The organism is Sphingomonas sp. 37zxx, from assembly GCF_000786205.1.
Classification (GTDB): Bacteria; Pseudomonadota; Alphaproteobacteria; order Sphingomonadales; family Sphingomonadaceae; genus Sphingomonas.
This window is the reverse complement of sequence record NZ_JROH01000025.1, coordinates 1-50,718: the sequence shown is the minus strand read 5'-3', so window position 1 is coordinate 50,718 and position 50,718 is coordinate 1. Positions and strand designations below refer to the sequence as shown.

General features: G+C 64.7%; 51 protein-coding genes, 1 tRNA gene and 1 pseudogene. 24 read left to right on the top strand and 29 right to left on the bottom strand.

All coding sequences use genetic code 11. The annotated features are described in order from the left end of the window. A pseudogene (locus QU44_RS11185) lies at positions 1-355 on the bottom strand (5-dehydro-4-deoxy-D-glucuronate isomerase); the annotation flags it as partial. A gap of 73 nt (positions 356-428) precedes the next feature. Further along, positions 429-1,448 carry a LacI family DNA-binding transcriptional regulator gene (locus QU44_RS11180; RefSeq protein WP_033922235.1) on the bottom strand — a complete coding sequence of 340 codons (1,020 nt, stop codon included), beginning with the start codon at positions 1,446-1,448 and terminating at the stop codon, positions 429-431. Positions 1,449-1,561: 113 nt separating this feature from the next. On the opposite strand from QU44_RS11180, the gene QU44_RS11175 reads away from it, so the two are divergent. From QU44_RS11175 to QU44_RS11165, 3 genes are read left to right on the top strand one after another with little or no spacing between them, the layout of a single operon-like run. Then, entirely contained in the window at positions 1,562-2,401 is an 840-nt protein-coding gene (locus QU44_RS11175; protein WP_052134707.1) for a 2-keto-4-pentenoate hydratase, read from the top strand. Continuing rightward, positions 2,382-3,668, top strand: coding sequence for an MFS transporter (locus tag QU44_RS11170; RefSeq protein ID WP_033922233.1), 1,287 nt, complete (start codon positions 2,382-2,384; stop codon positions 3,666-3,668). Before QU44_RS11175 ends, QU44_RS11170 begins: the two co-directional genes overlap by 20 nt. 60 nt (positions 3,669-3,728) lie before the next feature. Then, the gene (locus tag QU44_RS11165) at positions 3,729-5,321 is read left to right on the top strand and encodes a family 43 glycosylhydrolase (RefSeq protein WP_033922231.1); all 1,593 of its coding nucleotides are present in this window, start codon (positions 3,729-3,731) and stop codon (positions 5,319-5,321) included. Here the strand turns inward: QU44_RS11165 and QU44_RS11160 are convergent. The 3 genes from QU44_RS11160 to cpdR form a co-directional block, all read right to left on the bottom strand. After that, on the bottom strand, positions 5,318-6,349 hold the full coding sequence (locus QU44_RS11160) for a LacI family DNA-binding transcriptional regulator (protein WP_033922230.1): 1,032 nt from the start codon (positions 6,347-6,349) through the stop codon (positions 5,318-5,320). The two genes, QU44_RS11165 and QU44_RS11160, sit on opposite strands and share 4 nt — an antisense overlap. 67 nt (positions 6,350-6,416) lie before the next feature. After that, a tRNA-Val gene (locus QU44_RS11155) sits at positions 6,417-6,491 on the bottom strand. Between the two features lie 77 nt (positions 6,492-6,568). After that, a complete protein-coding gene (cpdR, locus tag QU44_RS11150) occupies positions 6,569-6,946 on the bottom strand; it encodes a cell cycle two-component system response regulator CpdR (RefSeq protein WP_033922228.1) in 378 nt (125 codons plus the stop codon). Between the two features lie 160 nt (positions 6,947-7,106). Between cpdR and QU44_RS11145 the strand changes: the two genes are divergently transcribed. Next, the gene (locus tag QU44_RS11145) at positions 7,107-7,949 is read left to right on the top strand and encodes an N-formylglutamate amidohydrolase (RefSeq protein WP_231621717.1); all 843 of its coding nucleotides are present in this window, start codon (positions 7,107-7,109) and stop codon (positions 7,947-7,949) included. Between the two features lie 259 nt (positions 7,950-8,208). Here QU44_RS11145 and QU44_RS11140 read toward each other — a convergent pair whose 3' ends face one another. After that, positions 8,209-9,000 carry a SapC family protein gene (locus tag QU44_RS11140; protein ID WP_033922226.1) on the bottom strand — a complete coding sequence of 264 codons (792 nt, stop codon included), beginning with the start codon at positions 8,998-9,000 and terminating at the stop codon, positions 8,209-8,211. Positions 9,001-9,035: 35 nt separating this feature from the next. After that, positions 9,036-10,481: an FAD-binding oxidoreductase gene (locus QU44_RS11135; protein WP_052134704.1), complete on the bottom strand. Its 1,446-nt coding sequence runs from the start codon at positions 10,479-10,481 to the stop codon at positions 9,036-9,038. Positions 10,482-10,574: 93 nt separating this feature from the next. Here QU44_RS11135 and QU44_RS11130 point away from each other — a divergent pair, with 93 nt between their 5' ends. The 3 genes from QU44_RS11130 (at position 10,575) to QU44_RS11120 (ending at position 12,861) form a co-directional block, all read left to right on the top strand. Continuing rightward, the gene (locus QU44_RS11130) at positions 10,575-11,045 is read left to right on the top strand and encodes a hypothetical protein (protein ID WP_156141100.1); all 471 of its coding nucleotides are present in this window, start codon (positions 10,575-10,577) and stop codon (positions 11,043-11,045) included. An 87-nt stretch (positions 11,046-11,132) separates the two neighbouring features. Next, positions 11,133-12,644: a DEAD/DEAH box helicase gene (locus QU44_RS11125; protein ID WP_033922223.1), complete on the top strand. Its 1,512-nt coding sequence runs from the start codon at positions 11,133-11,135 to the stop codon at positions 12,642-12,644. A gap of 7 nt (positions 12,645-12,651) precedes the next feature. Next, positions 12,652-12,861: a DUF1289 domain-containing protein gene (locus tag QU44_RS11120; RefSeq protein ID WP_052134698.1), complete on the top strand. Its 210-nt coding sequence runs from the start codon at positions 12,652-12,654 to the stop codon at positions 12,859-12,861. Positions 12,862-12,865: 4 nt separating this feature from the next. On the opposite strand, the gene QU44_RS11115 is transcribed toward QU44_RS11120, so the two are convergent. The 4 genes from QU44_RS11115 to QU44_RS11100 all read right to left on the bottom strand — a co-directional run bounded on the left by QU44_RS11115 (position 12,866) and on the right by QU44_RS11100 (position 15,454). Beyond that, the gene (locus QU44_RS11115) at positions 12,866-13,672 is read right to left on the bottom strand and encodes an RcnB family protein (protein WP_052134697.1); all 807 of its coding nucleotides are present in this window, start codon (positions 13,670-13,672) and stop codon (positions 12,866-12,868) included. A 93-nt stretch (positions 13,673-13,765) separates the two neighbouring features. Then, positions 13,766-14,257 (bottom strand): GAF domain-containing protein, encoded by a 492-nt coding sequence (locus tag QU44_RS11110; protein WP_033922221.1) that lies wholly within the window; start codon positions 14,255-14,257, stop codon positions 13,766-13,768. Positions 14,258-14,346: 89 nt separating this feature from the next. Then, positions 14,347-14,754 (bottom strand): alternative ribosome rescue aminoacyl-tRNA hydrolase ArfB, encoded by a 408-nt coding sequence (arfB, locus tag QU44_RS11105; protein ID WP_033922220.1) that lies wholly within the window; start codon positions 14,752-14,754, stop codon positions 14,347-14,349. Next, positions 14,747-15,454 carry an RluA family pseudouridine synthase gene (locus QU44_RS11100; protein WP_052134696.1) on the bottom strand — a complete coding sequence of 236 codons (708 nt, stop codon included), beginning with the start codon at positions 15,452-15,454 and terminating at the stop codon, positions 14,747-14,749. The genes arfB and QU44_RS11100 overlap by 8 nt, the downstream gene beginning before the upstream one ends. A gap of 82 nt (positions 15,455-15,536) precedes the next feature. Between QU44_RS11100 and QU44_RS18680 the strand changes: the two genes are divergently transcribed. Next, positions 15,537-16,355 carry a M15 family metallopeptidase gene (locus QU44_RS18680; RefSeq protein ID WP_052134695.1) on the top strand — a complete coding sequence of 273 codons (819 nt, stop codon included), beginning with the start codon at positions 15,537-15,539 and terminating at the stop codon, positions 16,353-16,355. 180 nt (positions 16,356-16,535) lie between these two features. Here the strand turns inward: QU44_RS18680 and wrbA are convergent, their stop codons facing one another. Both wrbA and QU44_RS11085 read right to left on the bottom strand, forming a co-directional pair. After that, positions 16,536-17,138 carry an NAD(P)H:quinone oxidoreductase gene (wrbA, locus tag QU44_RS11090; protein ID WP_033922219.1) on the bottom strand — a complete coding sequence of 201 codons (603 nt, stop codon included), beginning with the start codon at positions 17,136-17,138 and terminating at the stop codon, positions 16,536-16,538. Between the two features lie 123 nt (positions 17,139-17,261). Continuing rightward, positions 17,262-17,960, bottom strand: coding sequence for a pirin family protein (locus QU44_RS11085; RefSeq protein ID WP_033922243.1), 699 nt, complete (start codon positions 17,958-17,960; stop codon positions 17,262-17,264). Positions 17,961-18,081: 121 nt separating this feature from the next. Between QU44_RS11085 and QU44_RS11080 the strand changes: the two genes are divergently transcribed. The 4 genes from QU44_RS11080 (at position 18,082) to QU44_RS11065 (ending at position 21,653) form a co-directional block, all read left to right on the top strand. After that, positions 18,082-18,987, top strand: a complete 906-nt coding sequence (locus tag QU44_RS11080; RefSeq protein WP_033922242.1) for a LysR family transcriptional regulator — start codon at positions 18,082-18,084, stop codon at positions 18,985-18,987. A 145-nt stretch (positions 18,988-19,132) separates the two neighbouring features. Beyond that, positions 19,133-19,846: a response regulator transcription factor CtrA gene (gene ctrA, locus QU44_RS11075; protein ID WP_033922217.1), complete on the top strand. Its 714-nt coding sequence runs from the start codon at positions 19,133-19,135 to the stop codon at positions 19,844-19,846. A 72-nt stretch (positions 19,847-19,918) separates the two neighbouring features. Beyond that, positions 19,919-21,160 (top strand): alkaline phosphatase family protein, encoded by a 1,242-nt coding sequence (locus QU44_RS11070; RefSeq protein ID WP_033922216.1) that lies wholly within the window; start codon positions 19,919-19,921, stop codon positions 21,158-21,160. A gap of 37 nt (positions 21,161-21,197) precedes the next feature. Then, positions 21,198-21,653 (top strand): MaoC family dehydratase, encoded by a 456-nt coding sequence (locus QU44_RS11065; RefSeq protein WP_033922214.1) that lies wholly within the window; start codon positions 21,198-21,200, stop codon positions 21,651-21,653. A 17-nt stretch (positions 21,654-21,670) separates the two neighbouring features. Here the strand turns inward: QU44_RS11065 and QU44_RS17475 are convergent, their stop codons facing one another. The 5 genes from QU44_RS17475 to petA all read right to left on the bottom strand — a co-directional run bounded on the left by QU44_RS17475 (position 21,671) and on the right by petA (position 25,982). Beyond that, on the bottom strand, positions 21,671-22,366 hold the full coding sequence (locus QU44_RS17475) for a hypothetical protein (RefSeq protein ID WP_052134694.1): 696 nt from the start codon (positions 22,364-22,366) through the stop codon (positions 21,671-21,673). Positions 22,367-22,533: 167 nt separating this feature from the next. Next, the gene (locus QU44_RS11055) at positions 22,534-23,070 is read right to left on the bottom strand and encodes an adenine phosphoribosyltransferase (protein WP_033922212.1); all 537 of its coding nucleotides are present in this window, start codon (positions 23,068-23,070) and stop codon (positions 22,534-22,536) included. A 144-nt stretch (positions 23,071-23,214) separates the two neighbouring features. Next, positions 23,215-24,048 carry a cytochrome c1 gene (locus QU44_RS11050; RefSeq protein WP_033922211.1) on the bottom strand — a complete coding sequence of 278 codons (834 nt, stop codon included), beginning with the start codon at positions 24,046-24,048 and terminating at the stop codon, positions 23,215-23,217. Between the two features lie 30 nt (positions 24,049-24,078). Continuing rightward, positions 24,079-25,395, bottom strand: a complete 1,317-nt coding sequence (locus QU44_RS11045; protein WP_033922210.1) for a cytochrome b — start codon at positions 25,393-25,395, stop codon at positions 24,079-24,081. Positions 25,396-25,406: 11 nt separating this feature from the next. Continuing rightward, positions 25,407-25,982, bottom strand: coding sequence for a ubiquinol-cytochrome c reductase iron-sulfur subunit (petA, locus tag QU44_RS11040; protein ID WP_052134693.1), 576 nt, complete (start codon positions 25,980-25,982; stop codon positions 25,407-25,409). Positions 25,983-26,177: 195 nt separating this feature from the next. On the opposite strand from petA, the gene QU44_RS11035 reads away from it, so the two are divergent. The 3 genes from QU44_RS11035 to QU44_RS11025 all read left to right on the top strand — a co-directional run bounded on the left by QU44_RS11035 (position 26,178) and on the right by QU44_RS11025 (position 28,167). Beyond that, a complete protein-coding gene (locus QU44_RS11035) occupies positions 26,178-26,636 on the top strand; it encodes a tRNA (cytidine(34)-2'-O)-methyltransferase (protein ID WP_033922209.1) in 459 nt (152 codons plus the stop codon). An 85-nt stretch (positions 26,637-26,721) separates the two neighbouring features. Then, positions 26,722-27,564: an oxygen-dependent coproporphyrinogen oxidase gene (gene hemF, locus QU44_RS11030; RefSeq protein WP_033922208.1), complete on the top strand. Its 843-nt coding sequence runs from the start codon at positions 26,722-26,724 to the stop codon at positions 27,562-27,564. 3 nt (positions 27,565-27,567) lie between these two features. Continuing rightward, positions 27,568-28,167 (top strand): GNAT family N-acetyltransferase, encoded by a 600-nt coding sequence (locus QU44_RS11025; RefSeq protein ID WP_033922207.1) that lies wholly within the window; start codon positions 27,568-27,570, stop codon positions 28,165-28,167. On the opposite strand, the gene QU44_RS11020 is transcribed toward QU44_RS11025, so the two are convergent. Then, a complete protein-coding gene (locus tag QU44_RS11020) occupies positions 28,131-28,868 on the bottom strand; it encodes a hypothetical protein (RefSeq protein ID WP_033922206.1) in 738 nt (245 codons plus the stop codon). The genes QU44_RS11025 and QU44_RS11020 overlap by 37 nt on opposite strands. Before the next feature lie 10 nt (positions 28,869-28,878). After that, on the bottom strand, positions 28,879-29,712 hold the full coding sequence (locus QU44_RS11015) for a glycerophosphoryl diester phosphodiesterase membrane domain-containing protein (protein ID WP_033922239.1): 834 nt from the start codon (positions 29,710-29,712) through the stop codon (positions 28,879-28,881). A gap of 60 nt (positions 29,713-29,772) precedes the next feature. Here QU44_RS11015 and lipB point away from each other — a divergent pair, with 60 nt between their 5' ends. The 3 genes from lipB to QU44_RS11000 all read left to right on the top strand — a co-directional run bounded on the left by lipB (position 29,773) and on the right by QU44_RS11000 (position 31,815). Beyond that, the gene (lipB, locus tag QU44_RS11010) at positions 29,773-30,456 is read left to right on the top strand and encodes a lipoyl(octanoyl) transferase LipB (protein ID WP_052134691.1); all 684 of its coding nucleotides are present in this window, start codon (positions 29,773-29,775) and stop codon (positions 30,454-30,456) included. An 87-nt stretch (positions 30,457-30,543) separates the two neighbouring features. Then, entirely contained in the window at positions 30,544-30,819 is a 276-nt protein-coding gene (locus QU44_RS11005) for a hypothetical protein (protein ID WP_033922204.1), read from the top strand. A 270-nt stretch (positions 30,820-31,089) separates the two neighbouring features. Next, on the top strand, positions 31,090-31,815 hold the full coding sequence (locus QU44_RS11000; RefSeq protein WP_052134690.1) for a hypothetical protein: 726 nt from the start codon (positions 31,090-31,092) through the stop codon (positions 31,813-31,815). 191 nt (positions 31,816-32,006) lie between these two features. On the opposite strand, the gene queE is transcribed toward QU44_RS11000, so the two are convergent. The 7 genes from queE to QU44_RS10965 all read right to left on the bottom strand — a co-directional run bounded on the left by queE (position 32,007) and on the right by QU44_RS10965 (position 38,372). Continuing rightward, complete coding sequence (gene queE, locus QU44_RS10995) at positions 32,007-32,639, bottom strand: 7-carboxy-7-deazaguanine synthase (protein WP_033922203.1); 633 nt, start codon at positions 32,637-32,639, stop codon at positions 32,007-32,009. Beyond that, positions 32,636-33,334, bottom strand: a complete 699-nt coding sequence (gene queC / locus QU44_RS10990; protein ID WP_033922202.1) for a 7-cyano-7-deazaguanine synthase QueC — start codon at positions 33,332-33,334, stop codon at positions 32,636-32,638. Before queC ends, queE begins: the two co-directional genes overlap by 4 nt. 221 nt (positions 33,335-33,555) lie before the next feature. Beyond that, positions 33,556-33,954, bottom strand: a complete 399-nt coding sequence (locus QU44_RS10985) for a DUF3617 domain-containing protein (protein WP_033922201.1) — start codon at positions 33,952-33,954, stop codon at positions 33,556-33,558. A gap of 136 nt (positions 33,955-34,090) precedes the next feature. Beyond that, positions 34,091-35,005 (bottom strand): Hsp33 family molecular chaperone HslO, encoded by a 915-nt coding sequence (gene hslO / locus QU44_RS10980; RefSeq protein WP_033922200.1) that lies wholly within the window; start codon positions 35,003-35,005, stop codon positions 34,091-34,093. A 154-nt stretch (positions 35,006-35,159) separates the two neighbouring features. After that, positions 35,160-36,077, bottom strand: coding sequence for an ornithine carbamoyltransferase (argF, locus tag QU44_RS10975; RefSeq protein ID WP_033922199.1), 918 nt, complete (start codon positions 36,075-36,077; stop codon positions 35,160-35,162). A gap of 149 nt (positions 36,078-36,226) precedes the next feature. Continuing rightward, positions 36,227-37,417 (bottom strand): aspartate aminotransferase family protein, encoded by a 1,191-nt coding sequence (locus QU44_RS10970; protein WP_033922198.1) that lies wholly within the window; start codon positions 37,415-37,417, stop codon positions 36,227-36,229. 124 nt (positions 37,418-37,541) lie between these two features. After that, entirely contained in the window at positions 37,542-38,372 is an 831-nt protein-coding gene (locus tag QU44_RS10965) for an ABC transporter permease (RefSeq protein WP_033922197.1), read from the bottom strand. Positions 38,373-38,442: 70 nt separating this feature from the next. On the opposite strand from QU44_RS10965, the gene QU44_RS10960 reads away from it, so the two are divergent. After that, complete coding sequence (locus QU44_RS10960) at positions 38,443-39,192, top strand: GcrA family cell cycle regulator (RefSeq protein ID WP_033922196.1); 750 nt, start codon at positions 38,443-38,445, stop codon at positions 39,190-39,192. Positions 39,193-39,312: 120 nt separating this feature from the next. Here the strand turns inward: QU44_RS10960 and QU44_RS10955 are convergent, their stop codons facing one another. Beyond that, on the bottom strand, positions 39,313-40,161 hold the full coding sequence (locus QU44_RS10955; RefSeq protein WP_033922195.1) for an outer membrane protein: 849 nt from the start codon (positions 40,159-40,161) through the stop codon (positions 39,313-39,315). A 169-nt stretch (positions 40,162-40,330) separates the two neighbouring features. Here QU44_RS10955 and parE point away from each other — a divergent pair, with 169 nt between their 5' ends. From parE to QU44_RS10940, 3 genes are all read left to right on the top strand, one after another. Further along, positions 40,331-42,307 (top strand): DNA topoisomerase IV subunit B, encoded by a 1,977-nt coding sequence (parE, locus tag QU44_RS10950; RefSeq protein WP_033922194.1) that lies wholly within the window; start codon positions 40,331-40,333, stop codon positions 42,305-42,307. A 22-nt stretch (positions 42,308-42,329) separates the two neighbouring features. Continuing rightward, positions 42,330-43,682 (top strand): serine hydrolase, encoded by a 1,353-nt coding sequence (locus QU44_RS10945; protein ID WP_052134688.1) that lies wholly within the window; start codon positions 42,330-42,332, stop codon positions 43,680-43,682. Positions 43,683-43,766: 84 nt separating this feature from the next. Beyond that, a complete protein-coding gene (locus QU44_RS10940; RefSeq protein WP_033922193.1) occupies positions 43,767-46,709 on the top strand; it encodes a M16 family metallopeptidase in 2,943 nt (980 codons plus the stop codon). Between the two features lie 45 nt (positions 46,710-46,754). Here the strand turns inward: QU44_RS10940 and QU44_RS10935 are convergent, their stop codons facing one another. After that, positions 46,755-48,551 carry an AMP-dependent synthetase/ligase gene (locus QU44_RS10935; protein WP_033922192.1) on the bottom strand — a complete coding sequence of 599 codons (1,797 nt, stop codon included), beginning with the start codon at positions 48,549-48,551 and terminating at the stop codon, positions 46,755-46,757. 87 nt (positions 48,552-48,638) lie between these two features. Here QU44_RS10935 and QU44_RS10930 point away from each other — a divergent pair, with 87 nt between their 5' ends. Together QU44_RS10930 and QU44_RS10925 are read left to right on the top strand one after the other, a co-directional pair. Next, a complete protein-coding gene (locus QU44_RS10930; RefSeq protein ID WP_033922191.1) occupies positions 48,639-50,408 on the top strand; it encodes a gamma-glutamyltransferase family protein in 1,770 nt (589 codons plus the stop codon). A 64-nt stretch (positions 50,409-50,472) separates the two neighbouring features. Then, a complete protein-coding gene (locus QU44_RS10925) occupies positions 50,473-50,664 on the top strand; it encodes a hypothetical protein (protein ID WP_033922190.1) in 192 nt (63 codons plus the stop codon). The last annotated feature ends 54 nt before the right edge of the window (positions 50,665-50,718 follow it).

Below are 50,718 nucleotides of genomic sequence, written 5' to 3'. Positions count from 1 at the left end.
ACTCGACCTCGGTCGCGCCCATCGTGACGTACAGGCAATCCTTGTTGCCAAGCGTAAAGCTTTCGCCATCGACGGTGACGATGCCCTCGGCGCTGCCGACATTGACCACCGCCATCTCGCGCCGCTCGAGGAAGGGATGACCTTCGGCCGATTTCGGCTCGGTCTGCGCCGGCAGCTTCACCGGCGCATCGGCCACCGCGACGCCGCCGATCACGAAGCGATCGGCATGGGTGTAGTTCAGCACGCATTCGCCATCGCGGAACAGTCCGCCGATCAGATAGCGGTCGCGCAATTCCTCGTTGGACACGCATTCCATCATGTCGGGATGGGTGGCGTAATAGGTGCGGTCGAACATCGGCTTCTCTCCTGCATGGCGCATTTCGGATTTGCGAAAGTCGGTAATCGGTGTCACGTTTTTTTGCAATCGATCAGGTCGCAGGCGGCGCGACCGAGGATCGCCGGATCAGCGTCGAGCTGAAAAAAGCGGCTTCCTTGGCCGCTTCTTCCTCGTCCCCGATCAGTTTCAGCGCGGCGGCGCGCGCCATCGCGGCGATCGGCCAGCGCACCGTCGTCAGCGAAGGCCAGACATGCGAGGCGATCGGCGTATCGTCAAACCCTATGATCGACAGGTCTGCCGGCACTTCCAGCCCGCGCTGGTCGGCGATATGCATCGTGCCGATCGCCATTTCGTCGTTCGAGGCGAAAATCGCGGTCGGGCGCGGTGCCAGATCGAGCAGGCGTTCGGCGGCGCGCTTGCCGCCTTCAAAGCGATAATCCCCCTGCGCGATCCAGGCGCGGTCGATGGCGATGCCGGCGGCGGTCAGCGCATCCTCATAGCCCAATTGCCGTTCGTGCGCCGATCGGAACCCAGCCGGCCCGGCGATCATGCAGATGCGGCGATGACCGGCGGCAATCAGATATTCGATCGCGCCGCGCACCACGTCGCGATCGTTCGAGGCGACCATATGCTCGGGCACGTCGAGCGTCGCCGAACCCATGCGGACATAGCGGCAGCCGATCGACGCGCAAAGCGCTGCAAGTGCATCGTTTTCCGAGATCGGCGGCAGCAGCATCACGCCATAGGGCCGCTGCCGCTCAAGGAAATTGCGAATGTCCTCCTGCATGTCGGGCATGCCGCGATCGACCGGATGCAGCAGCAGTTCGAATTCGGTACCGCGCAGCATTTCGAGCAACCCCTGCTGCACCCCCAGCACCATCTGACCATTAGGATTGTCGTGGATCAGCGCGATCAGGAAATTGCGCCGCAGCGCCAGCGCCCGCGCCTGCGGATTGGGGATATAGCCGAGCTCGGCGATGACCTCTTCCACCCGCTGCCGGGTTTCCTCGATCACCAGCGGCGAGCGGTTGATCACCCGACTCACCGTTTTCTTCGACACCTGCGACAGTCGGGCGACGTCATTGATCGTGGGCTGCCCGGTCTTTTTCATGCGCGTCAACCTATAGGAGAGAGCCGCCCCAACAATCCATAGCAGAAACAAACTTGTTCATGACACCGGTTTTCATTACGGCTATCGGGACAAGACAAGTCTTCGGAGGGGCCATGGCCAGTCACAACCCTATCGCACGCGCGTTTGTCGAGGCGCGGCGTGCGGCACGCGCGTTGCCGGAATATCCCGGCGACAAACCGACCACGCTGGCCGCGGCCTATGCCATCCAGGATCAGGCGATCGGCTATGACGGGCGCGCGGTCATCGGCTGGAAAGTCGGCCGCATCAACGCGCCGGTGGATGCCCTGCTCGGCACCAATCGGCTGGCCGGACCGATTTTCGCCGACCAGCTTACCCTGCAATCGGGTGGCCACACCCCCGCCACCCTGCCGATCATCGCCGACGGCTTCGCAGCCGCCGAAGCCGAATATTGCGTGCGGATCGGAAAGACGCCCACGCCGGGCAAATTGGCCTGGACACTCGACGAGGTAATCGATCTGATCGACGCCGTGCATATCGGCATCGAAATCGCCAGCTCGCCTTATCCGGGCATCAACACCGATGGGCCATTGGTGACGATCAGCGATTTCGGCAATAATTATGGGCTGTTGATCGGCGATGCCGTGCCCGATTGGCGATCGCTTGCCTTTCTCGATTGGGCGGTGGTGTCGCGGATCGGCGGCGAAATCGTCGGCGAGGCGACGGCGCGCACCATGCTCGACGGGCCGATCGGTGCGGTCGCGTTTCTGATCGAATCGCTGGCGGCGCGCGGCATGACGTTGCAGCCGGGGCAATGGGTGTCGTCGGGCGCGGTCACCGGCGTTCATCCGGTGGTGCCGGGCGATGCCTTCACCGCTGATTTCGGCGAATTGCGGACAGGCTGCACGATCGATGCGGCCACCGTGCGAGAGATGATGCAATTGGAGACGGGGCATGGACGCGAGCAAGACTGACAGTATCGAACGCGCGGTCGCCCGGTCGGGCCGCTATCGCTGGGGCATCGTCTCGCTGTTGTTCATGGCGACAGTGATCAACTACATCGATCGCCAGATGATCGGCGTGCTAAAGCCCACGCTCTCGGCCGAACTCGGCTGGACCGAAACCGATTACGCCAACGTCATCTTCTTTTTCCAGATGGCCTATGCGATCGGCTATATCGGCTTTGGCCGGCTGGTCGATGTGATCGGCGCGCGGATGGGCTATGCCGTCGCCTTCGTCATCTGGCAGTTGGCGCATATCGCGCATGGCGGCGCGTATAGCGTCACCCAGTTCGCGATGGCGCGCTTCGGCCTTGGCATCGGCGAAGCGGGCAACTTCCCGGCGGGGATCAAGGCGGTGACCGAATGGTTTCCGGCCAAGGAGCGCGCTTTTGCGATCGGCGTGTTCAACGCAGGGGCAAACATCGGCGCGATCATCACCCCGCTGGTCGTGCCGGTAATCACCGTCGCCTATGGCTGGCGCATGGCGTTCGTGATCACCGGCGTTGCCAGCTTCGTCTGGCTGATCGCCTGGCTGCTGCTGTATCGCCGCCCGCGCGAACATCCCAAGGTTTCCGAAGGCGAACTGGCGTGGATCGAGCAGGATCCGGCCGATCCGGGCACCACGATCGGCTGGCGCCGGATCGCCACCCGCCGCGAAACCTGGGCGTTTGCGCTGGGCAAGTTCTTTATCGATCCGATCTGGTGGTTCTTCCTGTTCTGGCTGCCGGGCTATCTGGGCGATCGCTATGACCTCGACCTGCTGAGCTTCGGGCCGCCGCTGGTAGCGGTGTATCTGCTGTCCGACGTGGGCAGCGTCGCCGGGGGCTGGTTTTCGTCGCGGCTTATCGCGGGCGGACGATCGGTGAACTATGCACGTAAGTTGACCATGTTGATCTGCGCCTTTGCCGTGACGCCGATATTCTTTGCCCAATCGATCGACAATCTGTGGCTGGCGGTATTGGTCATCGGCATCGCCACCGCCGCGCATCAGGCATTTTCGGCCAATCTCTACACCCTACCGTCGGACCTGTTTCCGCGTGCGGCAGTGGGATCGGTGGTGGGGATCGGCGGCACGGTTGGCGCGATCGGCGGCATGTTGATGGCGAAATATGCCGGTTTCGTGCTCGACGGCATCGGCAGCTATGCGCCGTTGTTCTTCGTTGCCGGCTCGGCCTATTTCCTGGCGCTGCTGGCGGTGCAGCTTCTGTCGCCGCGCCTGGAGCGCGTGCCCGACCTGTAGGGCAAACCCCGGGCGAGCAGCGGTCTGCTCGCCCGCCCGCCCCTTACCGGAGCCTTGGCCATGTCCCTCACTCGCCGCGAAGTCATGGCCACCGGCGCAGGCCTGGCTACCGCCATTGCCGCCCCGCCCCTGCGCGCGAGCAGTGACCCGCCCGTTCCCGATTACGCGCGCGGCTATGATAACCAGCGGATCGCCGATCTGGGCGACGGACGGTTCCTGAACCCGCTGATGGCGGGCGACCATCCCGATCCGACGATCCTCAAGGATGGTCGCGATTATTACATGACCTTCTCCACCTTCGATTCCTATCCGGGGCTGGTGATCTGGCATTCGCGCGATCTGGTGAACTGGACGCCGCGCACCGCCGCGTTGACCACCAATATCGGATCGGTCTGGGCACCCGAACTCACCAAGCACGGCAACCGCTATTTCCTCTATATCCCCACCAAGAACCCCACCACAAACTGGGTCATCTGGGCCGATTCGATCGACGGGCCATGGTCCGAACCGATCGACCTGCACCTGCCCCGCCACATCGATCCCGGCCATGCGGTGGGCGAGGACGGATCGCGCTGGTTGTTCCTGTCGGGCGGGGATCGCATCCGGCTGGCAGATGATGGTCTGTCGACGCTCGGCGCGGTCGAGCATGTCTATGATCCCTGGCACTATCCCGGCGATTGGGACGTCGAAGGATTCAGTCCCGAAGGGCCGAAGGTGCTGCGCCACGGCGGCTATTTCTACCTCGTCACCGCAGTCGGCGGCACCGCCGGCCCACCGACCGGGCATATGGTGATCGCCGCACGATCGACATCAATCCACGGCCCCTGGGAGCATCATCCGGGTAACCCGCTGGTCCGCACCACCTCGCTCGCCGAGAAATGGTGGTCGCGCGGCCATGCCACTTTGGTCGAGGCACCCGATGGCGGCTGGTGGTCGGTCTATCACGGCTATGAGAATGGCTATTGGACGCTTGGGCGGCAGACCCTGCTCGATCCGGTCGAATGGACCGCCGATGGCTGGTTTCGCATGACCGGCGGTGACCTGTCGCAACCGATCGCCAAGCCCGGCGGCGGCGGCGGCGGCGCGGCGCTGCGCCACGGCCAGAAGCTGTCCGACGATTTCGCGACTCTGGCCTATGGCACCAAATGGAATTTCTTCCGCCCCGCCCCCACCGAGCGCGCCCGAGCACGGGTGGAGGGCGGCGCATTGCTGCTCGATGCCAGCGGCAAGGCGCCGTCTGACGGCGCGCCGCTGCTGCTGATCGCGGGCGACACCGCCTATCGCTTCGAATGCGACATCGAAATCGCGCCGGGCGGCACCGCGGGGCTGATCCTGTTTTACGATGACCAATTATATTGCGGGCTTGGGTTCGACGAGCAGCGCTTCGTCACCCACCAATATGGCATCGAGCGCGGACGCCCCGCCAATCCGCATGGCCGGCGGATGCGGATGCGGGTGACCAATGATCGCCACATCGTCTCCTTCCACACCAGCGCCGATGGCGGGCGAAGCTGGTCGCGGTTCGACCGGGGGATGGAGGTATCGGGCTATCACCACAATGTGCGGGGCGGCTTTCTGATGCTGCGGCCGGGGCTGTATTCCGCTGGCCAAGGCACCGCCCGCTTTCGCGATTTCCGCTTCACCGCGCTTTAGCCCGGAGGCGGCGTCACCGAAGCGCGGCGGATCAACGTCGATCCGAACGGCGACAGGCCGCTCGCCTCGTCGGCAGGGCCAGGGCCGGGGCCGCCGATCAGCATCTGTGCCGCTGCCCGCGCCATCGCGATCATCGGCCAGCGAACCGTCGTCAATGGCGGCAACAGATGCGATGCGATCGCGGTATCGTCGAAACCGATGATCGACAGGTCACGTGGAATATGCAGCCCGCGTTGGCGAGCGACATGCACCGCGCCCGCCGCCATTTCATCGTTCGAACAAAATAATGCCGTCGGGCGCGGCGACATGTCGAACAATCGCTCTGCCGCGCGCATCCCCGAATCGAAGGTGTAATCGCCCTGCGCCGTCAGCGCCCGATCAAAGGCGATGCCGGCACGCGCCAGCGCCTCCTGATAGCCCGCCTGCCGTTCCATCGCCGATCGAAACCCCGCCGGCCCCAGGATCATGCCGATCCGGCGATGCCCCGCCTCGATCAGATGCTCGACCGCGCCGCGCACCGCTTCGCGGTCGTTCGATGCGATCATGTGATCGGGATTGTCGAACGAAGCCGATCCCATGCGGACATAACGGCAGCCGATCGCCGCGCATAACTCGGCCAGGCTGTCATTCTCCGAAATCGGCGGCAGCAACAACACGCCATAGGGCCGCTGCCGCTCCAGAAACTGGCGGATCTCCTCGAGCATCGTCGCCGATCCGCGATTGACCGGATGCACCAGCAATTCGAATTCGGTGTCGCGCAATATCTCAAGCACGCCCTGCTGCACCTTCAGCACCATCTGGGCATTGGGATTGTCGTGGATCAGCGCGATCAGGAAATTGCGCCGCAGCGCCAAGGCACGCGCCTGTGGATTGGGCACATAGCCAAGGTCGCGGATCACCTGCTGCACCCGCTTGCGCGTTTCCTCGTTCAGCCGCGGCGACTGGTTGATGACCCAGCTGACCGTCTTTTTCGACACGCCGGCAACCCGCGCGACATCGGTAATGGTGGGCTGAACGCCTTCTTTCATGCCCGGGTTATACCCAGCCGGGCGCAAATAAAAACCCAACCGATCATCAGGACCGGCTGGGTTTTTATGGTGGGCGCGGCAAGGATTGAACTTGCGACCCCTGCGATGTCAACACAGTGCTCTACCACTGAGCTACGCGCCCCCAGTGGGAGCGAAGCCATTAGCGAGGGTCGCGCGCCGGTGCAAGCGGGTAAAATGCGCTTGGCCGCGTCCGAGCCATCAATTGCGGCTGGGAATGGTATCCATTTCAAACAGCCGGTCGATTTCCATCACCAGGTCGCGCAGGTGAAACGGCTTTGACAGCACCCGCGCCTGCGGCATCGCCTTGCCCGCCTTCAGCGTCACCGCGGCAAAGCCGGTGATGAACATCACGCGCATGTCGGGCGCGATCTCGCCTGCGCGCTGCGCCAGTTCGATCCCGTCCATTTCGGGCATCACGATGTCGGTGAGCAACAGGTCATAGGGTTCGGCCTCGAGCAGCGGGATCGCCGCCGTGCCGCGATCGACCGCGCTGACGAAATAACCCGAACGCTGCAATGCGCGCGTCAGATATTCGCGCATGACATTGTCATCTTCGGCCAGCAAAATCCTGTACATCGCGTCCCCGTCCCTGCCGGCCCCGGCGGCTGGCGCACTCTATGCGGCAAGCCCTTAACATTTTCCAGCAGACGCTGTGCCCGATGCGCCGCGATGCAGTCCCAGTACGGCATTGTCGGCGCGAGTGGCAGCGTTTAGCGTTCCGACAGTGAAAGACGCCGTGGCACCCCCAAGCTTTGACCGGTTCGGTCCTGCCGATCCGGTATCGCCGGTAGTGCTGTCGGTGCCGCATGCCGGGCGTGACTATCCGCCGGCGATGCTGGGGGCGATCCGCCTGCCGCTTGCGGCGCTGCTGCCGCTGGAGGACCGCTATGTCGATTCGATCGCCCATGCCGCGCGCCGCGATGAAACCATGCTGGTCGCGCGCCGCGCCCGCGCCTGGATCGACCTGAACCGCGGCGAGCATGAACGCGACCCCCGCATCGACGAAGGCGTATCGGCACAGGCGATGCCAGCCGAGTCGGCAAAGCTGAAGGGCGGGCTGGGGCTGATCCCGCGCCGCGCCGGGGTGTCGGGCGATGTCTGGCGGCGGCGGCTGCGTGCCGAGGAAGTGATGGCGCGGATCGTCGAGGATCACCGCCCTTATCACCAGGCGCTGCGCCAGACGCTGGCGGCGGCGCGGCGGCGTTTCGGCGTTGCGGTCCTGCTAGACATTCATTCGATGCCGACCCTGGCGGGCGATACCCCCGCGCGGATCGTGCTGGGCGATCGCTTCGGTGCCAGCGCCGGATCGCACGTCCTCGAACGGGCCGAGCGCGCAGCGGCGGCCAGCGGGCTTCGGCTGGCGATCAACGCGCCTTATGCCGGCGGCCACATCCTCGATACCCATGGCGCGCCAGCCGCCGGGGTGCATGCGATCCAGATCGAATTCGACCGGACGCTGTACCTCGATCCGACGACCCTCACCGCCAACGAAGGCGCACAGCGGCTTGGCCGCACGTTGCGAGCGATGATCGATGCGGTGCTCGACGAAGTCGCGCCGATCGCCGCCGCCGCCGAGTAAACCAGTCCCCGCCGCCAACGCGGCACATAAAAAAACCACCTCGTGCGAAACCGCACGAGGTGGCCTAGGTTCAGGGAGGAGACACACCTGAAAGGTGTGTCGCACGATCCCGCGAAAGGGGGGACACGAGACCGCGTACCAACAATATAGGCGACATATCCGGGTGCGACAAGGCTTTCGCCAAATGATCGCTAAGCCACTGTGAACCAACGGCGAAATTTGCCGCGATCGCCACCTGCGGCGACCGCGGCCCCCGGTGTCAATTCAGCGGTTGACCCATCAGCGGCTGTGGCTGCTGCGGCAGCTTGCCCTGCTGCATCTGCTTGGCGAACAGATCGCGCATCAGGCTGAGCGAGAACAGGTGCGCGTACACCAATGGCAGGATGCCGTTCTGCGTCAGCTTGCGAAGCTGGTCGCCGCGCAGATCGTTCAGCTTCTTTTCGTCGACCATCTGGAAACCGCGATAGACGAAAGGCTGCGCACCCTCGGGCTGGATCGAGATTTCGCCGTCCATCATGATGCCAAGCTCTTTCAGCTCGCGCATGAACTGGCCGGTACGCTGGCCCGCCTGCTCGAACTGCTCGGCAAAGCTCAAAATGCCCTTGGTCAGCTCGGTCGGCTCGCCATTTTCGAACAGACGCTCGCCATCCTCGAACGCGCCGATCGTCTCCGACGTCGGATCGAAGCACAGCGACAATTCGTCGGTGTCGGGCCGCAGCTTGGCCAGCAGATAAGGGTAACGGCGGATATAAGCGGGGACGTACACGTCGTTATCCACCAGCGCGCCGGTGTCGTCGATGAAGGTGTTGACGCCCTCGTTCAGGCCCATCAGCGCCAGCGGCACGGGATCGTCGCCCGCCGAAAACACGATCGGCATGCGGCGCTGGACCAGCGGGAATTCCTCGACGGTCAGCGGCACCGCGTGATGCTGGGCAAGGAACGGCGCGACATTGGCCGGACGCACGCGGAAATCGGCATGGGTCTGGCTCGAAAGCGGCTCGAGGTTGTTGTAGAAAAGGGGCAGCGATTGCGACTGCGGCACGGTGGCCATCTTACTCTCCCGGACGAATGAAAGTCCGGCGCGCTCTAGGTTGCAGACCGGTCGGGCGCAAGGGACACGAGTTTACCCGGATTGAAAAGCCCCTGCGGATCGAATGCGGTCTTGATCGCGCGCAGCATCGTCAGTCGCGCCGGCGGCCCCAGCCGGGCGAGTTCGTCGCGCTTCATCTGGCCGATGCCATGCTCGGCCGAAATCGACCCGCCCGCCGCTACGACCAGATCATGGACGAAGCGCGTGGCGAGCGGCGCATCTTCGGCATACCAGCGCTCAGGGTCGACGCCGGCGGGCGCGCGCACATGGAAATGGACATTGCCGTCGCCCAGATGCCCAAACGCGGTGGCATGCGTGCCGGGAAAGCGCGCCTCGACCGCCGCCGCTGCCTCGATCATGAAGCGCGGCATCGCCGGTACCGGCACCGAAATATCATGCTGCGCCGCCGGTCCGGTCGCCCGCTCGGCAGCCGACAGCGAATCACGCAGCGTCCAAAATGCTTCGGCCTGCGCTTCGCTGACGGCGATCGTCGCATCGGCGATCAGCCCGTCGGCGATCGCATCGGCCAGCAGCGGCTCGATCACGGCGGCAGGATCGGCACCGGCATCGCCGCTCACCGCTTCGATCAGCACATGCCAGCGATGCGTGCCCGCAACCGGCGAGCGGCCGCCGGGCACATGCGCGATCGCCAGTGCCAGCGTGTCGCCGGGGATGATCTCGAAGCTTTCGACCAGATCGGTCCGCGCCTCGATCCGCCGCAACAGCGCCAGCGCATCCTGCGGCGATGCCAGCCCCGCCCATGCCACCGCGCGCACCGCGATGGCGGGCACCAGCGTCAATGCAGCGGCGGTGACGATCCCCAGCGTCCCCTCGGCCCCCACCAGCAACTGGTCTAGGTCATAGCCGCGATTATCCTTTTTCAGCGACGACAGCCCGTCATGCACCGATCCATCGGGCAGCACCGCCTCGATCCCGGTCACCAGCCGCCGCATCGTGCCGAATCGCAGCACCTGCGTACCGCCGGCGTTGGTCGACACCAGCCCGCCGATCGTCGCCGATCCGCGCGCGCCCAGCGTCAGCGGGAATCGCATCCCCTCGGCATCGGCGGCGGCATGCAGCTCGGCCAGGATCACCCCGGCTTCAGCCACCGCCCGCCCTTCATCGCGCGACACCGATCGAATGCGGTTCAGCCGCCGCAGCGACAGGATAAGCGCGCTGCCATCGCTTGGCGGAGTAGCACCCCCCACCATCGACGTATTGCCCCCCTGCGGCACCAGCGCGACGCCATGCTCCGCCGCCAGCGCGACGATCGACGCAACGCCAGCGGTATCAGCGGGCTGCAATATCGCGGGCGTCCGGCCGTGGTAACGACCGCGCCAGTCGGTCAGCCAGGGCGCGATCAGGTCGGGATCGTCGATCACCGCCCGCTCGCCCAAGCGCAAGCGAACCGCCGCGATCATCATGGACTGGGCTGGTGTCATCGTTCGACAGCGATTAGCATGGAGGCGCCCGGATGGGCAATTCATCGAAGGTTCAACCCTACGGCCGCACTATAGCGATTGATGGTGTATGTATTGGCGATACCCTTCCCCTTCCTGACGGCAATGGCGCTCGCCTTCGGGGCGCAACCGGCATGGCAGGCACAGGTTCGCCCGACAGAGCCGACACCGCCGCCATCGGTTCGCATCCGCCAGCGAATCACCATTCGGGTGGCACGCATCGCTGCGCCGCGCACCCCGATCGCCGCCGCCGCGCCGATCCCACCGATCAGTTGGGTGGAGCATGCAGGCGAGCAATGTCTGCCGATGACTTCACTGGCCGGTGCCGCGATTACCCGCCCCGACAGCGTCGATCTGGTGCTGGCGGGGGGCAAGCGTATCCGCGCCAAATTGGGCGGCGATTGCCCGGCACTTGCCTTTTACCGCGGCTTCTCGGTCGAACGGACCAGCGATGGCCAGCTTTGCGCGCGACGCGATACGATCCGCTCGCAATCGGGCAGCACGTGCCAAATCGAGGATTTTCGAGCGTTGGTGCCCACCCGCTGACGCGCAAAACTTGACAATCCGGCGCAAATCCGCGACCGATTTTAAACCTGCGGGTGCATTGAGCGCCCGCGATTTCCGGACATTCGCATGAGCTTTGCCGATCTCGGCCTGTCTGACGAACTACTGCGTGCCGTCAATGAATCGGGTTATACCGAACCGACGCCGATTCAGGCGAGCGCTATCCCCTCGGTCCTGATGATGCGCGACCTGATCGGGATCGCCCAGACCGGCACCGGCAAGACCGCGTCGTTCGTGCTGCCGATGATCGACATCCTGGCACAGGGGCGCAGCCGCGCACGGATGCCGCGCTCGCTGATCCTCGAGCCGACTCGCGAACTCGCCGCGCAGGTGGCCGAGAATTTCGAGAAATACGGCAAATATTCGGGCCTTTCGATGGCGCTGCTGATCGGCGGCGTTTCGATGGGCGACCAGATGGCGGCGCTCGAAAAGGGCGTCGACGTGCTGATCGCCACGCCGGGCCGGCTGATGGACCTGTTCGGTCGCGGCAAGATCCTGCTCACCGGCTGTTCGCTGCTGGTGATCGATGAGGCCGATCGGATGCTCGATATGGGGTTCATCCCCGATATCGAGGAAATCTGCACCAAGCTGCCAAAGGCGCGCCAGACGCTGTTGTTCTCGGCCACGATGCCGCCGCCGATCAAGAAGCTGGCCGACAAGTTTCTCGACAATCCAAAGATGATCGAGGTGTCGCGCCCGGCGTCGAGCAATCTCAGCATCGCCCAATATCTGGTGCCGCTGAAGTCCGACGCCAAGCGCGCGATGCTGTCGACATTGCTGCAACAGGAAGAGGTTCGCACCGCGATCATCTTTTGCAACCGCAAGACGACGGTGCGCGAACTCAACAAGAGCCTTCGCCGCTTGGGCCTGGCGTCGAGCGAAATTCATGGCGACATGGACCAGTCGGCGCGGCTGGCCGAACTCGATCGCTTCAAGCGCGGCGAAGTGACCATCCTCGTCGCCTCCGACGTCGCCGCGCGCGGGCTGGACATCAAGGGCGTCAGCCATGTCTTCAATTTCGACGCGCCCTGGCATCCCGATGATTATGTCCATCGCATCGGCCGCACTGGTCGCGCTGGCGCTACCGGGGTCGCCTACACCTTCGTAACGCCCGAAGATGCCGAGAATGTCGCGAATATCGAAAAGCTGCAGGGGCAAAAGATCGAGCGGTTGAAGGTCGCTGCGGCGCCCGTCCCCGCCCCGGTCGATACGCCGGTGGCAGACGCACCGCAACGCGAACGAACCCCGCGCCGGGGCGCCAAACCGCGGACTTCGGCCCCGAGCTTCGAGCCCGAAATCGCAGCGGCCTTGCCCGAACCGATCGCCGACGATCCCCTGCCCGCCGAAATCGTCCGCCCGCCACGCGAAGAGCGCCGTCCCCGCGACGAACAACGCGCACGCGACGACCATCGCGCACGCGAGGATCAACGCCCGCGTCAGGATCGCCAGCCGCGCGATGAAGGGCGCTCGCGCCGCAGCGACCGCGCCGCCGCCTATCGCGATCGCGCGGTCGATGATCAGCCCGACGATGGCTGGAACGGCCCGTTCCCGGCGTTCCTAGAAGTCACGCTGAATCGCTGAAGCCGCCATGGCCGCCGCCGATTTCATCGCCTTCCCCCCGCCCAAGGTGGAAAGCCCGTGCATCCTGGTATGCGCGCTCGACAAGGCTACCGGCTGGTGCCTGGGGTGCGGGCGCAGCGGCGACGAGATCGCATGCTGGTCGGCCAACGACAATGCAGGCCGCCAGCGCGTGCTCGATCAACTCCCCGCGCGCATGCAGCAGCTTGCGCGGGATTAGCTAGCTATCGACTGCGCCGGCCACGCTTTTCCCCGGCATAGCGGATCACTTCTTCGGTAACCGTCGTCGTCACCACCGGGTGGCCATAAGTGATCGTCGTCGTCGTGACCGGCGGATAATAATAGCCGTTGGCGATATAGCCGGGCGTGGTGGTCACCGTCTGCGGCTGCGGGACGGTGCCGTGCGGGTAGCTGGTCGTCGTGATGGTCTTCACGGTGCGGGCGGCCTGCCGCATCGGCTGCGCGCGATGCTCGGCACGACGTTCGCTCGGCAGCGGCTGCACCACCTCGCTGCGCGGACCATAGCGCACCGCCGCCGGAGCCTGCGCCACTACAGGTGCCTGCACCGGCGGCGCATCGGCATAATATTCGTGCGCGTACACCTGGTCATAATCGACATAGGCGCGGCCGTCGCGGTCCCATTCGACGCCGGCGACCGAATCCTGCACATAGCCGCGTTCATCGACCAGTACGGCATCGTCATAGTAACGATACCAGCCATAGCCCGGCTGCGGCGCGCCAAGCCCATAAGCGGCGAAGTCGGCGATGTAGAAGCTCGGCTGCACCCAATAAGACGGAATGCCATAACCACGTACCGGGCGGCGATACGCCTCCCAGCCGCCGGGCGCGCGATAGCCCGCAACCCAGCGGCCCTGATAGCGATCGCCCCAGCGCGCCTGCTGCGGCATCGGGCGAGTCGCCGCTACCCGCTGCGTTGGCTGTCGGGCACCCGCCTGGGGCTGTTGGGCAACCGCGACGGCACCGAACGGGACCGTCGACACCAGCACCGCCGTCATCATCAAGCTTCGCATCACGCCCCGTTGCTCCCTGCCCACCGTAAATTTACGGTTTCTTAACAGGTCACATCAGCAGCCGCGAATCGCGTCAGCCTACCCCGGCGTCCCTTATCGGGGCAGGTCGATCCGCGGGGCCAGCATCGCCATCAGCGCCTCGCACCCCTTGGCATCCTCGGCATCGAAACGCCCCGGCACCGGGCTGTCGAGGTCGAGTACCCCCAGCAACACCCCATCACGAACGATCGGCACCACCAGCTCGGATCGGCTGGCGGCGTCGCAGGCGATGTGGCCGGGGAAGGCGTGGACATCGGCGACCACCTGCGTCTCCAGCGTCGCCGCCGCCGCGCCGCACACGCCCTTGCCGAACGCGATCCGAATGCACGCGGCCTTCCCCTGGAACGGCCCAAGCACCAGCTCGCCCCCGACGACGCGGTAAAACCCCGCCCAATTCAGGTCGGGCAGATATTGCCACAGCAACGCCGCCGCATTGGCCATATTGGCGATGCTATCACGCTCATCGGCGGTCAGCGCGTCGAGCGCTTTTGCGAGGTCGCGATAAAGGTCGGATTTCTCGGTGGCGGTGATGGTGAAATCGTACATGGCGGCGCTTTCGTGGATTGGCTTAATCCCCGCCCCTTACCCCTTTCGTGCTGGGCTTGTCGAAGGGCGAACGGGGTAAGGGGCACCCCTCAATCCATCGAAACCTTGCCGCGCCCGGCCTTCACGGTTGCGCGGCTTTTCTTGGCATCGACCCGCTTGGCCTTGGCATTGCGGCTGGGCTTGGTCGCGATCCGCCGTGCCTGGCGCACCATCGCCTGCCCCACCAGCTCGGACAGCCGCGCGCGGGCATCCTCGCGATTGGCGTCCTGCGTGCGAAAGCGGCGCGCGGTGATCAGCAATTCGCCGCCCGCCGTCATCCGGCTCCCCGCCAGCGTCTTGAGCTGTGCATAAGCCCAGGGTGCCAGCCCCAGCCGATACACATCGACCCGCAGTTGCACCGCGGTCGCCACTTTGTTGACATTCTGCCCCCCCGGCCCGGTCGCGGCGAGGAAGCGTTCCTCGACGATCGCTTCGTCGGGGATGCGATAGTCAGACACCCGCCGGGTCGCTCGGCTGGTCGCTCGGCTCGGCAACGGCCACCGGCACCGGCCCGAACCCCGCCAGCGCAAAACGCTCGGGCAAGTCCGAGGTGGCCGCAACCGGCGGCTTGCCGTCGCGCGGTACCGACAGCTCGACCGCGTGCAACAGCATCACCAGCCGCTGATCGGCCCGGCCATAGACCGGATCGCCGACGATCGGGATTCCCATGCCGTGCGAGGCATGGACCCGGATCTGATGCGTCCGCCCGGTTTCGGGGGTGAAGGCCACCAATGCGCGGCCCTGATGCTCGCGCAGCACTTCCCAATGCGTCACCGCGCGCTTGCCCTGCGGATCGCCGACCATCCGCCAGCCGGTCTCGGCGGTGCTGACCTTGGCCAGCGCCATGTCGACGGTGCCGGTGGCGTCGTCGGGCACGCCGTCGATCACCGCCAGATATTTCTTGGTCACCAGCCCTTGTTCAAACGCCTGCTGGAACCGCTTGTGCGCCTTGGGGTTGCGCGCCAGTAGCAGGCAACCGCTGGTGTCGCGGTCGAGCCGATGGACGGGCAAAGGAACACGTTTGAAACCGAAGGTCAGCTCATCGAGCATCGATTCGACACTCGGGCTGCGGTCGCGCGGGGAATCCACCGGCAGGCCGGCGGGTTTGTCGAGGATCAGTGCCTCGCCATCGATGAACAGGATGCGGTCGCTTAACATAGCCCCCCCTATAGGGATGTTTGGCCTCAGGCGAACCCACCTATCGACCGTTCGTGCTGCGCCTGTTGAAGCGCCGTGTTTCTTGCCCGCTGCCGAAGCGAAGAACGGCACTTCGACAATCTCGGTGCGAGCGGTGCTCGGGCTAACGGTTGCCCTCACCCTCGCCGCCTGCGCCGCGCCGCCCGCAGAGGTGGTGGCCCCTACCCCGCCGCCGCCCCCGCCGGTAGCGGCACCCCCGGTTGCTATCGCCCCGCCACCGATCGTAGCGCGCGCGCCGGTCTCGCTGTGCGGACGCGGCAGCGTCGCGCCCACCCCCGACGGACGGCTGCTCAACCATTTCCCCTATCCCGGCGTTTCCGAAAGCGTGCTGCTACCCGCCCCGCCGCCACTCTCCGATGGCGGCGCGTGCCGGGTGCATCCGGCGATGCTGGGTGATCTCAACCGACTGATCGCCGCGTCGAACGCCGATCCGGCGGTCGCGGGGAAATTGCGCTCGGTATCGTGCCATCGCGGCGTCGCGTTGCAGGCGCAGACCTTTTGCGCGGGCATCCTTTCGGGCCGGAGCATGGGCTTTCGCGACCGCGCCTGGGCGTCGGCCCCGCCGGGCTTTAGCGAGCACGCTACCGGCTATGTCATCGATTTCGGCACCACCGATCGCGGCGGCTGTCCCGACGCCGATGCCTGCTTCGCCGCGACGCCGGTGGGCAAATGGCTGATCGCCAACGCCGCGCGCTACGGCTTCGAAATGTCGTTCCCGGCGGGGAACCAGCAGCAGATGAAATGGGAGCCGTGGCATTGGCGCTGGGTGGGCACCAGCGCGACGGCACCGGGCGCAGCCTCGGCGCGGGCTATTTTCTCGCAGGCGCGCAAGGCGTTTCCGGCAAGGCCGGGGCCGGAGTGACTTCTGACGTACCGTTCGTCCTGAGTAGCCGCTGAGCTTGTCGAAGCCTGTCCTGAGCGCCTGCCTTGGCAGGCAGTCGAAGGGCGGCGTATCGAAGCACTGGCCCGCTTGGGGCAAAGTCCTTCGATACGGGCCTTCGCCTTCGCTCAGTCCCTACTCAGGACGAACGGTGGGGTTATTCTACCCGAACAGCTTCGTCGCAACCTCGGCAATCCGCCGCCCCTGATAGCGCGCGCCGTCTAGCTCGACCGCGCTCGGCTGGCGGCTGCCGTCGCCATCGGCGATCGTCGTCGCGCCATAAGGCGATCCGCCCTTGACCTCGTCGAGGCCCATCTGCCCCTGGAAACCGTAATCCAGCCCGACCACCGCCATGCCGAAATGCAGCAGGTTGGTGATGATCGAAAACAGGGTGGTCTCCTGCCCGCCATGCTGGCTCGCCGTCGAAGTGAACGCGCCCCCGACCTTGCCGTTGAGCGCGCCGCGCGCCCACAGGCCGCCGGTGGTGTCGAGGAACGCCGCCATCTGGCTGCTCATCCGGCCAAAGCGCGTGCCGGTGCCGATGATGATCGCGTCATACTCCGCCAGAGCGTCGGGGCCTTCGATCACCGGATGCGGGCTGTCGGTCTTGAAATGCGCGGCTTCGACCACTGATTGCGGCGCGGTTTCGGGAACGCGGCGAATGTCTACGCTCGCGCCGGCACCGCGTGCGCCCTCGGCGACTGCTTCGGCCATCGTCTCGATATGGCCGTAGGACGAATAATAAAGCACCAGAACTTTTGCCATTGTCGCTTCTTTCTTAATCCCCCTCCCGCTTGCGGGAGGGGTTAGGGGTGGGCATTTCATTGGAGGCTGCAGGCTTCGACGGCCCCACCCCCGGCCCCTCCCGCAAGCGGGAGGGGGGTAGAATCATTCCGAATCGACCAATACGATCTCGGCTTCCTCGGTCGCGCGGATCGCCACGGTCTGGCCGCCCTTCAGCGCCGCGCCGTCGCGGGCGCCCACCGGCTCGCCATTGACCTCGATCGCGCCGGTCGCGGGCACCAGATACACGTGCCGCCCCTCACCGATCACATAATCGATCGTCTCGCCGGCCTTCACCGTGGCACCCAGCACGCGCGCTTCGGCGCGGATCGGCAGCGCGTCGCTATCCTCGGCAAAGCCGCTGGCGAGCACCGCGAACTGGCCCGAACGCTGCTCCTTGGGGAAGGGCTTGGCCCCCCAGGACGGCGCACCACCGCGCCGGCTCGGCTCGATCCATATCTGGAAGATCCGCGTCGTTTCGGGCTCAAGGTTATATTCGGCGTGGCGAACCCCGGTGCCCGCCGACATCACCTGGACATCGCCCGCCACGGTGCGGCCTTCATTGCCCATCGAATCCTTGTGGGTGATCGCCCCCGATCGGACATAGGTGATGATCTCCATGTCGGCGTGCGGATGCGGCGGAAAGCCTGAATTGGCGGCGATCTCGTCATCGTTCCAGACGCGGATCTTGCCCCAGCCCATCCGCGAGGGATCGTAATAATTGGCGAACGAGAAATGATGGCGCGCCTTGAGCCATCCATGGTCGGCATGGCCCAGGCTTTCGAACGAACGTTTGTCGATCATTGCAAGGTTCCTTTCGTGTTGCAGCGAACATAGGCGCTTGCGATGGGCGCGAAAATCGAAACGATGGAAACACTTCGTTTCGCTATCGACCATTCGGGGAATTTTGCTTATCGCCATCGCGATGCAACTTCCCGATCTTGAAGCCTGGGCGATCTTCGCCGCAGTTGTCGAACAACGCTCCTTCAGCGGCGCGGCCACGGCGATCGGGGTGAGCAAGGCGACGGTGTCGAAGGCAATTACCCGCCTCGAAGCGCGGCTGGGTACGTCGCTGTTTCACCGCACCTCGCGCAAATTGACCCTCACCGACAGCGGCAAGGCGCTGGCCGAGCGCGCGCAGCGGATCGTCGAGGAAGGCTATGCCGCCGAGGAAGCCGCGCGGGAGGCTGCCACCGCGCCCGCCGGGCTGGTGCGGGTCGCCGCCCCGATGACCTTCGGCGTGCGCCACGTCGCGCCGGCGATCGCCGACTTTCTGATCGCCAATCCCGCGATCCAGATCGACTTGACCCTGTCCGACACGCGCATCGACATCATCGCCGCGGGCATCGACGTCGCGCTGCGGATCGCCGACCTGCCCGACAGTTCGTTGCGCGCGCGCAGGCTTGGCAATGTGCGCGGCCATGTCGTGGCGGCACCGGCCTATCTGGCACGCGCCGGCACGCCCACCCACCCGGCGCAACTGGCCGATCACGCCTGCTTCACCTACACCAATCGCGCCAATGCGACCTGGCAGTTCGAAGGGCCTAATGGCGAAGTCGCCGCGATCCGCCCGACCGGCCCGCTGGCCGCCGACAGCGGCGATGCGATGTTGCCTGCGCTTCGCGCCGGGCTGGGCATCGCGCGGCTGCCCGATTTCATCGTCGACGACGATCTGGCGGCAGGCCGCCTGGTGGCGATCCTGCCCGAATGGGCGGGCAAGCCGATCGGTCTGCACCTGCTCACCCCGCCCGGCGCACGGCGGCCCGCCCGAGTCGAAACCTTGATCGCTTTCCTCGCCGATCGCTTCCGAAAGCTTGGGCAGGGCAGCTGAAAACCCGCGCGACTCGTGGGAAGATGCCGGTTAGGAGGAAATTAACCTTTTGCCTTTAGAGCTGCTTAGGTTAATCGAATACTCATGAGTGCGCCAGCCTTAAGGGGGGCAGGTTTGCTGGTCATGGGTACAGGAGGACGCACCGATGCGCGTATTGCTAATCGAGGACGAGCCGACGACCGCCAAGGCGATCGATCTCATGCTGACGACCGAAGGCTTCAATATCTATACGACGGACCTTGGCGAAGAAGGCCTCGATCTCGGTAAACTGTATGATTACGACATCATCCTGCTCGACCTGAACCTGCCCGACATGCACGGTTATGAGGTGCTCAAGCGCCTCCGCGTCGCCCGCGTCTCGACCCCGGTATTGATCCTGTCGGGCAATAACGAAATGGACAGCAAGGTGCGCTCGTTCGGCTTCGGTGCCGATGATTATGTCACCAAGCCCTTTCACCGCGACGAACTGGTCGCGCGAATCCACGCCGTTGTCCGCCGCTCCAAGGGCCATAGCCAGTCGGTGATCCGCACCGGCAAGCTCGCGGTCAATCTCGATGCCAAGACAGTCGAGGTCGATAATGCGCGGGTGCATCTGACCGGCAAGGAATATGCGATGCTCGAGCTGCTCTCGCTGCGCAAGGGCACGACGCTGACCAAGGAAATGTTCCTGAACCACCTTTATGGCGGGATGGACGAACCCGAGCTCAAGATCATCGACGTGTTCATCTGCAAGCTTCGCAAGAAGCTGAGCATGGCGACCGACGGCGACAATTATATCGAGACCGTCTGGGGTCGCGGCTATGTGCTGCGCGATCCCGATGGGTTGGACATGGGACTGGTCGAAGCGCAAGTCGCCTGAGTATTTGCCTGCCGACCTGATCCCGCGCCGGGGTGCCTTTCCTCGGTAACAGATCGGTGGCAGTGGCTGGGCATGCATATCATTCCACGTCTCGCCGCAGTCGCGCTGGCTGTTGCGCTGCAAGCATGCGCTAGCGGGTCCGCCGGCGCTCCCGAACCGATGATTGCCGCCGCCCCGGCCGAGCAGCGCGATCCGGTGACGATCCTGGTATCGATCGACGGCTTCCACCCCGATTATCTGAAGCGCGGCATCACCCCGAATATGGCAAGGCTGGCGGCGCAAGGCGTCCAGGCCCCGATGCGCCCCTCCTTCCCGACCAAGACCTTCCCCAACCATTATGCGCTCGTCACCGGGCTGCATCCCGATCGCAACGGCATCGTCGCCAACCGGTTCGAAGATCCGGCGCGGCCCGGCGAAGTTTTCACTATGGCCAGCCTCGAGCCTTATTGGTGGGATCAGGCCGAGCCGATCTGGGTCACCGCCGAGAAGGCCGGCATCCGCACCGCGACGATGTTCTGGCCCGGATCGAACAGCAAGGTGCGCGAGACCTATCCCAGCGACTGGCAGCAATTCGCGCAGGCCTTGCCCGAGCGCAACCGGGTGAACGCGGTGGTCGATTGGCTGCGCCGTCCCGCCGCCACTCGCCCCAAGCTGGTGACGCTGTATTTCGATACCGTCGATACTGCCGGCCACCGCTTCGGCCCGCAATCGCCCGAGGTGAACGCGGCCATCGCCGAGGCAGATTCACTGATCGGCTTCTTGCTCAGCGAACTCGGGGCGCTCCGCCAGCCGGCGAACCTGATCCTGGTATCCGACCATGGCATGGCCGAGGTCTCGGCGGATCGCACGATCGACCTGCTGGCAGCCTTTCCCGCCAGCGACATTCGGCTGGCCGAGGATGGCCCCTATGCGACGTTCCACGCCCAGCCCGGGCGTGAGGCTGCCGTGGTGGCCGCGCTGGCGAAGCCGCACCCGCATATGCGCTGCATGGAAAAGGCGGCGCTCCCCGCGCGGCTCGCTTATGGCCGTAACCCTCGCGTCCCGCCCTATATCTGCATCGCCGACAGCGGCTGGATGATCCTTGGCCAGCCGCCTAAATATCCGATCAAGGGCGGCGCGCATGGCTATGACAATGCCGATCCTGCGATGAACTCGATCCTCGTCGCCAGCGGCCCCGCCTTCCGGCGCGGCGTGACATTGCCGATTGCCGACAATGTCGATGTCTATGCACTACTGCGGCGTTTGGCGGGGCTGTCGGCGGCAACCGATGTGGATGGCCGGATCGAACCACTGCAAGGCGCGCTGGCCGAATAGGGCTTGCGGGCGGCGGGTTTCGGATCGAAACTGACGCATGCGCTATTTTGAAGATTTGACCATCGGCGACAAGGCTGCGTTCGGCAGCCATGTCGTCACGCGGGAAGAAGTGCTGGCCTTCGCCGCACGCTTCGATCCACAGCCATTCCACCTATCCGACGAAGCCGCCGCGCTCACCCATTTCGGGAGAATGTCGGCGAGCGGGTGGCATAGTTGTGCAATGACGATGGCGATGTTCGTCACGCATCTGCAGGAACATCCGCAAGCGTCGCTGGGCGCGGCGGGGGTCGATGAACTGCGCTGGCTCAAACCCGTTTATCCCGGCGATACGCTTCGCTGCGAGAACGAAATCATCGAAACCCGCGCATCGCGAAGCCGCCCCGAAATGGGCAGCACGCGATCGCGCATGACGACGTTCAACCAGCATGACGAGCCGGTGCTGTCCTTCATCGCCATCGGCCTGATCGCGACCCGACCAACCCCCACTGCCTGAAAGGCATCCCAATTGCGTTACCGAGGCTGCCGAGTCCTATTGCCCTGACGAATCGCTTGGCGGTTGGCGCGATTGACCTGCCGAACGACCGGGCGATCCACCCGGGTTTGCGGCGCTACGATCCGCGCCGGGCGATCTGGGCGGGTGATCGCGCGATTATTCTGGCGGAGCTGGCGCACGTCGCCCCGGCGATCCGGTCGAAATTCGCGGCGATCCTGCTGGCGATCGGCACGAAATTGCGGCCGCGTGATCTGACCCTGTCGAAACTCACGCCGATCGATTCGGCGGTCTTGCCGGAAATCGCGCTCATCGGCACGGCGATCCTGGCGAAAGCCCTGCCAATTCGCGCGTAGATCACGCCGCTGTCCCGGTGCCAGCGTATTGCGGCGGCCTTCCCAATAGCGGCGCTGTGCATTGTTCCAGCGCACTGGGCGGCGGTCACGTCCGTACACATAATAGCCCGTACCGGGATAATAAAAGCCGCTGTTCCAGCCGAAATAAGATCCGCCCAAGCCGCCGCCATAAAAGCCGCCAACTGGTGCGCCAAAGCCGCCACCGTACAGGCCGTCGTCATAATAGCCGTTATTGTAAAAGCCCGAGCCTACGCCGACGCCAAGGCCACCATATCCATAGCCCTGGTTATAGCCGCAAGCCGAAAGACCAATGGCAGCGATTATAGCAAATCCTGCCGTGCGAATGCGCGATGCCAACATGTGAATCCTCTCCAAGATACGCGGAGCCATGACCTACTTTTACATCACTGCGTTGAACCGCGCGTGAACCACCTGACCCTGAAGAACCGAAGGTCAGTCAGAATAGTTCCCGCTCGGTACGCAGGGAACATTCACCCGGCGAAACTCTTGCTGTTGCCGATCGTCGACTAGTGGCCTTCGAAATCAACCAGCGCGTGAACATCAATCCCGTCACTAGCCAGCGCGCGCGCACCGCCGAGTTCGGGAAGGTCGATGACGAACGCCGCCTGGGTCACGACTCCGCCAGCCTTGCGGATCAGCCTAACCGCCGCGCGCGCCGTGCCACCAGTTGCGATCAGGTCGTCGACAAGCAACACCCTGGCCCCCGGCGTAAAGGCATCGGCGTGCATCGTGATACGATCGGTGCCGTATTCCAGCGCGTAATCCTCCGCGATGGTCGCCCCGGGCAGCTTGCCATCCTTGCGGATCAGCAGCACCCCTGCCCCCAGCGCCAGCGCCAGCGTCGGCGCGAACACAAACCCTCTCGCTTCGATCCCCGCTACCAGATCGACCGGACCAGAGATTGCCGCAGCCATGGTCTCGGTCGCCAGACGCAGCCCAGCGGGATCGAGCAGCAGGGTAGTGATGTCGCGAAACTGGATGCCGGGTTTGGGGAAATTGGGGATGGTGCGGATCAGGGTACGAAGCTGGTCGGCGGCGGTCATGGCGGTCTCCGGGGAAGCAGGGCGGTAGCGAGTCGCAGCAACCTTTATCGTCGGCTGCGTCGCCATGGGCACAAAAAAGGCCCCGAACTCGATTTGAGTTCGGGGCCTTTCCTAACCTGCCGGATTACCGGCCAGTTGTGTCGATCAATGCTTCAGGTCGCGCCAGATGTTGCGATAGGCACCATAAGCGAGGCCAGTGAAGATCAGGATGAACAGGAATGCCGCAAGGCCCGCCTGATGCCGGATTTCCAGCTTGGGTTCGGCGGTCCAGGTCAGGAAGGCCGATACGTCCTTGGCCATCTGATCCACCGTCGCTGGCGTACCATCGGCATAGGTAACCTGATCATCAGCCACCAGCGGCGGCGACATCGCAAGGTTCAGGGTCGGGAAATAGGGATTGTAGTTCAGCCCCGGCGGCGTCGCAGAGGTCGGATGCTTGGCCACTAATTCAGCCGGCTGCGGCACATAACCTGTCAGCAGCGAGTAAACATAGTTCGAACCGTCGCCGCGCGCCTTCGTCATCAACGACAGATCGGGCGGGATCGCGTTGTTGTTCGCCGCGCGCGCGGCAACTGCGTTGGCATAGACCAGCGGGAAACGGTCAGCAGGGGTATTCTTGCGGGTCGCGGCTTCACCGGTGTCCGGGTTCACGCTGGGTGCTTCGACCGACCACTGGCTGGCGATCGCCTTCACTTCGCCTTCGCTATAGCCCAGCGACGCCAGGTCGCGGAACGATACCAGGTTGATCGAATGGCAAGCCGAGCAGACTTCCTTATACACCTGGAAGCCACGCTGCAGCTGCTGGTTGTCGAACTTACCGAAGATGCCAGCCGAAGGCAGCCCGGCGTCGCGCGGCTTCTGATAGAACTCATGCGAAGCGTCTTCGGGCTGGGCTTCGGCGGTAAGCGTGCCGAACAGGCCCAGCACCAGGACGAAGGCGAAGCCAAGGCCGATAAGTGGTGCGATGATACGGATCATGAGGGTCGTCTCGTCCTTGGTTCGACTGGCTTATTCGGCAGGCTGCGGCTGCGCACCATGCGCGCCGGGGATGGCGGTCTGAGCAGGGCTGGTACCGCCCTTACACTTCAGCACAGCCTCGGTGATCGAATTGGGCAGCGGGCGCGGACGCTCGGCAGCCGACACGATCGGCAGGATGACCAGGAAGTGGAGGAAATAATAGGTCGTCGCGATCTGGCCGATCATGACGTTGAAGTTGCTGGCTTCGGCACCGCCGACATAGCCCAGCACCAGCACGTCGATCAGCAGCACGATCAGGAACATGCGGTTCTTAGGGCGATAGTTCGACGAACGCACCGGCGAACGATCAAGCCATGGCAGGAAGAACAGCAGCAGGATCGAGCCGAACATCGCCAGTACGCCCCAGAGCTTTGCGTCCAGGATAAAGTTGGCGGTGAAGCTCTTCAAAATCGCGTAGAATGGCAGGAAATACCATTCGGGCACGATGTGCGCGGGCGTCGAAAGCGGGTTCGCCTGGATGTAGTTGTCGGGGTGACCCAGCATGTTCGGTGCGAAGAACAGGAAGCCCGCAAACACCAGCAGGAACACGCCCAGGCCGAAACCGTCCTTGGCAGTGTAATAGGGGTGGAACGGCACCGTATCCTGCGGACCCTTGACGCCAACGCCGGTCGGGTTGTTCGAGCCGGGAATGTGCAGCGCCCAGATGTGCAGGATAATCACACCGGCGGTTACGAACGGCAGCAGATAGTGCAACGAGAAGAAACGGTTCAGCGCAGCGGCATCGGGGGCATAGCCACCGAGCAGCCAGATGCGGATCGGCTCGCCGACCAGCGGCAGCGCCGAGAAGAAGCCGGTGATCACCTGCGCGCCCCAGAAGCTCATCTGGCCCCATGGCAGCACATAGCCCATGAACGCGGTCGCCATCATCAACAGGAAGATGACCACGCCGAGCAGCCAGATCATCTCTCGCGGCGCTTTGTACGAGCCGTAATAGAGACCGCGACAGATGTGGATATACACCACGATGAAGAACATCGATGCGCCGTTGGCATGGGCATAGCGCAGCAGCCAGCCGGCGGGCACGTCGCGCATGATCCGTTCGACCGAGAAAAACGCGGTCATCGCGTCAGTCGAATAGTTCATCGCCAGGAAAATGCCGGTGATGATCTGGATACCCAGGGCCGCGCCAGCGAGCACACCGAAGTTCCAGAAATAATTCAGGTTGCGTGGCACCGGATAACCGGCACCGACGGCGTTGTAGACCAGACGCGGCACGGGCAGCCGCTCGTCGATCCACTTGGAAACCGGCGACGCCGGCTCATACTGCTTTGCCCAGGGGAAGCTCATCTGCTCGCTCCTCAGCCGACCGTTATCATGGTGTCGGTGGTGAATGCATATTCGGGAACCGCAAGGTTCGTCGGTGCCGGGCCGGAACGGATCCGCCCTGCTGTATCATAGGCGGAACCATGGCACGGGCAGAAATAACCGCCGAATGCGCCCTTATTCTCGCCCTCGCCCGCGCCCAGCGGCACGCAGCCCAGATGGGTGCAGACACCCATCGTCACCAGCCAGTTCGACTTGCCCGCCTTGGTACGGTCAGCGAGCGTCTGCGGATCGCGCAGGTCGCTCAGCGGGGTGGCGTCGGCTGCTGCAATCTCTTGCGGCGTCAGGTTGCGGACGAACAGCGGCTGTTTTCGGAAGCTCGATTTGATCGACTGCCCCGGCTGGATCGCCGAAATGTCGATTTCGGTGCTCGATGCCGCCAGCGTATCGGCCGCCGGGCTCATCGAATTGATGAGCGGCAGCGCGATCACACCTGCGCCGACTCCGGCGAAGGCAACCGCGCCAATCGCCATATAATCGCGGCGACGTGGATCGGCCGGCCCTTCGCCGAGCGATTCGTTGTGCGGGATAGTCGTATCAACCGTAGCCATGCGTCAGCCCTTGAAAACCAATGCCTTGAGCGGTGAGTCGCACGATGTCGCCTGCAATGCGAGGCGAAGCCGTGCGGTCACGCCAGACCCACCGGACATGCGGGGGCTGCGGCCTGATAGACTTGGACATGGCCTTTTGCCAACACCCCATTTCGGCGGTAGCGCGCCCGGCCCCAATCTGCTTGGATATTGAAGATGCGTATAGCCCTGTTCGAACCCGACATCGCCGGCAATGTCGGCGCGATTCTGCGCACCGCAGCGTGCATGAACGTCGCGGTCGATCTGATCGAGCCGATGGGGTTTACCTTCAGCGACCGGGCATTGGCGCGCGCCGGCATGGATTATGCCCGGGCGGCGCAGGTGACCCGCCATGCCGACTTTGCCGCATTCGAAGCGGCGTTGCAGGGGCGGCTGGTGCTGGCGACGACCAAGGGCGCGACGCGGCTCGACGCTGCCATGTTCGAGGAAAACGATACGCTGTTGTTCGGCTCCGAAGGCACCGGCGTGCCCGATCACGTCCATGACCGCGCTGATTCGCGGGTGGTGGTGCCGATGATGCCGGGCATGCGCTCGCTCAACGTCGGGGTGAGCGTCGCATTGGTCCTGGGCGCGGCGCTGCAACAAACGGGGGGCTGGCCGGGCAGCGGGGGCTGATCGGCAAATCCTTCGCGCCAGCGCGACCGAAACCTCGATCAACCGCCCGCTTCCCCTCCCCCGCGCGGCGCGCTAACCTGCGCCCATGCAACCGCTTGACCCGCAGCAAACTGCCGCCCGCACCTGGTTCGAAAGCCTTCGCGACCGCATCTGTTCAGCCTTTGAAGCCATTGAGCGCGACGCCGGCTCCGATGCCAGCTTCGAATATACCCCCTGGGATCGAATCGATCCTTCGGGCGAACCCGGCGGCGGCGGCGTTCGCGGCGTAATGAAGGGGAAGGTATTCGAAAAGGTCGGCGTCAACGTCTCGACCGTCGGCGGCACGTTCGAAGGCGATTTCGCCAAGTCGATCCACGGGGCCGACAGCGACCCGCGCTTCTTTGCCACCGGCATCAGCCTGGTCGCGCACATGACCAATCCGCATGTCCCCGCCGTCCATATGAACACCCGATTTCTGGTCACCACCAAGCGCTGGTTCGGCGGCGGCGGCGATCTCAACCCGCCCTTGCCCTATGCCGAGGACACCGAAGACTTTCATGGCGCGATGCAGGCCGCCTGCGACGCGCATGATCCAAGCTATTATCCGCGATTCAAACAATGGGCGGAGGAATATTTCTGGATCCCCCATCGCGGCGTCGCGCGCGGCGTCGGCGGGATTTTTTACGACCATATGGACGGCGATTTCGACGCCAATTTCGCGCTGACCCAATCGGTCGGCGAGGCGTTTCTCGACAGCTATCCGCGAATCGTCCGGCGGCGGATGGACATGCCATGGACGGCGGAGGAAGAGGCGGTCATGCTCGAATGGCGTGGCCGCTATGCCGAATTCAACCTCGTCCATGATCGCGGCACGCTGTTCGGATTGAAGACCGGCGGCAATATCGAAGCCATTTTGATGAGCCTGCCCCCGCGCGCCACCTGGAGCTGATCGATGGGGCTGACGCCGGTGCCCGACGGGCATCTTGCGACCATCGTCACCACGCTGGAGATGCTGCAACGGCCACGCCCCGCCCCGATGCCGCCCTCCGAATTGCGGCTGGTGCGGTGGGAGCAGCCAACGCTTGCCCGCTACCGCGCCTTGTTCGCGCGAATCGGTGCGCCCTGGCTATGGTATTCGCGGCTGGTGATGGCCGATGACCTGCTCGCCGCGATCATCCACGATCCCGGCATCTCGATCTATGCCGCCGTCGATCGCGCGGGAATAGAGGTCGGGTTTCTCGAGTTAGACCATCGCCATGCGAACACCTGCGAGCTTTCCTATTTCGGATTGATCCCCGAACGCATCGGGCGCGGTGACGGACGCTGGCTGATGGCCAACGCGCTGATGCTCGGCTGGACCCGGGAGGTGAAGCGGATGTGGGTGCATAGCTGCACGCTCGATCACCATCGCGCGCTCGATTTTTATCGCCGCAGCGGCTTCGTCGCCTTTCGCCGGACGATGGAGACCTTTCCCGATCCCCGGCTAAGCGGCATCCTGCCCCCGGAAACCGCGCCTCAAATCCCGTTGCTCGATCCCGCCAGGCGGCGATAGGCCGCAACCTCGAGCAGCAAGGTCGCCAGCGATGCGGCGGTCGATGCCAGGGCCGCACTCGCGTTGAAGAGGAAGACGGTAACCGGCGACGCCATGCCGCTGGCGATCATCGCGCGATCGATGCTGCCCGCGATCATCACGCCGACCTGCCCGGTCAGGAACACGGCGGCGACCAGGGAGAAGAACAACCAGCCGCGCCCCTTGGTCAGCGCGAACGATCGACTGATCGCCTGTACCGGACTTTGCGCGCCTTCGCTCGCAATCACCGCGGTCACCAGGAAGCTGCGGCCGACCAGATACAGCCCCGGCAACACGAACATCAGCCCGCCGACGAATACTCCGGCCCAGACCGAAATCACCGCGATCAGGAAAATCGGCAGCAAGGTCAGCGCCCGGCGCAAGGCGTCCGACGCCGTCAATTGCGGGCGACCCAGGAACAGCAGCAGCACGACCGCCGCGCCGAACAGATTGGCAAGGTTCGCCGACAGGATCGATCCGGCATTGTCGAGCGTGTAGGCGATCAATGCCTGGCTGGCGGCATCGGTGCCGGGGTCGGTGATTTCGGCAGGCTGCGGCAACAGCAACAGCAGGGCGAGCGTCGGCAGGAAGTAGAACAGCCCCGCTATCGGCAACAGCAGCGGTCGCTCGGCACGCCACATGCGCTGGGCATCGGCGATCAGATGCCCCATCGAAAAACGCATTTTTGCAGGATCAGGCAAATTCTTCGGCCAGGCTGCGCTGCGGTGCGAGTGCCGAATACAGCTTGGCAACGAACACCGACTGCACCACCGAAATAACGACGGTGACGACCCCGACCAGCAGCGCGGTCAGCACCGTATCGATACCGAAGGTGCCAGGCGTACCCAGCGTCAGTCCCAAAATGGTGCCGAACGCTGCCTGCGCCGCGAGCGTGGCGATCCCCGCGATCAGACCATATAGCAGGATCATGCCGATGATCCGCAGGGCATGGCCGCGCGACAATTGCCAGGCACGGGTAATGGCGCCCAGCCCGCGCCGCTCGGCAACCACGACCGGGGTGACGATCACCAGCCGCGCGGCGAGCCACAGCAGCACCAAGCTCGCCACCAACACATAAGCCGCCGCCGCCAACACCGCCGTCGGGTTGATGTCGGGCATCGTCCCGGACTGCGCCGACGCCAGGGCCGCAATATCGATCCCGCCAACCAGCACGATGCCCAGCGCCGGCAGCAACAACAGGCTCAGGCCCAGCAGCAAGGCGATGGTGACGCCGATCACGGGCAATAGCCGCCGATTCGCGATCGCCGCTGCCCCCGCAGCCCCCACCGGCTCGATCGCAAGCGCGGTAATCGCGGTGGTTCCCCACAGGGTCACGATCGTCAGCACCAGCCCGCCGACGCCGATCGCCGCCTGACTGAACGGATCGAGCGTCAGTCGCCAAGCCTCGAGCGTGCCCGCCAGCACAGTCGGCAGCAGGATCGCCAATACAGCGATCGGCATGACCGCTGCTGCATGCGTGCCCAGAAACTCAGTCGTCCGATCCCAGACGGTGCTCATCTTGACCATGCGGCATTCCCCGATCATTTGGGCTGGATAGATCAACCCCGTAGCCGAAGCCGATTGTCCTTGCCAACCTTGTCTCCCGATGTGCCGACCGCGATCGATGGCGTCGAATGGTCGATCGCGCCGGAACAAGTCCAATATCAGGACTCGGTCGCCGATATGGAGGCGCGGGCCGCCGCGATTCATGCCGGCACCGCACCCGAGCGCATATGGCTGCTCGAACATCCGCCGCTGTATACCGCAGGGACCAGCGCCGACCCGATCGAATTGCTCGATCCGCGCTTTCCGGTGTTCAAAAGCGGGCGCGGCGGCCGGTACACCTATCATGGGCCGGGCCAGCGCATCGGCTATGTCCAGCTAAACCTGGGCGCGCGCGGGCGGGACGTGCGCCGTTATGTCCATGCGCTCGAATCCTGGGTGATCGCAGCGCTGGGCGAGGTCGGCATCACCGCCTTCGCCGTGCCCGATCGCGTCGGCATATGGACCGCCGATGGCGGTACCGAGGCGAAAATCGGCGCGATCGGGGTGCGCGTGCGCCAATGGGTGACGCTGCACGGATTTGCGGTCAATCTGGCACCCGATCTCGCCCATTTCGGCGGTATCGTGCCGTGCGGCCTGCCCGAATTTCCCGTCACCAGCGCCGCTTTGCTGGGAAAAAACGTCCCCGCCGCAACCTTTGATGCTGCACTTGCGTTGTGTTGTCCTGCGTTTCTGCGCGCTTTGCACGGTCATGATGATTGGGCTTGAGGGGCGTGCGCTAACGGTTTAATGCATACTACGGTTTGGGTATTAACGGCCTTCGGCCAACCAAGTCCATTATCAAGGGAGCTCCACATGCGTTCATTCATTTCAAAGGTCGTCACCGGTTCGATGATCGCCAGCGCGGCGCTGCTGGTTTCGGCCTGCGGCGAAACCACCGAAACCACCACCGACAACACCATCGTCACCGATCTGAACACCACCGATCCGATGATGGACGGCACGATGACCGACAACATGACCGCCGTTGACGGCGCCATGATGGGCAACGACGCCATGATGATGAACGACACCATGATGTCGAACGACATGATGATGTCGAACGACACGATGACGTCGAACGCGATGTAATCACGCGGTCGGCGGCGTCAGCCTTCGACCACGATGGTAAGGCCGCCCGGGCAACCGGGCGGCCTTTTTCATGCCGAGTCGACTTTTCTGCTTCCGCGACGGCAGCGTAACGGCCCGCCATATCCGGCGCTGAATGATCACGACCGCCACTTTTTGCGACGTGCCGCACCCCCCGAGCGCAAAAAGCCCCTTGGGCCGACGCCGAAAAACGCTTAACCCTTTGATCGATGATCCGGCGCGGGGCTTGGCCGGTCAGAGTGAGAGGCTGCTATGAACGTGTTGCGTATTGGTCTGGTGGTCGCCGGCGTTGCGACCATGCTGCTATCCACCCCTGCCTCAGCGCAGTTCTATTTCAAGTCGAAGGATTTGAGCGGACCGCGCGTGACCGGGGCGGAACCGGGAATTCTGGGGCAAGACCTGCCCGGTGCGACGCCCACCGAACATCGCGCGGCGCTGCTGTGGAACCTGCGCGCAGCACTGAACGTCGCGGCGCTGCAATGCCAGTTCGAGCCGACCCTGCTGACGCTGAGCAATTACAACGCGATGCTGCGCAACCATACCGACGAGCTGCGCGACGATTTCGAAGATCTGATGAAATATTTCCGCCGGGTCAATAAAACGACCAAGGCAGGACAGACTGCGTTCGATCAATTCGGCACCCGCGTCTATTCGGGCTTTTCGACGGTGGCGGCGCAGCGCATCTTTTGCCAGATCGCATCCAACGTCGGTCGGGACGCGCTTTACGTCAAGCGCGGCGAGCTTGGCGATTTCGCGGCAACGCGGATGCAGGAGCTTCGCAACGCGCTGCGCCCCTGGGGCGAACAGCAGTTCCGCAGCGGCGGCTATGCCTATCTTGCCGCAAGCGCGCCGCAACTTCCGGCCAATTTCAACGACAAGAAATGCTGGCGCAAGGACATCTGGCAGGAAAAACGCTGCGGCCAGGTCTATTATCGCATGGCGGCAACCCCGCCGACCACGGCAGTGGCGAACCGCTAAAACATCATGGCTTGATGACAGCTCTTCGTTGTCATTCCCGCGAAGGCGGGAAGCCATAATCACGGCACTGGAACATGGATTCCCGCCTTCGCGGGAATGACGGACAAGACAAGCCGTGGATCAACGCGGCGCTATCCCGCTTTAAGGCATCCAGCAACGCTTCGGGCGGGTCTTTACCCGCCCAGCAAGGCTCAGCGCAGGCCGAGCAGCTTGTGCGTTTGCAGCGACAGCCGCCAGCCGGGTCGCGCCATCGCCAGCGCGACCGCGGCGGCGCGGTTTTCCTCGGCGGCGATGTCGTCCATCGGCTGGATCAGGAAATGCCGGAAATCCCAGCGCTCGATCTCGGCAATGTCGCTGCCAGCCTGGGGCCATACCAGCTTCAGCTCGTCGCCCGATCGCTGCACCACCGCGCTGCCCGCCTTAGGACTGACACAGACCCAATCGATGCCGGGATTGACCGCGATCGTGCCATTGGTTTCGATCGCGATCTGAAACTCTGCCGCGTGCAGTGCCCCGACCAGCGCGTCGTCGATCTGCAACATCGGCTCGCCACCGGTCAGCACGACGAAGCGCGATGGCCGCGACGGCCCCCATGCCGATGCCACAGCATCGACCAGCGCGGCCGCATCGGCGAAGCGCCCGCCACCATCGCCATCGATGCCGACGAAATCGGTATCGCAAAACCGGCACACCGCGGTCGCGCGGTCCTGCTCACGCCCCGACCACAGATTGCACCCGGCAAAGCGAACGAACACCGCACGGCGGCCCGCGTGAAACCCCTCGCCCTGCAGCGTCAGGAACAGTTCCTTGACCGCATAGCTCATGGGCGAACGGCATAGGCGGTCGGATCGGGCAGCCCGGCCTCCTCAAATCCCTTGGCGCGCAGCCGGCAACTGTCGCACAGCCCGCAATGGAGATGGCCGGGCGCCGGATCATAGCAGGACCAGCTCATCCCGGCATCCAGCCCCAGCCGAGCCGCCTCGCGCACAATATCCGCCTTGGTCAGATGCTGGAGCGGCGCGTGGATGCGAAAGGGCTCGCCCTCGACGCCCGCCTTGGTCGCCAGCTCGGCCAGCCCCTCAAAGGCGGCGATGAACTCGGGGCGGCAATCGGGATAGCCCGAATAATCGAGCGCGTTCACCCCAATATACAGATCACGCGCGCCCGCCGCTTCGGCCCAGCCCAGCGCGAGGCTCAGGAAAATCGTGTTGCGCGCAGGCACATAGGTCACCGGGATGCCGCCATCCTCGGCAGTGCCCGCACCATCCTTGGGCACGTCGATCGCCGCCGTCAGTGCCGATCCACCAAAAGCGGTCAGGTCGAGCGGCAATACGACATGCCGAACCGCGCCCAGCGCCGTCGCGATCCGCCGCGCCGCCGCCAGTTCCACCTGATGTCGCTGGTTATAATCGACCGACAGCGCAAGCACGCGGAAGCCATCCTCCCGCGCGCGCGCCGCTGCGACCATCGAATCCAGACCGCCCGATACCAGGACGACCGCTAAAGGCTGTTCATGCATGATGGCGCGCGCCCTAGTGGATTGATTTTGACATTCGCATCCCTTCTGCGGCACGCTCTCGCTGCGAATGTCAAAATCATAAAATCCACTAGAATCACATTATTGCTAGTGGTCCTGGAGATTCTGACATTTGCTCCTGACTGAGCCGAAGGGGGTAGCAAATGTCAGAATCGGACCACTAGGCCGATATCGTCATCGGTGCAACGCTGCGCGGGGCATCATCAGGTGCAATCGCCCAGCCGCCGTGCCTCGATCGCCGAATCGAAGGGCAGCCCGTCGACTACGCCCTGGGTGGTGATGTTCATCAGCCGCGGCGTCTCTAGCTTGATCGTGGTGCGGCCATGGCCGGCACCGGCGCAGGTGTAATGCACCGTCCCCTGCTGGCCCTGATTGTCGATCACGAAGCGCGAACATTGCGCCGCGCCACCATGCCGCAACTGCAACAGCACGCGCGGATCGGACACGCACACGCTGCGCGTCGTCCCGCCGCCGGTTTCGCGCAATTGCCACTGGCCCGTCTCGATCTGCGCCAAAACGCGCAGCGACGGCGCTTGTGCCGGAGCCGCCCCCACGGCGGCACCAGTCAAAAGCAGCGCACCAACCGCCGCCGGGCGCAGCATCCGTCGCACGTCTATCCCTCGCATCACCTTGATTCCCGTTCCCGCCACCCGCCGCTGGCAATAAGCCTACGGCACCGTACAATATTGCCATGTGGGAGCATTTCGAGGCGTTGCAATACCCCGCCCCCAAGCTTTTTCAGGCCACACCGGTGTCCAGTTGCAGCGGGAACTTCCGCGCGCAAAACGCGCAATCGACTGCGATCACGCCGTTTTCATCGGCCATCTCGGCGCGATCCTCGGGCGTGAACTTGGCCAGCACCGAGCTGATATAATCGGCATCACAGCGGCAGCCGCGCGACAGCGCGATGCCCGTCAGCGTCCGTACTTCGCGCTCCTCGTTGAACAAACGCCACACCAATGTCTCTAGCGACAGCATCGGATCGGCCAGCTCGTCGGCCCCCATCGTCGCCGCCAACGCCTCGACGCTATTCCATTCGGGATGGTCGAGCCGGGTGTGCAGCCGTTCGCGGCCCTCTTCCCCCTCGGGCAGATGCTGGAGGAACAGCCCGCCCGCGATCAGCTTGCCATCGTCGCCGCGCCCAAGCCCCAGCCGCACCAGGCTGGGAATCTGTTCGGATTGCAGGAAATAAGCCTCGATCACCTCGCCCAGCGTCTCGCCGTCGAGCGGGACGATGCCCTGATAGCGCTCGTTGGTGGTCACCTGGTCAAAGGTGACCGCCAGATAGCCCTTGTTGAACAGCGCAAACAGCGACGGGTTCTTGCCCAGCATCGACAGCCGCGCGGCATCGAACTGGACATAGCCGCGAAGCTCTCCGCCCTTGTAATCGCATACCAGCAAATTGACGACGCCGCCCTTGGTCTGCGCCTGGATCGTCAATTGTCCGCCCGCGTCCTTGAGCGTCGAGCCGAGCAACGCGGTAAGCGTCAGCGCCTCGGCCAGCAGCCGCTCGATCGGCGGCGGATAGGCATGCGCCGACAGAATTTCGTCGAGCACCGGCCCCAGCCGAACGATCCGCCCACGCGCATGGCGATCGGGCAAGGTGAAACCGATCGCGCGGTCGATGTCGGTCGAGGTGGGCAGGTCAGGCATGAACAAACGCTCCTTTTGGCCACGTCCTCGTCATCCCCGCGAAGGCGGGGATCCATACTGGCTGACCTGTCGACCAGAAGCGCAGCGGTGGAGGATATGGGTTCCCGCCTTCGCGGGAACGACGAAGATAGGAAGCGGGCCGATGCTTACAACGTCACCCCACCTGCCCGAAGCACCAGCGCAAGATCGACTTTTGTGCGTGCAGCCGGTTCTCCGCCTCATGCCAGATCAGCGATTGCGGGCCGTCGATCACCTCGGCCGTCACTTCCTCGCCGCGATGCGCGGGCAGGCAATGGAGGAACTTGGCGTCGGGCTTGGCGCGCGCCATCAGTGCGGCATCGACCTGATAGGGCGCCAGCGCCGCCAGCTTGGTTTCGGCGTGGAGCTGCCCCATCGAAATCCAGGTGTCGGTGACGACGATGTCGGCCCCCTCGACGGCTTCGGCGGGGTTGGCGACACAGCGCGCCCTGCCCTGCCCGCGCGCCATATCCTCGTCCGATGGCTGAAACCCCTGCGCACAGGCGGCGACGACGTCGAACTGCATCAGCCCGGCGGCCTCGACGATCGAGGCGAGCACATTGTTGCCATCGCCCAGCCACGCGACCTTCAGGCCGGGCAGCGCCTTGCCGTTTTCGAGGATGGTCAGCAGATCGGCCATGATCTGGCACGGATGCGACTGGTCGGTCAGGCCGTTGATCACCGGCACGCTGGCGTAATGCGCCATTTCCTCAAGCTTGGCATGGTCGTCGGTGCGGATCATGATCGCATCGCAATAGCCCGACAGCACGCGCGCGGTATCGGCCACCGTCTCACCGCGCCCAAGCTGGGTGGTGCCGCTGTCGAGCACCAGCGCGCTGCCGCCCAATTGGCGCATCGCCATGTCGAACGACACCCGCGTGCGCGTCGAGCTTTTTTCGAACACCATCGCCAGCGTGTGGCCCGCCAGCGGCGAATCGGCATCGGCGCGCCCCTTTGGCCAGGCGGCGCGGGCGGCCTTGCGATCGAGCGCATCGGCAAGGATCGCGGCGATCCCATCAGGGCCGGCGGACGACAGGTCTAGGAAATGGCGCATTCTAAATCCTCCCCGGCACGGGGAGGGGGACCGTCGGCGAAGCCGATGGTGGAGGGGGATCGCCCCGATCGCACCGGCTTGGCCGGGGGAAGCCCCCCTCCACCATGCTACGCATGGTTCCCCTCCCCGTCGCCGGGAGGAGCATGATGTCAGTCGTTGCTCGCCGGCACAAAGGTCCGTGCGGCTTCGCTCAGCTTTTCGATCGCTTCGGCGATATGTGCTTCCTCGATCACCAGCGGCGGCAGGATGCGGACGACATTCTCGCCCGCAGCCACCATCAACAGCCCATGATGGTCGCGGCAATGCGCCACGAACTGCCGGCAATCGCTCTTGAGCTTCAGGCCCAGCATCAGCCCCATGCCGCGCACGCTTTCGAACAGATGGTCGTGGTTGGGGATCATCTGTTCCAGCCCCTGGCGCAGGCGGTTGCCCATCGTCGCCACATGCTCGAAAAATCCGGGCTCGAGCATCACGTCGAGGATCGCCGATCCCGCCGCCATGCCCAGCGGATTGCCGCCATAGGTGCTGCCGTGGGTGCCGAACACCATCCCCTTGGCCGCTTCCTGCGTCGCCAGGCACGCCCCCAGCGGAAAGCCGCCGGCAATGCCCTTGGCCGCCGACACGATGTCGGGAACCACGCCATATTGCTCATGCGCAAACAATGTGCCGGTGCGGCCATAGCCGCATTGCACTTCGTCGAGCACCAGCAACAGGCCGTGCTCGTCACACGCCTTGCGAAGTCCCTGCAGGAATTCGTGGCTGGCGACGCGGATGCCGCCCTCGCCCTGCACCGGCTCGACCAGGAAGCCCGCGGTGTGATCGTCGATCAGCGCCAGCGCGCCCGCCAAATCGTTGAACGTCGCATAGGCAAAGCCCGGCAGCAGCGGCTCGAACCCGTCGCGCATCTTGGCCTGGTTGGTCGCCGAAATCGCGCCGAGCGTGCGCCCGTGAAACGCGGTGTCGAAGGTGATCAGCGTATTTCGCTGCGGATTGCCATTGGCGTAGTGATAGCGGCGCGCGGTCTTGATCGCGCACTCGATCGCCTCGGCCCCCGAATTGGTGAAAAACACCGTGTCGGCAAAACTATTGGCGACAATCCGCTCCGCCAGCGCCTCACCCTGCGGGCTGCCATACAGGTTGCTGACATGCATCAGCGTTGCTGCCTGATCCTGAATGGCTTTGGTCAAATGCGGATGGCCGTGGCCAAGCGCGTTGACCGCGATGCCGCTGGCGAAATCCAGATACCGCTCGCCGCGTTCGCCAATCAGATAGCATCCCTCACCGCGCACCGGACGCACATCGCACCGTGGGTAAACGGGCATCAGCGCTGGCATCGACATTGGGGATACTCCTTCAAAAAAATCCAGGGTAGAAAACAGCTCCGGGGCAAAACGCGAAAAGGCGGCCATCGGGCCGCCTGCATCGTCCTTTAAAGGCGCGAGGCCCCGGGGGTCAATATGGGCGTCAGTTCTTAAGCTTCCAGCCACGTCGCAGCAGCCAATAGCAAAACCCCGCCAATGCCAGCGTCAGTACCGCCAGCAGCCCGCCGCCGAACAGCACGTTCGAATCGGCGGTTTGCAGGAAACCATAGCGAAAGCCGCTGATGATATAGAAGAAAGGGTTGAACTGGCTGACGGTGCGAAACGCCGGCGACAGCGATTCGACCGAGTAGAAAGTGCCAGACAGCAAGGCGAGCGGCGCGATCACGAAATTGGTCACCGCAGCGGCATGATCGAATTTTTCGGCCCAGATCGACGTCAGCACCCCAAGCAACGCCAAGAAAGCCGAACCCACCACCCCGAACCACAGAATCGCAAGGCCATGACGCGGGGTGACATCGACGCCCCATAGCGCCATCGCCAGCCAGACCGCGCCGCCGACGCACAGCGCGCGCGTCACCGCGCCGCCCACCAGCCCCGCCAGCAGTTCCCCGGTCGACAGCGGCGGCATCAGATAATCGACGATCGTACCCTGGATCTTGCCCACCAACAGCGAGAAGCTGGCATTGGCGAAGGCATTTTGCAGCATGCCCATCACGATCAGCCCCGGCGCGATGAATTCGGCAAAGGGCACGCCCATCACCGATCTCCCGCCGCCGCCCAAAGCGACGGTGAAAATAACCAGAAACAGCAAGGTGGTAATCGCCGGTGCCCACACCGTTTGCAACTGGACCTTGAAGAAGCGGCGCACCTCCTTCACATACAAGGTCTTGAGCCCACCCCAATTGATCCCGCGAAACACCGGGACGCCGGGTGCGGGCAATTTGAATAGGAATGGGTCGGGCTGGTCTGCCATCGTTAATGCGCCTAGTCGACGGTGCCCGCCCCCGCAACCCGGCACCGCCGGCATGGAAGAGAAGAACGCAATGAGCTGGACCGAGGAACGTATCTCGACGCTGACCAAGATGTGGGAGTCGGGCAGCACCGCCAGCCAGATCGCCGAGGAGCTGGGCGGGGTCAGCCGCAACGCGGTGATCGGCAAGGCGCATCGTCTGGGACTGAAGCCGCGCCCATCGCCGGTGAAGAACGCCGAACCCGCCGCCGCCAAGGCTGCGCCGGCACCCGCCGCAGCGCCACCGCCGCCCGCACCCAAGCCAGCCGCGCCGGTTGTGGCAGCAGCGCCCGCGCCGACGCCAGCTGCCCCCAAGGAGCCAGCGCCGGTCAAGCAGGTCGCCGCGCCGGTCGAGGATGAACCCGAAATCGATTCGGCGGAAATCGACGATGCCGATGACGAGGATGCGGATGCGGATGCGGATGAAGCTGCTGCGCCGGTAAAAGCCCCGGTCATGCGCTCGGTCGGCCCCGGGGGTTTCCTGCGACAGAACCCCGGCGAGAACAGCGCACCGCTGACCCCGGCCCCGCCGCGTCGCCTGGTGCCGGCACGCCCGTCCGATGCGATCGCGGGCAAGACGTCGCTGCTCGATCTGAACGACCGCATCTGCAAATGGCCGATCGGCCACCCTGGCGAGCCGGACTTTCACTTTTGCGGCGACAAGGTGAACCCGGGCTTCCCCTATTGCGTCGCTCATTGCGGCCACGCCTATCAGGCGCAGCTGCCGCGCCGCGATCGCCGCCCGCCGCCGCCGCTGCCCTATGGCGGCCCGCGCGTCCGCTGATCCCAGCGGTGCCGGTCGCATGACCGATCGGCACTTTCCTCGCTGACAAGAAAAACCCCGCCGACCCTGATGGGCCGGCGGGGTTTTTCGTTACGCTACGCTACTCATACTCTTCGCAAATCAGAAGCGGAATGCGCCCGTCATGCGAATGCTGTGAAACCGGAAATCATTGTCGCTGCGGCGTAAATCGGTGCTGCCTGCGCCCAACAGGAACGGGTTGCTGGCTGGTGCCGTGCCCGCGCTGGTGTTGACGCGGAAATCATCGTCAACATAGTTGTTGAACATATATTCCAGGCCGAACGAGAAATTGTCGCCGATCTTCTGCTCAAGACCGCCGCCGACGGCATAGCCCCAGCTGTTCGACTTGGCATCTTCCAGCGCGAATGCGTTGGCGGTGTTGGTCGATGAGAAGCTGTTGTTGATCCGGGCATAGGTCGGGCCACCGGCTGCGTAGAACAGCGAACGCCCGCCCGCTGCATAGCCGACGCGGCCACGGATCGACGCATTCCAGTCGAATTCGCGCGTCATGACATAATTGGCAGGGGTAGTGCTGAATGCCGACACGCTGTCGCGCACTTCGGACTTACCGAATTCGCCCATCACGCCATAGACGAAGTTACCGATCTGGTGATCGGCACCGACGCGCGCGAAATATTCCATGCCGTCCTTGTCGTTGCGGCATGCCCCTGCTGGGGTGGCACCATTGGCTGCGCCGTTGCAGAAGCCGGGCGCGAAAGCGTTGGCACCATCGACCGTCGTGACGGTGTCGTTGAAATTGCCGTCGAGGGTGCGATCGAACAAGATGCTCTCGTTGACGTCGTTTGGCTGCACGCTCATGCCGAACGAACCGCCGACATACAGACCGTCAAAATGGCTTTCGCCACGCGCGTCCTGCGCGAATGCGGGTGCCGAGGTCGCGAGCAATGCAACGACGCCGAGAGCGGCGCCGGACAGGATACGCTTACGCATACAGATACATCCTTCTAATGGTTACGGTACTAGGTACGGGGCGCAAACGCGCTCAACCGCGTTTGGGTGCATCGCAGCGCTAAATTGAGACCACACTGTGGCATCCTTGCCACAATCACGGTTCACGGATTAGGTTTCCGCTCCCCGCGCGGCAGGATATAGCGGCCTCATGTCCAACGACCTTTTCGCCGCACCCGTCACCGCCGGCACCGATTACAACGCTGCATCGATCGAAGTGCTGGAGGGGCTGGAGCCGGTCCGCCGCCGCCCGGGCATGTATATCGGCGGCACCGACGAACGCGCGCTGCACCACCTCGCCGCCGAAGTGCTCGACAATGCGATGGACGAAGCGGTCGCGGGCCATGCGACGCGGATCGAGGTGACGCTCGATGCGGGCAACCGGCTGACGATCGTCGACAATGGCCGCGGTATCCCGGTCGATCCGCATCCGCGCTTTCCCGACAAATCGGCGCTCGAGGTAATCCTCTCGACGCTGCATTCGGGCGGCAAGTTCAACGGCAAGGCCTATGCCACCTCGGGCGGCCTGCACGGCGTCGGCATCAGCGTGGTCAACGCGCTCTCGGTCGATACCGTGGTCGAGGTGGCGCGCGGGCGTGAGTTGTACCGCCAGCGTTTCAGCCAGGGGCAGACGCTCGGGCCGATCGAGCATATGGGCGGCACGCCCAACCGGCGCGGCACTTCGGTCGCCTTCACCCCCGATCCCGAAATCTTCGGCGCGATGCAGTTCAAGCCCGCGCGGCTGCACAAGCTGGCGCGGTCGAAGGCGTATCTGTTCGCGGGCGTCGAAATCCGCTGGAAATGCGCGCCCGCGCTGATCTCGGACGACACCCCTACCGAGGCGGTGTTCCAATTCCCCGGCGGGCTAGCCGATCACCTCAAGGAACAAGTCGGCGGTCGCGAATGCGCGACGGCCGAGTTTTTCGCTGGACGCCAGGCCTTCCCCGACGAACAGGGCAGCGTCGAATGGGCGGTCGCCTGGCCGCTCTGGTCCGACGCATCCTATAGCTGGTATTGCAACACCATCCCCACCCCCGATGGCGGCACGCACGAGGCGGGGCTTCGCGCCGCGCTGACCAAGGGGCTGCGCGCGTTCGGCGATCTGGTGGGGCAGAAAAAGGCCAAGGACATCACCGCCGACGATCTGATGGTCGGCACCGAATTGATGCTGTCGGTCTTCATCCGCGAACCGCAATTCCAGAGCCAGACCAAGGACCGGCTCACCAGCCCCGAAGCGGCGGGCCTGGTCGAGCGCGCGGTGCGCGATCATTTCGACCAATATCTCTCCGACCGGATGGAGCGCGGCAAGGCGCTGCTCGGCTATGTCCTCGACCGGATGGACGAGCGGTTGAAGCGCAAGGCCGAGCGCGAAGTGAAGCGCAAGACCGCGACCTCGGCGCGCAAGCTGCGGCTGCCCGGCAAGCTCACCGATTGCTCGGCCGACGATCCCAAGGGCACCGAATTGTTCATCGTCGAGGGCGACAGCGCCGGCGGCAGCGCCAAGCAGGCGCGTGACCGCAAGACCCAGGCGATCCTGCCGATCCGCGGCAAGATTTTGAACGTCGCCAGCGCGACCAGCGCCAAGATCATGGCGAACCTGGAAATCGCCGATCTGACGCTGGCGATGGGTTGTGGCACCCGCAAGGACTGTATCCCCGACAATCTGCGCTACGAACGTATCATCATCATGACCGACGCCGATGTCGACGGGGCGCACATCGCCACATTGCTGATGACCTTCTTCTTCCAGGAAATGCCCGAACTGGTGAAGCGCGGGCACCTGTATCTGGCGCAGCCGCCGCTCTACCGGCTGACGGTGGGCGCCAAATCGCTCTACGCCCGCGACGACGCCCACCGCGCCGAGATCGAACGCACGGTGTTCAAGGGCAAGAAGGTCGAGGTTTCGCGCTTCAAGGGGCTGGGCGAGATGAACCCGATGCAATTGCGCGAAACGACGATGGACCCCAAGACACGAGGATTGCTGCGTATTACCCTGCCGCAGGAATATGAGGAGCGCGCCGAGGTAAAGGATCTGGTCGATCGGCTGATGGGCACCAACCCCGCCCACCGCTTCGCCTTCATCCAGCAAAACGCCGCGCGGCTGGAGGAGGATGCGATCGATGCTTGAATGGGCGAGGTTGGCGTTGGCGATGGCGGGACCGCCTGGATATCAGCCCCCGCCCCCCGCACCGTTCGTGCTGAGCTTGTCGAAGCACCGTTCTTCCCTCCCGCCGTCCTCGCAGCAACAAGACGATGCTTCGACAAGCTCAGCACGAGCGGACCAAGGGCCGTCGCTCCCCGCCCGCGCCGCGCAAGTCGTCGCCATCCTCAACGGTGCCGGCGACTACGACACCGCCTTCACCGCCACCTTCCGCGCGCAGATAAGCCGGGCGCAATTCGAAGCGATCGCTGCCCAGTTGCGTACCCAATATGGCAAGGCGACCGGCATAGAGCGGATCGACACCCTCAACCGGCTGCAGGCAAATGTCGTGATCGGCTATGAGCGCGGCACCGCCAGCCTCAGCCTGTCGCTCGACGCCGCCGCGCCGCACGCGATCGGCGGGCTGCTGATCACCGGCGCCGCGCCGCGCGGCGACAGCCTCGATGGGGTTGCCGCCACACTGAAGGCGCTGCCCGGCAATACCGGGCTTGGCATTTATGCGCTCGAAGCCGATGGCCCGCGCGCCCTGACTGCGGCCAATACCGACATCGCCGCCCCGATCGGCTCGGGGTTCAAGCTTTGGGTCCTCGCGGAATTGGTCGCTCAGGTGAAGGCGGGCAAGCGCCGCTGGGCCGATGTCGTGCCGCTCGACGCCGCTTCGCTGCCATCGGGGATCACCCAAGGCTGGCCGGCGGGCAGCCCGATGACATTGCAAAGCCTTGCCACGCTGATGCTGTCGATCAGCGACAACACCGCCACCGACACGCTGATGATCGCGCTGGGCCGCGACCGGATCGACGCACGCGCGGTGGCGCTGGGGGCACCGCCCGCCTCGCTGCCGGTGCTCACCACCCGCGAGGCGTTTGCGCTCAAGGGCGCGGATGCCGCCAGCACCGCCGGCTGGGCAACCCTGCCCCCCGCCGAGCGCCGCGCCCGCATTGCCGCGCTTCCGCCCAAGCCGCTCGATCCCGCGATGTTTTCTGGCACGCCGCTCCGGCCCGAAATCGAATGGTTCGCATCACCCGCCGCGATGGCGGCAACGCTCGACTGGCTACGACGCGAAGGCGACCAGACGACGCTGGCAATGCTCGCCATCGCGCCGCAGGCCCCCGCCGCGCGCAGCTTTGCCTATGCCGGTCACAAGGGCGGGTCCGAACCGGGCGTGCTCAGTCTCAACTATCTACTGCGCGACAAGGCCGGGCGCTGGTATGCCGTTGCGGCATCCTGGCATCGCAGCGATAGCGTGGTCGATCAATCCGCGCTCGCCAGCATCGTCGATCGTGCCTTGGCGGTCATCGCCGCGTCTCCGTTCGTTTTGGGCGATGCCCCGAAACCCAACTAAACACTCGACACGAACGCTAGGGGGTCAATGAACCCCGAACCGCCACCGCTGGCGGGAAGCCGCAAATCCCGCTACCTAGCAGCGATGCAAGTATCCAAGCGTTTCCCCTTCACCGCGATCAGTGCCGTCGCGCTGCTCGTCGCGATCCCTGCTGCCAGCCAGCAGCAACCGGCACCCGCCGCGCCGGCTGCGCCCGCGCCGATGGTCGAAGGGCGAATCCAAACCGCCGCCGAACCCTGGCTCTACAAGGGCAGCGACATCACCCCCGATCCGGGCTGGCGCTTTGGCACCCTGCCCAATGGCGTGCGCTATGCCGTCCGCCGCAACGGCGTGCCGCCGGGCCAGGTCGCGGTGCGGGTGCGGATCGATGCGGGTTCGCTGATGGAGCAGGACAGCGAGCGCGGCTATGCCCATCTGCTCGAACATCTGGCGTTTCGCGGGTCCGAACATGTGCCCGATGGCGAATCGAAGCGCCTGTGGCAGCGGCTGGGCGTCACCTTCGGGTCGGACAGCAACGCCAGCACCACGCCGACGCAGACGGTGTACAAGCTCGACCTGCCCTCGGCGACGCCGCAGGGGCTGGATGAAAGCATGAAGGTGCTGGCGGGCATGATGGCCAAGCCGACGATCAGCGACGCCGCGATCAATGCCGAGCGCCCCGTCGTCCTGGCCGAACAGCGCGAGCGGCTGAGCCCGCAATCGCGGCTGGGCGACAAGTCGCGCGAGTTGTTTTTCGCCGGCCAGTTGCTCGCCGAACGCTCGCCGATCGGTACGACCGCGACGTTGCAGGCGGCCAACGCCGCCGCCGTCAATGCCTTCCACAAGCGCTGGTATCGGCCCGAACGGACGGTGATCGTCATCGCCGGCGATGTCGATCCGGCGGTGTTCGAACAACAGATCGCCAAGCATTTCGGCGACTGGAAGGGAACCGGCCCCGCACCCGCAACCCCCGATTTCGGCAAGCCGGTCGGCGATCAGGGGCTAAGCGCCGTCACGGTCGAACCATCACTGCCGCCGGTCGTCAGCCTTGCGATCCTTCGCCCCTGGAGCATCACCGCCGACACCATCCTGTTCAATCAGGAGCGGATGATCAACCAGATCGCGATCCGCATCATCAACCGCCGGCTCGAATCGCGTGCGCGCAGCGGCGGCAGCTTCATCACCGCGGGTGCCAATCTCGAGGATATATCGCGTTCGTCCAACGCTACGCTGGTGCAGATCCTGCCGGTGGGTGACGATTGGGAGGCGGCGGTGCGCGATGTTCGCGCGACGATCGCCGATGCAGCGATGACGCCGCCCACCCAGCTCGAAATCGACCGCGAAGTGGCCGAAATCGACGCGATCATGAAGAATGCCGTCGACACCGCGCGGGTCGAGGCGGGCGCGATACAGGCCGACGAAATCGTCCAGGCAGTCGATATTGCCGAAACGGTGGCGTCGAGCGAAGGGTCGCTCGCGATTTTTCGCGGCGCGGTTGAAAAGAAGTTCTTCACCCCCGCCCGCGTTCAGACCGCGTCGCAAAAGGTCTTCGCCGAAGGCCTGCGCCGCGCCATCGTCAACACCCGCGTCCCCGATGCGACGGTACAGGCCCGGCTGACCGCAGTGCTCGACGAGGATGTGACCAAGCTGGCGGCAAAGCGTTCGTCAGGCCCGCCAATCACCTTCGATCAACTGCCCAGGCTCGGCTCGCCGGGTGTCGTCACCGCCCGAACCACGGTGCTGACCGGCCCCGACATCGAAAAGGTGACGTTCGCCAACGGCGTCAACCTGCTGATGTTTCCGAATGAATCGGAAACCAACAAGGTCTATGTCCGCGTTCGCTTCGGCGGCGGCTTGCGCGCGCTGCCCGCCGATCGGGTGACGCCCGCCTGGGCTGCCGATCTTGCATTGGTGCCCTCGGGCATCGGCAAGTTCGGGCAGGAGGAAATCGACCGGCTTACCAGCGGGCGGCAAATCGGGTTGAGCTTCGCGATCGATGACGATGCGTTCGTCTTTGGTGCGGTGACCAGCCCCGCCGATCTGGCCGATCAGCTTCGGCTGATCGCTGCCAAAATGGCGTCGCCCGGATGGGATACCAATCCGGTGACGCGCGCGCGCGCGGTGATGCTGGCGGGTTATGCCGGCCTTGAATCCTCGCCCGATGGCGTGCTCAGCCGCGATCTGGAAAACCTGCTCCATGCCAAGGATCCGCGCTGGGGCGTGCCGCCGCGCGCAGCCGTCGAGCAACTGACGGCCAAGGCATTTCGCGCGTTCTGGGAGCCATTGCTGGCGACAGGACCGATCGAGGTGCAGGTCTATGGCGATACCACCGCCGACGCGACGGTGGCGGCGGTGGCGGCCTCGTTCGGCGCGCTGAAGCCGCGCAAGCCCGCAGCGCTCACCGGCCCGACACCGAAATTCCCCGACCATGCGGCAACCCCCGTGCTGCGCTATCACGAAGGCCAGCCAAACCAGGCGGCCGCCGTCATCGCCTGGCCCAGCGCCGGTGGCAGCGAGGCTTTCACCGATAATCGCCGGCTCGAGATTTTGGCGGCGATCTTTCGCGATCGATTGTTCGATCAGCTCCGCAGCCAGGCTGGCGCAAGCTATACCCCCAATGTGATCAACGACTGGCCGGTGGGCATGCCCGGCGGCGGGCGGCTGTTCGCGATCGGCCAGATTCCGCCCGACCAGGCGGATCTCTTCTTCAAAATGGCGCGCGAAATCGCCGCCGATCTGGTGGCGACGCCGATCGCCGAAGACGAACTGCGCCGCGCGGCGGTGCCGCTGATGCAACAGATGATCCGTATGTCGAGCGGCAACACCTTCTGGTTGCAACAGACCAGCGGCGGCAGCCTCGATCCCCGCCGGATCGATTCGATCCGCACCCTGCCGCAGGATATGGGCCAGGTGACCCCAGCCGATATTCAGGCGCTGGCAGCCAAATATCTGGTGCCGACGCGCGACTGGACGATGCTGGTGCTGCCCAGCGAGAAAATCGTGGCGGCAAGCAAAGCCGCCCCATCCGAAGAGGCGGGCGCACGCTAAGCCTCTTTCATCCCCCCATTTCGCAACATGGGGGGATGAAGGCGGTCACCCCTTGTAGAGCCCGTCCAGCCGCGCGCCGTATACCCCGCGCAGCACATGCCGGCGGATCTTCAAACTCGGCGTCAATTGCTCATTTTCGATCGTGAAGGGTTCGTCGGCGATGATGAACCGGCGGACTCGTTCGATCTGCGACAAATCCTTGTTCACCCGCTCGACCGCCGCACCCAATGCGGTGCGAAAGGCGTGGTTCTCGCCCAGCGCCTTGAAATCGCAGCCCGCCGCCGACTTGGCGCAATAGGATTGCACCCATTCGGGATCGGGCACCAGCACCGCCACCATATAGGGCCGGCGATCGCCCGCGATCATCGCCTGGACGATCTCGGGCTGCAGGGTCAGCATCCCCTCGACCTTTTGCGGGGCAATGTTGTCGCCCTTGTCGTTGACGATGATGTCCTTCTTGCGATCGGTGATCTTGATGCGCCCGCGATCATCGATCACGCCGATGTCGCCGGTGTGCAGCCAGCCGTCCTTCAGCACCCGCGCGGTTTCGGCATCGTTGCGCCAATAGCCGTGCATCACCAGCTCGCCGCGCACCAGGATTTCGCCGTCCTCGGCGATCCGCACCTCGACGCCCAGCATCGGCGGGCCGACGCAATCCATGCGGATGCCAGCCGCCGGGCGGTTGCACGAAATCACCGGCCCCGCCTCGGTCTGGCCATAGCCCTGAACGAACGACAGGCCGAGTGATTCGAAGAACAGCCCCACCTCGGGCGTCAGCGGCGCACCGCCGGACACCATCGCCTTCAGCCGGCCGCCAAAGCGCTTGGCCACCTTGGGCTTGAGCAGCGCGCTCACCGCCGCGTTCATCGGCTGGTCGAGCAGGCCGATCCGCCCGGCATCGGCGCGCTTGGTGCCGATCGCAATCGCGCGATTCAGCAGATAGGCCGAAACCTTGCCCTGTTTTTCCACCGCCTTGGTGATGCGGGTGCGGAGCACTTCAAACAGGCGCGGCACCACCACCATGATCGTCGGGCGGGTCTCCTCGATGTTCGAGGCAAGCTTGTCGAGCCCTTCGGAATAATAGATCTGGCCGCCCAGCGCGATCGGGAAATGCTGGCCGGCGGTGTGCTCATAGGCGTGGCTCAGCGGCAGGAACGACAGGAATACCTCGTCACCCCAGCCGAAATCGGTGCTGATGATGTCGGTGGTGCCAGCGATGTTCAGCAGGATCGCGCCGTGGTGCTGCATCACGCCGCGCGGGCTGCCGCCGGTGCCGCTGGTATAGATGATGCAGGCCAGATCGCCGCGCGCAAAATCTGCCTGTACTTCGGCCACCGCCGGGTCGGTCGGATGGTCGGCGATCAGCCGATGCCAGCTATGGAATTCGATCGCGCCGGGCTGGCTCATCCGCACTTCATCGATGCCGATGACGAATTCAGCCGCGCCCGATTGCAACGCGGCGGGCAACAGCACCTTGGCGAGCTTCTGCGTCGAGACGATGATCGCCCGCGCGCCCGAATTGTCGATGATATGCTGGTGATCGCGCTCGGTATTGGTGGTGTAGGTCGGCACCGTCACACAGCCAGCCGCCATGATCGCGAGATCGCTGATGCACCATTCGGGGCGGTTTTCGCTGACCAGCATCACCCGGTCGCCGCGCGACAGTCCCAAGGCACGCAACCCAGCCGCCAGGCTCGCCACCTGCCGCGCGGCATCGGCCCAGCTGGTCGACACCCATGTCCCGCCCTGTTTCGCCCACAGAAACGGTCGATCGCCCTGCTCTCGCGCGCGCGTGAAGAACATCGTGACGAGGTTCGGGAAGTGTTCGAGTTGCCGTGCCATGCGCTCTCCTCACCGCAGGGTGTAGATCGTGCCGCGTGACAGCGCCAGCATGGACGCGCCGCGAATCGCCGGTTACACAATGGTTCCATGATATTACCATTCCGGTCGCCGGCCCGCCCGCTCGCCCTGTCGCTGATGATGCTCGCCGCACTGGCGTCGTGCAGTCGGCCCGCTTCCGCACCGCCGGCGGCGTCGGCTGCGCCGCCGCAATCGGTCACCGCGACCCGCCCGGCCACCGCCGAAATGTTCGTCGTCGCGTCGAACCCGCTGGCAAGCGAAGCCGGCATGGCGGTGCTTCGGCGCGGCGGCAGCGCGGTCGACGCCGCCATCGCGGTGCAGGCGATGCTGTCGCTGGTCGAGCCGCAAAGCTCCGGCATCGGCGGCGGTGCGTTCATGAACTATTTCAACGCCCGGACCGGCAAGGCCGAAATCTATGACGGCCGCGAAACCGCGCCGGCGGGGGCCACCGCCGACATGTTCCTGGGCGATAATGGCAAGCCGCTGGGATACCCCGCCGCGGTCACCAGCGGGCGCGCGACCGGCGTTCCCGGCGTCGTGCGGATGCTCAAGCTGGCGCATGAAGAACATGGCACCCTGCAATGGCGGACGCTGTTCGGCGATGCCGAGCGGACCGCGCGCGACGGCTTCATCATCACCCCCCGGCTCGGGCGCTTCCTGACGCGCAGCTTCCCCCAGCTTTCCAGCCCCGACGCTCAGGCCTATTTCGCCAAGGGCGACGGCACGCTGGTAGGCGTCGGCGATCGGCTGAAAAACCCGGCCTATGCCGCCTTTCTCAAGCGGCTGGCGGCACAAGGCCCCGAAGCGCTCTATGCCGGCCCGACCGCGCAGGCGATCGTCACGCGCACCAATGCCGCGCCGCTGGCCGGGACGATGACGCTGGCCGATCTGGCGGCGTATCGCCCGATCAAGCGCGAGCCGTTGTGCCGCGACTGGCGCGTCTATCTGGTCTGCGTGCCGCCGCCGCCGTCGAGCGGCGTCGGCATGCTGCAATTGCTCGCGCTGCTCGAACGCACCGACATCGCCGCGCGCGGGCCGCAAGACCCACAGGCATGGTTCCTGTTCGCCGAGGCAAGCCGGATCATGTACGCCGATCGCGACCGCTATGTCGGCGATCCCAAATTCGTCGCGGTGCCGGTCGAAGGGCTGCTGGCCGCCGATTATGTCGCAACGCGCGCGGGCCTGATCGGTGCGGTGGCCGGCCCCGCGCCCGCCGCCGGCACCCCTGCCGGCGCGGTGCTTGCCGCCGCCGACACTACCGCTGAACCGGCTGGCACGTCGCACTTCATCGTCGGCGATGCGAAGGGCAATGTCGTGTCGATGACCACCACGGTCGAATCGATCTTCGGCACCGGGCGGATGGTCGACGGGTTTTTCCTGAACAACCAGATGACCGATTTCACCTTCTCCCCGCGAGATGCTCAGGGCCGCGCGGCAGTGAACGCGGTCGCCCCCGGCAAACGCCCACGCTCGTCGATGACGCCGCTGGTGATGATCGACCGGCAAGGCCGCTTCGCTGGCGCGCTGGGATCGGCGGGCGGCAACGCGATCCTCGCCTATGTCGGCAAATCGATGATCGGCGCGGTCGATTGGGGACTGCCGATGCAGCAGGCGCTGGCGCTGCCCAACATCGTCGCGCGCGGCGACAATATCGGCGGCGAAGTCACCCGCTTCTCGCCCGAGATTCTGGAGGCGCTGGCGGCGCGCGGCATGAAGATCGTGCCCGGCCAGGGCGAGGATTCGGGGCTGCACGGCGTGATCGTGCGCAATGGCCGGATCGACGGCGGCTACGACCCAAGGCGCGAGGGGCGCGTGCTGGTCGAGGCCGGGCGGCGGTAGGGGGTGGGCTGACAGGAAGTATTCGCCAATTGCCCGGCTCACTGGTCCAAGCTAAGCCGGTGCGATGTGGACCGTTATGCTTTGGAACTTCGCGGCGCTGGCCGCCGCCGGCTATTGCTTAGCCAGATCGATTATCGATCTGCGCGCGCGGAGATACGGTTGGGGAAGCGCGGGCTTGTTAAGCGCCGCGGTGTTTCTCGCGGCACCTGTACAGACCCATACGGTGACGGTCGACCTGCCTGTTGCAGAGCTGTGACCGCAAAGGCCGATCTATCGGAAGCTCTAACAGGCTGCTGAAAAAGGGCTTGGC

Coding starts and splice junctions, on each gene's coding strand:
- QU44_RS11110 (WP_033922221.1), bottom strand. CDS start 14,257: ATGTACGATTTCACCATCACCGCCACCGAGAAATCCGACCTTTATCGC.
- QU44_RS11015 (WP_033922239.1), bottom strand. CDS start 29,712: ATGGTCAAGATGAGCACCGTCTGGGATCGGACGACTGAGTTTCTGGGC.
- QU44_RS11085 (WP_033922243.1), bottom strand. CDS start 17,960: ATGATCGACAAACGTTCGTTCGAAAGCCTGGGCCATGCCGACCATGGA.
- argF (WP_033922199.1), bottom strand. CDS start 36,077: ATGCGCCATTTCCTAGACCTGTCGTCCGCCGGCCCTGATGGGATCGCC.
- QU44_RS10965 (WP_033922197.1), bottom strand. CDS start 38,372: ATGGCAGACCAGCCCGACCCATTCCTATTCAAATTGCCCGCACCCGGC.
- QU44_RS11135 (WP_052134704.1), bottom strand. CDS start 10,481: ATGACACCAGCCCAGTCCATGATGATCGCGGCGGTTCGCTTGCGCTTG.
- QU44_RS11115 (WP_052134697.1), bottom strand. CDS start 13,672: ATGCGAAGCTTGATGATGACGGCGGTGCTGGTGTCGACGGTCCCGTTC.
- ctrA (WP_033922217.1), top strand. CDS start 19,133: ATGCGCGTATTGCTAATCGAGGACGAGCCGACGACCGCCAAGGCGATC.
- QU44_RS11120 (WP_052134698.1), top strand. CDS start 12,652: ATGGCCGCCGCCGATTTCATCGCCTTCCCCCCGCCCAAGGTGGAAAGC.
- hemF (WP_033922208.1), top strand. CDS start 26,722: ATGCAACCGCTTGACCCGCAGCAAACTGCCGCCCGCACCTGGTTCGAA.
- QU44_RS11080 (WP_033922242.1), top strand. CDS start 18,082: ATGCAACTTCCCGATCTTGAAGCCTGGGCGATCTTCGCCGCAGTTGTC.
- queE (WP_033922203.1), bottom strand. CDS start 32,639: ATGAGCTATGCGGTCAAGGAACTGTTCCTGACGCTGCAGGGCGAGGGG.
- QU44_RS11165 (WP_033922231.1), top strand. CDS start 3,729: ATGTCCCTCACTCGCCGCGAAGTCATGGCCACCGGCGCAGGCCTGGCT.
- QU44_RS11045 (WP_033922210.1), bottom strand. CDS start 25,395: ATGAGCTTCCCCTGGGCAAAGCAGTATGAGCCGGCGTCGCCGGTTTCC.
- QU44_RS11180 (WP_033922235.1), bottom strand. CDS start 1,448: ATGAAAAAGACCGGGCAGCCCACGATCAATGACGTCGCCCGACTGTCG.
- QU44_RS10945 (WP_052134688.1), top strand. CDS start 42,330: ATGGCGGGACCGCCTGGATATCAGCCCCCGCCCCCCGCACCGTTCGTG.
- QU44_RS10955 (WP_033922195.1), bottom strand. CDS start 40,161: ATGCGTAAGCGTATCCTGTCCGGCGCCGCTCTCGGCGTCGTTGCATTG.
- QU44_RS10925 (WP_033922190.1), top strand. CDS start 50,473: ATGTGGACCGTTATGCTTTGGAACTTCGCGGCGCTGGCCGCCGCCGGC.
- parE (WP_033922194.1), top strand. CDS start 40,331: ATGTCCAACGACCTTTTCGCCGCACCCGTCACCGCCGGCACCGATTAC.
- QU44_RS11005 (WP_033922204.1), top strand. CDS start 30,544: ATGCGTTCATTCATTTCAAAGGTCGTCACCGGTTCGATGATCGCCAGC.
- QU44_RS11000 (WP_052134690.1), top strand. CDS start 31,090: ATGAACGTGTTGCGTATTGGTCTGGTGGTCGCCGGCGTTGCGACCATG.
- QU44_RS11035 (WP_033922209.1), top strand. CDS start 26,178: ATGCGTATAGCCCTGTTCGAACCCGACATCGCCGGCAATGTCGGCGCG.
- hslO (WP_033922200.1), bottom strand. CDS start 35,005: ATGCCTGACCTGCCCACCTCGACCGACATCGACCGCGCGATCGGTTTC.
- QU44_RS11055 (WP_033922212.1), bottom strand. CDS start 23,070: ATGACCGCCGCCGACCAGCTTCGTACCCTGATCCGCACCATCCCCAAT.
- QU44_RS11050 (WP_033922211.1), bottom strand. CDS start 24,048: ATGATCCGTATCATCGCACCACTTATCGGCCTTGGCTTCGCCTTCGTC.
- QU44_RS10970 (WP_033922198.1), bottom strand. CDS start 37,417: ATGTCGATGCCAGCGCTGATGCCCGTTTACCCACGGTGCGATGTGCGT.
- QU44_RS11020 (WP_033922206.1), bottom strand. CDS start 28,868: ATGCGTTTTTCGATGGGGCATCTGATCGCCGATGCCCAGCGCATGTGG.
- QU44_RS11065 (WP_033922214.1), top strand. CDS start 21,198: ATGCGCTATTTTGAAGATTTGACCATCGGCGACAAGGCTGCGTTCGGC.
- QU44_RS10960 (WP_033922196.1), top strand. CDS start 38,443: ATGAGCTGGACCGAGGAACGTATCTCGACGCTGACCAAGATGTGGGAG.
- QU44_RS11160 (WP_033922230.1), bottom strand. CDS start 6,349: ATGAAAGAAGGCGTTCAGCCCACCATTACCGATGTCGCGCGGGTTGCC.
- petA (WP_052134693.1), bottom strand. CDS start 25,982: ATGGCTACGGTTGATACGACTATCCCGCACAACGAATCGCTCGGCGAA.
- cpdR (WP_033922228.1), bottom strand. CDS start 6,946: ATGTACAGGATTTTGCTGGCCGAAGATGACAATGTCATGCGCGAATAT.
- QU44_RS17475 (WP_052134694.1), bottom strand. CDS start 22,366: ATGTTGGCATCGCGCATTCGCACGGCAGGATTTGCTATAATCGCTGCC.
- QU44_RS11070 (WP_033922216.1), top strand. CDS start 19,919: ATGCATATCATTCCACGTCTCGCCGCAGTCGCGCTGGCTGTTGCGCTG.
- QU44_RS11170 (WP_033922233.1), top strand. CDS start 2,382: ATGGACGCGAGCAAGACTGACAGTATCGAACGCGCGGTCGCCCGGTCG.
- QU44_RS11140 (WP_033922226.1), bottom strand. CDS start 9,000: ATGGCCACCGTGCCGCAGTCGCAATCGCTGCCCCTTTTCTACAACAAC.
- QU44_RS11175 (WP_052134707.1), top strand. CDS start 1,562: ATGGCCAGTCACAACCCTATCGCACGCGCGTTTGTCGAGGCGCGGCGT.
- QU44_RS11100 (WP_052134696.1), bottom strand. CDS start 15,454: ATGTTAAGCGACCGCATCCTGTTCATCGATGGCGAGGCACTGATCCTC.
- QU44_RS10930 (WP_033922191.1), top strand. CDS start 48,639: ATGATATTACCATTCCGGTCGCCGGCCCGCCCGCTCGCCCTGTCGCTG.
- QU44_RS10985 (WP_033922201.1), bottom strand. CDS start 33,954: ATGCTGCGCCCGGCGGCGGTTGGTGCGCTGCTTTTGACTGGTGCCGCC.
- QU44_RS10935 (WP_033922192.1), bottom strand. CDS start 48,551: ATGGCACGGCAACTCGAACACTTCCCGAACCTCGTCACGATGTTCTTC.
- queC (WP_033922202.1), bottom strand. CDS start 33,334: ATGCATGAACAGCCTTTAGCGGTCGTCCTGGTATCGGGCGGTCTGGAT.
- QU44_RS10940 (WP_033922193.1), top strand. CDS start 43,767: ATGCAAGTATCCAAGCGTTTCCCCTTCACCGCGATCAGTGCCGTCGCG.
- QU44_RS11125 (WP_033922223.1), top strand. CDS start 11,133: ATGAGCTTTGCCGATCTCGGCCTGTCTGACGAACTACTGCGTGCCGTC.
- QU44_RS11025 (WP_033922207.1), top strand. CDS start 27,568: ATGGGGCTGACGCCGGTGCCCGACGGGCATCTTGCGACCATCGTCACC.
- wrbA (WP_033922219.1), bottom strand. CDS start 17,138: ATGGCAAAAGTTCTGGTGCTTTATTATTCGTCCTACGGCCATATCGAG.